Origin of the sequence: Nonomuraea glycinis, from assembly GCF_014646515.1 — a bacterium.
Classification (GTDB): domain Bacteria; phylum Actinomycetota; class Actinomycetes; order Streptosporangiales; family Streptosporangiaceae; genus Nonomuraea; species Nonomuraea glycinis.
The window spans coordinates 1-55,529 of sequence record NZ_BMNK01000028.1; the positions used below are offsets into that span (position 1 = coordinate 1).

At 71.2% G+C, this 55,529-nt stretch carries 54 protein-coding genes and 2 pseudogenes (1 of these 56 running past the window's edge); 22 read left to right on the forward strand and 34 right to left on the reverse strand.

Going from position 1 to position 55,529, the window contains the following annotated elements; all coding sequences use genetic code 11:
- Positions 1–118: 118 nt before the first annotated feature.
- From IEY87_RS43905 to IEY87_RS43935, 7 genes and pseudogenes are all read right to left on the reverse strand, one after another.
- Positions 119–475 (reverse strand): annotated as a pseudogene (locus tag IEY87_RS43905) (IS607 family transposase); the annotation flags it as partial.
- Positions 403–612 carry an XdhC family protein gene (locus IEY87_RS46915; RefSeq protein ID WP_263653331.1) on the reverse strand — a complete coding sequence of 70 codons (210 nt, stop codon included), beginning with the start codon at positions 610–612 and terminating at the stop codon, positions 403–405. The gene IEY87_RS46915 and the pseudogene IEY87_RS43905, both read right to left, overlap by 73 nt.
- Before the next feature lie 94 nt (positions 613–706).
- On the reverse strand, positions 707–1,852 hold the full coding sequence (locus tag IEY87_RS43915; protein WP_225278236.1) for a sensor histidine kinase: 1,146 nt from the start codon (positions 1,850–1,852) through the stop codon (positions 707–709).
- Positions 1,849–2,553 carry a response regulator transcription factor gene (locus tag IEY87_RS43920; RefSeq protein WP_189144842.1) on the reverse strand — a complete coding sequence of 235 codons (705 nt, stop codon included), beginning with the start codon at positions 2,551–2,553 and terminating at the stop codon, positions 1,849–1,851. The genes IEY87_RS43915 and IEY87_RS43920 overlap by 4 nt, the downstream gene beginning before the upstream one ends.
- Positions 2,525–3,742, reverse strand: coding sequence for a glycosyltransferase (locus IEY87_RS43925; protein ID WP_189144843.1), 1,218 nt, complete (start codon positions 3,740–3,742; stop codon positions 2,525–2,527). The genes IEY87_RS43920 and IEY87_RS43925 overlap by 29 nt, the downstream gene beginning before the upstream one ends.
- Positions 3,682–4,596, reverse strand: coding sequence for a DMT family transporter (locus IEY87_RS43930; RefSeq protein WP_189144844.1), 915 nt, complete (start codon positions 4,594–4,596; stop codon positions 3,682–3,684). The genes IEY87_RS43925 and IEY87_RS43930 overlap by 61 nt, the downstream gene beginning before the upstream one ends.
- Positions 4,593–5,249, reverse strand: a complete 657-nt coding sequence (locus tag IEY87_RS43935) for a DUF998 domain-containing protein (RefSeq protein ID WP_189144845.1) — start codon at positions 5,247–5,249, stop codon at positions 4,593–4,595. The genes IEY87_RS43930 and IEY87_RS43935 overlap by 4 nt, the downstream gene beginning before the upstream one ends.
- A 241-nt stretch (positions 5,250–5,490) precedes the next feature.
- On the opposite strand from IEY87_RS43935, the gene IEY87_RS43940 reads away from it, so the two are divergent.
- Positions 5,491–6,516 (forward strand): trypsin-like serine peptidase, encoded by a 1,026-nt coding sequence (locus tag IEY87_RS43940; RefSeq protein ID WP_225278237.1) that lies wholly within the window; start codon positions 5,491–5,493, stop codon positions 6,514–6,516.
- 777 nt (positions 6,517–7,293) lie between these two features.
- Here the strand turns inward: IEY87_RS43940 and IEY87_RS43945 are convergent.
- The gene (locus IEY87_RS43945) at positions 7,294–7,782 is read right to left on the reverse strand and encodes an ATP-binding protein (protein ID WP_225278238.1); all 489 of its coding nucleotides are present in this window, start codon (positions 7,780–7,782) and stop codon (positions 7,294–7,296) included.
- A 1-nt stretch (position 7,783) separates the two neighbouring features.
- On the opposite strand from IEY87_RS43945, the gene IEY87_RS43950 reads away from it, so the two are divergent.
- Complete coding sequence (locus IEY87_RS43950) at positions 7,784–8,002, forward strand: DUF397 domain-containing protein (protein ID WP_225278239.1); 219 nt, start codon at positions 7,784–7,786, stop codon at positions 8,000–8,002.
- A 94-nt stretch (positions 8,003–8,096) separates the two neighbouring features.
- Here the strand turns inward: IEY87_RS43950 and IEY87_RS43955 are convergent, their stop codons facing one another.
- Positions 8,097–8,960 carry a helix-turn-helix domain-containing protein gene (locus IEY87_RS43955; RefSeq protein WP_189144848.1) on the reverse strand — a complete coding sequence of 288 codons (864 nt, stop codon included), beginning with the start codon at positions 8,958–8,960 and terminating at the stop codon, positions 8,097–8,099.
- Between the two features lie 102 nt (positions 8,961–9,062).
- Here IEY87_RS43955 and IEY87_RS43960 point away from each other — a divergent pair, with 102 nt between their 5' ends.
- Positions 9,063–9,950, forward strand: a complete 888-nt coding sequence (locus IEY87_RS43960) for an aldo/keto reductase (protein ID WP_189144849.1) — start codon at positions 9,063–9,065, stop codon at positions 9,948–9,950.
- A 59-nt stretch (positions 9,951–10,009) separates the two neighbouring features.
- Here the strand turns inward: IEY87_RS43960 and IEY87_RS43965 are convergent, their stop codons facing one another.
- On the reverse strand, positions 10,010–10,858 hold the full coding sequence (locus tag IEY87_RS43965; RefSeq protein ID WP_189144850.1) for a LysR family transcriptional regulator: 849 nt from the start codon (positions 10,856–10,858) through the stop codon (positions 10,010–10,012).
- A 134-nt stretch (positions 10,859–10,992) separates the two neighbouring features.
- Here IEY87_RS43965 and IEY87_RS43970 point away from each other — a divergent pair.
- Positions 10,993–11,748: pseudogene (locus IEY87_RS43970) on the forward strand (NADPH-dependent F420 reductase); the annotation flags it as partial.
- 4 nt (positions 11,749–11,752) lie between these two features.
- Here the strand turns inward: IEY87_RS43970 and IEY87_RS43975 are convergent.
- From IEY87_RS43975 to zwf, 5 genes are all read right to left on the reverse strand, one after another.
- A complete protein-coding gene (locus tag IEY87_RS43975) occupies positions 11,753–12,535 on the reverse strand; it encodes an SDR family NAD(P)-dependent oxidoreductase (protein WP_189144852.1) in 783 nt (260 codons plus the stop codon).
- 84 nt (positions 12,536–12,619) lie between these two features.
- Complete coding sequence (eda, locus tag IEY87_RS43980) at positions 12,620–13,228, reverse strand: bifunctional 4-hydroxy-2-oxoglutarate aldolase/2-dehydro-3-deoxy-phosphogluconate aldolase (protein ID WP_189144853.1); 609 nt, start codon at positions 13,226–13,228, stop codon at positions 12,620–12,622.
- Between the two features lie 43 nt (positions 13,229–13,271).
- Complete coding sequence (gene glk, locus IEY87_RS43985) at positions 13,272–14,237, reverse strand: glucokinase (RefSeq protein WP_189144854.1); 966 nt, start codon at positions 14,235–14,237, stop codon at positions 13,272–13,274.
- 52 nt (positions 14,238–14,289) lie between these two features.
- Positions 14,290–16,233 carry a phosphogluconate dehydratase gene (gene edd / locus IEY87_RS43990; RefSeq protein WP_189144855.1) on the reverse strand — a complete coding sequence of 648 codons (1,944 nt, stop codon included), beginning with the start codon at positions 16,231–16,233 and terminating at the stop codon, positions 14,290–14,292.
- Positions 16,230–17,705: a glucose-6-phosphate dehydrogenase gene (gene zwf, locus IEY87_RS43995; RefSeq protein ID WP_189144856.1), complete on the reverse strand. Its 1,476-nt coding sequence runs from the start codon at positions 17,703–17,705 to the stop codon at positions 16,230–16,232. The genes edd and zwf overlap by 4 nt, the downstream gene beginning before the upstream one ends.
- Positions 17,706–17,846: 141 nt before the next feature.
- Between zwf and IEY87_RS44000 the strand changes: the two genes are divergently transcribed.
- Entirely contained in the window at positions 17,847–19,031 is a 1,185-nt protein-coding gene (locus tag IEY87_RS44000) for an ROK family transcriptional regulator (protein WP_189144857.1), read from the forward strand.
- 57 nt (positions 19,032–19,088) lie between these two features.
- Here IEY87_RS44000 and IEY87_RS44005 read toward each other — a convergent pair whose 3' ends face one another.
- Together IEY87_RS44005 and IEY87_RS44010 are read right to left on the reverse strand one after the other, a co-directional pair.
- Positions 19,089–19,451, reverse strand: a complete 363-nt coding sequence (locus tag IEY87_RS44005; RefSeq protein WP_189144858.1) for a hypothetical protein — start codon at positions 19,449–19,451, stop codon at positions 19,089–19,091.
- A 68-nt stretch (positions 19,452–19,519) separates the two neighbouring features.
- Complete coding sequence (locus tag IEY87_RS44010; protein ID WP_189144859.1) at positions 19,520–20,221, reverse strand: DUF2470 domain-containing protein; 702 nt, start codon at positions 20,219–20,221, stop codon at positions 19,520–19,522.
- 78 nt (positions 20,222–20,299) lie between these two features.
- Between IEY87_RS44010 and rpsD the strand changes: the two genes are divergently transcribed.
- Entirely contained in the window at positions 20,300–20,914 is a 615-nt protein-coding gene (rpsD, locus tag IEY87_RS44015; protein ID WP_189144860.1) for a 30S ribosomal protein S4, read from the forward strand.
- Between the two features lie 186 nt (positions 20,915–21,100).
- On the opposite strand, the gene IEY87_RS44020 is transcribed toward rpsD, so the two are convergent.
- Complete coding sequence (locus IEY87_RS44020; RefSeq protein WP_225278240.1) at positions 21,101–22,015, reverse strand: ion transporter; 915 nt, start codon at positions 22,013–22,015, stop codon at positions 21,101–21,103.
- A gap of 54 nt (positions 22,016–22,069) precedes the next feature.
- Complete coding sequence (locus IEY87_RS44025) at positions 22,070–22,543, reverse strand: nitroreductase family deazaflavin-dependent oxidoreductase (RefSeq protein WP_189144862.1); 474 nt, start codon at positions 22,541–22,543, stop codon at positions 22,070–22,072.
- Positions 22,544–22,630: 87 nt separating this feature from the next.
- Here IEY87_RS44025 and IEY87_RS44030 point away from each other — a divergent pair, with 87 nt between their 5' ends.
- Complete coding sequence (locus tag IEY87_RS44030) at positions 22,631–22,945, forward strand: DUF4190 domain-containing protein (RefSeq protein WP_189144863.1); 315 nt, start codon at positions 22,631–22,633, stop codon at positions 22,943–22,945.
- Here IEY87_RS44030 and IEY87_RS44035 read toward each other — a convergent pair whose 3' ends face one another.
- The gene (locus IEY87_RS44035; protein WP_189144864.1) at positions 22,946–23,566 is read right to left on the reverse strand and encodes a TetR/AcrR family transcriptional regulator; all 621 of its coding nucleotides are present in this window, start codon (positions 23,564–23,566) and stop codon (positions 22,946–22,948) included.
- 66 nt (positions 23,567–23,632) lie between these two features.
- On the opposite strand from IEY87_RS44035, the gene IEY87_RS44040 reads away from it, so the two are divergent.
- Positions 23,633–24,373, forward strand: coding sequence for an ABC transporter ATP-binding protein (locus IEY87_RS44040; protein WP_189144865.1), 741 nt, complete (start codon positions 23,633–23,635; stop codon positions 24,371–24,373).
- Positions 24,373–25,098 (forward strand): ABC transporter permease, encoded by a 726-nt coding sequence (locus IEY87_RS44045; RefSeq protein WP_189144866.1) that lies wholly within the window; start codon positions 24,373–24,375, stop codon positions 25,096–25,098. The genes IEY87_RS44040 and IEY87_RS44045 overlap by 1 nt, the downstream gene beginning before the upstream one ends.
- A gap of 178 nt (positions 25,099–25,276) precedes the next feature.
- Here IEY87_RS44045 and IEY87_RS44050 read toward each other — a convergent pair whose 3' ends face one another.
- Complete coding sequence (locus IEY87_RS44050; RefSeq protein WP_189144867.1) at positions 25,277–26,671, reverse strand: S8 family serine peptidase; 1,395 nt, start codon at positions 26,669–26,671, stop codon at positions 25,277–25,279.
- Between the two features lie 198 nt (positions 26,672–26,869).
- Between IEY87_RS44050 and IEY87_RS44055 the strand changes: the two genes are divergently transcribed.
- Positions 26,870–28,903 carry a spermine/spermidine synthase domain-containing protein gene (locus IEY87_RS44055; RefSeq protein ID WP_189144868.1) on the forward strand — a complete coding sequence of 678 codons (2,034 nt, stop codon included), beginning with the start codon at positions 26,870–26,872 and terminating at the stop codon, positions 28,901–28,903.
- Between the two features lie 271 nt (positions 28,904–29,174).
- Complete coding sequence (locus IEY87_RS44060; protein ID WP_189144869.1) at positions 29,175–29,861, forward strand: glycoside hydrolase family 25 protein; 687 nt, start codon at positions 29,175–29,177, stop codon at positions 29,859–29,861.
- Positions 29,862–29,964: 103 nt separating this feature from the next.
- Here the strand turns inward: IEY87_RS44060 and IEY87_RS44065 are convergent, their stop codons facing one another.
- On the reverse strand, positions 29,965–31,689 hold the full coding sequence (locus IEY87_RS44065; protein WP_225278241.1) for an LCP family protein: 1,725 nt from the start codon (positions 31,687–31,689) through the stop codon (positions 29,965–29,967).
- 135 nt (positions 31,690–31,824) lie between these two features.
- Complete coding sequence (locus tag IEY87_RS44070) at positions 31,825–32,850, reverse strand: neutral zinc metallopeptidase (protein ID WP_189144871.1); 1,026 nt, start codon at positions 32,848–32,850, stop codon at positions 31,825–31,827.
- A 655-nt stretch (positions 32,851–33,505) separates the two neighbouring features.
- Between IEY87_RS44070 and IEY87_RS44075 the strand changes: the two genes are divergently transcribed.
- On the forward strand, positions 33,506–34,378 hold the full coding sequence (locus tag IEY87_RS44075) for a LysR family transcriptional regulator (protein ID WP_189144872.1): 873 nt from the start codon (positions 33,506–33,508) through the stop codon (positions 34,376–34,378).
- A 28-nt stretch (positions 34,379–34,406) separates the two neighbouring features.
- On the opposite strand, the gene IEY87_RS44080 is transcribed toward IEY87_RS44075, so the two are convergent.
- A complete protein-coding gene (locus IEY87_RS44080; protein WP_189144873.1) occupies positions 34,407–35,759 on the reverse strand; it encodes a sensor histidine kinase in 1,353 nt (450 codons plus the stop codon).
- Positions 35,746–36,420 (reverse strand): response regulator transcription factor, encoded by a 675-nt coding sequence (locus tag IEY87_RS44085; RefSeq protein WP_189144874.1) that lies wholly within the window; start codon positions 36,418–36,420, stop codon positions 35,746–35,748. Before IEY87_RS44085 ends, IEY87_RS44080 begins: the two co-directional genes overlap by 14 nt.
- A 127-nt stretch (positions 36,421–36,547) precedes the next feature.
- On the opposite strand from IEY87_RS44085, the gene IEY87_RS44090 reads away from it, so the two are divergent.
- From IEY87_RS44090 to IEY87_RS44100, 3 genes are read left to right on the forward strand one after another with little or no spacing between them, the layout of a single operon-like run.
- Positions 36,548–37,717: a LolA family protein gene (locus IEY87_RS44090; protein WP_189144875.1), complete on the forward strand. Its 1,170-nt coding sequence runs from the start codon at positions 36,548–36,550 to the stop codon at positions 37,715–37,717.
- Entirely contained in the window at positions 37,714–38,679 is a 966-nt protein-coding gene (locus tag IEY87_RS44095) for an ABC transporter ATP-binding protein (protein ID WP_225278242.1), read from the forward strand. The genes IEY87_RS44090 and IEY87_RS44095 overlap by 4 nt, the downstream gene beginning before the upstream one ends.
- On the forward strand, positions 38,666–39,607 hold the full coding sequence (locus IEY87_RS44100) for an ABC transporter permease (protein WP_189144876.1): 942 nt from the start codon (positions 38,666–38,668) through the stop codon (positions 39,605–39,607). The genes IEY87_RS44095 and IEY87_RS44100 overlap by 14 nt, the downstream gene beginning before the upstream one ends.
- A gap of 94 nt (positions 39,608–39,701) precedes the next feature.
- Here IEY87_RS44100 and IEY87_RS44105 read toward each other — a convergent pair whose 3' ends face one another.
- Both IEY87_RS44105 and IEY87_RS44110 read right to left on the reverse strand, forming a co-directional pair.
- Entirely contained in the window at positions 39,702–40,418 is a 717-nt protein-coding gene (locus tag IEY87_RS44105) for a YcnI family copper-binding membrane protein (RefSeq protein WP_189144877.1), read from the reverse strand.
- Between the two features lie 48 nt (positions 40,419–40,466).
- Positions 40,467–41,006, reverse strand: coding sequence for an MFS transporter (locus IEY87_RS44110; protein ID WP_189144878.1), 540 nt, complete (start codon positions 41,004–41,006; stop codon positions 40,467–40,469).
- A gap of 157 nt (positions 41,007–41,163) precedes the next feature.
- Here IEY87_RS44110 and IEY87_RS44115 point away from each other — a divergent pair, with 157 nt between their 5' ends.
- Positions 41,164–41,604, forward strand: coding sequence for a hypothetical protein (locus IEY87_RS44115; RefSeq protein WP_225278243.1), 441 nt, complete (start codon positions 41,164–41,166; stop codon positions 41,602–41,604).
- 3 nt (positions 41,605–41,607) lie between these two features.
- Here the strand turns inward: IEY87_RS44115 and IEY87_RS44120 are convergent, their stop codons facing one another.
- The 3 genes from IEY87_RS44120 to IEY87_RS44130 are packed head-to-tail and all read right to left on the reverse strand — an operon-like array spanning position 41,608 to position 44,033.
- The gene (locus IEY87_RS44120) at positions 41,608–42,351 is read right to left on the reverse strand and encodes an ABC transporter ATP-binding protein (protein ID WP_189144880.1); all 744 of its coding nucleotides are present in this window, start codon (positions 42,349–42,351) and stop codon (positions 41,608–41,610) included.
- Between the two features lies 1 nt (position 42,352).
- Positions 42,353–43,141, reverse strand: coding sequence for an ABC transporter permease (locus tag IEY87_RS44125; protein WP_189144881.1), 789 nt, complete (start codon positions 43,139–43,141; stop codon positions 42,353–42,355).
- Positions 43,134–44,033, reverse strand: a complete 900-nt coding sequence (locus IEY87_RS44130; protein ID WP_225278244.1) for an ABC transporter permease — start codon at positions 44,031–44,033, stop codon at positions 43,134–43,136. Before IEY87_RS44130 ends, IEY87_RS44125 begins: the two co-directional genes overlap by 8 nt.
- A gap of 68 nt (positions 44,034–44,101) precedes the next feature.
- On the opposite strand from IEY87_RS44130, the gene IEY87_RS44135 reads away from it, so the two are divergent.
- Complete coding sequence (locus IEY87_RS44135) at positions 44,102–45,082, forward strand: alpha/beta hydrolase (protein ID WP_225278245.1); 981 nt, start codon at positions 44,102–44,104, stop codon at positions 45,080–45,082.
- Here IEY87_RS44135 and IEY87_RS44140 read toward each other — a convergent pair whose 3' ends face one another.
- Positions 45,083–46,312, reverse strand: a complete 1,230-nt coding sequence (locus IEY87_RS44140) for an acyltransferase family protein (RefSeq protein WP_225278246.1) — start codon at positions 46,310–46,312, stop codon at positions 45,083–45,085.
- 170 nt (positions 46,313–46,482) lie between these two features.
- Here IEY87_RS44140 and IEY87_RS44145 point away from each other — a divergent pair, with 170 nt between their 5' ends.
- The 3 genes from IEY87_RS44145 to IEY87_RS44155 all read left to right on the forward strand — a co-directional run bounded on the left by IEY87_RS44145 (position 46,483) and on the right by IEY87_RS44155 (position 49,248).
- A complete protein-coding gene (locus IEY87_RS44145) occupies positions 46,483–47,319 on the forward strand; it encodes a siderophore-interacting protein (RefSeq protein ID WP_189144883.1) in 837 nt (278 codons plus the stop codon).
- A 61-nt stretch (positions 47,320–47,380) separates the two neighbouring features.
- On the forward strand, positions 47,381–48,037 hold the full coding sequence (locus IEY87_RS44150) for a response regulator (RefSeq protein ID WP_189144884.1): 657 nt from the start codon (positions 47,381–47,383) through the stop codon (positions 48,035–48,037).
- Positions 48,007–49,248 (forward strand): sensor histidine kinase, encoded by a 1,242-nt coding sequence (locus IEY87_RS44155; RefSeq protein WP_189144885.1) that lies wholly within the window; start codon positions 48,007–48,009, stop codon positions 49,246–49,248. Before IEY87_RS44150 ends, IEY87_RS44155 begins: the two co-directional genes overlap by 31 nt.
- Here the strand turns inward: IEY87_RS44155 and IEY87_RS44160 are convergent.
- On the reverse strand, positions 49,215–49,910 hold the full coding sequence (locus IEY87_RS44160) for a hypothetical protein (RefSeq protein ID WP_189144886.1): 696 nt from the start codon (positions 49,908–49,910) through the stop codon (positions 49,215–49,217). The genes IEY87_RS44155 and IEY87_RS44160 overlap by 34 nt on opposite strands.
- A gap of 219 nt (positions 49,911–50,129) precedes the next feature.
- Positions 50,130–50,480, reverse strand: coding sequence for a winged helix-turn-helix transcriptional regulator (locus IEY87_RS44165; RefSeq protein WP_189144887.1), 351 nt, complete (start codon positions 50,478–50,480; stop codon positions 50,130–50,132).
- Positions 50,481–50,551: 71 nt separating this feature from the next.
- Between IEY87_RS44165 and IEY87_RS44170 the strand changes: the two genes are divergently transcribed.
- Complete coding sequence (locus tag IEY87_RS44170) at positions 50,552–51,439, forward strand: NAD(P)-dependent oxidoreductase (protein WP_189144888.1); 888 nt, start codon at positions 50,552–50,554, stop codon at positions 51,437–51,439.
- A 199-nt stretch (positions 51,440–51,638) separates the two neighbouring features.
- On the opposite strand, the gene aceA is transcribed toward IEY87_RS44170, so the two are convergent.
- The gene (aceA, locus tag IEY87_RS44175) at positions 51,639–52,925 is read right to left on the reverse strand and encodes an isocitrate lyase (protein WP_189144889.1); all 1,287 of its coding nucleotides are present in this window, start codon (positions 52,923–52,925) and stop codon (positions 51,639–51,641) included.
- Between the two features lie 460 nt (positions 52,926–53,385).
- On the opposite strand from aceA, the gene IEY87_RS44180 reads away from it, so the two are divergent.
- Positions 53,386–55,529 carry the 5' portion of an ATP-binding protein gene (locus tag IEY87_RS44180; RefSeq protein WP_189144890.1) on the forward strand. The gene runs 580 nt beyond the window's last position, so the window shows 2,144 of its 2,724 coding nt (coding positions 1–2,144); its start codon is at positions 53,386–53,388; its stop codon lies off the right edge, out of view.

The window sequence follows — 55,529 nt, forward strand, 5'->3', positions numbered from 1 at the left end:
CCGCAACACCTTGTCGTCCTCGATCGTGAGGTTCTTGAGGCGGTCGCGTATCGCCACACCGGATGGGCCGGGAGCGACGAACGGCGCATCGATGGCGCGCAGCTGCTTCTTCGGCCTCTCACCCATCGGCAGCCGCCGCTTCCAGGGCCTTCTTCGCCCGGTTCTTCGCCGAGCGGCGACCGTACAGGCGGGCGCAGAACGAGGTCAGCACCTCAACCATGTCCCGCACGAGGTCGTCTTCGACTTCACCGTCATCCAAGACGACAAGACGACGACCAGCGGCTTCGAGGGCGGCTTCGATGAGTTCGGTGTTCATCCGGCCCAGTCGGTCACGATGCTCGACCACCACGATCGTCACCTTCACATCGGCCAGCAGACGACGGGCCTTCGTACGTCCGCCGTTCATACCGGAGGCGACCTCGGACTCGACACGGACAACCGTGTGCCCCGCCTTCGCCGCCCATTCAGACAGCCGGGCGAATCAACAGCAGTTGTCAACCCCTCGATCGTCCCGTCCGGCAGCACCAGCGCCCGGTCGCCCGCCTTCGCGCTGGCGGGCCGCCGCGCCCGCACGACCGTGGCCAGCACGTACGGCTCCCGCCCGGACCGCAACGCGTCGGCCCTGGCCAGAAGGTCACCGGACCCCGGCGAGGCCGCCGCCGACGGCGCGGGCGGAGCGTCGCGTTCGGGGTCCGCTCCCTCACTGTCAACCGCCCGGCGGCAGGCGGACGGTGAAGGCCGCCCCTCGGCCCAGGCCCGGGGAGGCGGCCGTGATGTCGCCGCCGTGGGCGCGGGCGATGCCGCGGGCGATGGTCAGGCCGATGCCGCTGCCACCCGCGGGGGCCGGGCGGCCGAAGTGCTCGACGCGTTCGAACCGGGCGAAGATCCGGATGAGATCGTGGGCGGCGACGCCGATCCCGTCGTCCTGGACGATGATCTCGGCATGCGGGGCCGGGCCGTCGCCGGTGCGTATGGTGACCGACACCCGGCCGCCGGGATCGCAGGCGCGCAGGGCGTTGCCCAGGAGGTTGACCAGCACCTGATCGACGCGGTCCGCGTCGATCAGGGCCGTGACCGGCGGGCCCGGGACCATGGTGAGGGTGACCCGGGCGTCGTCGAACTGGGGGCGCAGCCTTTCCACGGTGGTCTCCGCCAGGGCGGTCATGTCGGTGAGCGAGCGCCGCAGGGTGAACGCGCCTTCCTCGACCCGGGAGAGGCTGGACAGGTCGTCCGTGAGGCGCCGCAGCCGGGTGAGATCGTCGGTGAGGGAGGCGAACATGGCGTCGTCCGGCGTGAAGATGCCGTCGGCCATGCCCTCGATCTGGCCGTTCAGGATCGTGATCGGGGTGCGCATCTCATGGGCGATCTCCGAGACCAGGCGGGCGCGCCGCCGCTCGATGTCGGCCAGCGCCGCCGCCAGCCGGTTGACGTCCTCGACCAGCGCGGCGAGTCCCGGCTCGCGGGGGACGTGGAGGACGGCGTCGTAGTGCCCGTCGGCGAGGCGGTGGGTGGCGGCGCTGACCTGGCGCAGCGGCCGCAGCAGGAACCGGGAGAACACCAGGGACATGACGAGCGCCGTGATCATGCCGATGATCAGGGCGGGCAGGATCATCCTGAAGTCGATGCTCCCTTCGCCCTTGCCGGTCAGCTCGATCATCAGCGCCTGCACTTCGGAGATCCCGGCGTCGGCCAGCCGCCGGCCGAACGCGTCGGCGGCGACGTTGATCGCCAGGAGCGCCACGATCAGGACCGTCATGTGGGACAGCACCAGGCGGATGGTCAGCGGCAGCGCCGGCAGCCGTCGTAGCGCGCCCGCCCGGGCGGTCCTCCGGCCGCGGGGCGGGCGGGTCATCCGGCGGGCCGGGCGAGGAAGCGGTAGCCGATGGCGCGCACCGTGCCCACGAACCGGGGCGCGCTCGCGTCGTCGCCGAGCGCGCGCCGCAGCGTGCGGATGTGCACGTCCACCACCCGTTCGTCACCGAAGAAGTCGCGCCCCCAGACGTGCTCGATCAGCCCGCGGCGGGTGAAGACCCGGCCCGGCGCGCGGGCCAGGGCCACCAGCAGGTCGAAGTCGAGCGCGGACAGCTCCACCGCATGGCCGGCGTCGCGGGTGACCATCCGCGTGTCGGGGTCGATGACCAGGCCGTCGAAGCGCAGCGCCCGCTCCTCCGGGGTCTGGGCCGGGACCTCCGCGCGGCGCAGGATGGCCCGCGCCCGCAGGGCGAGCTCGCGGGCGCTGAACGGCTTGGTGACGTAGTCGTCGCTGCCCGCGGTGAAGCCGATGACCCGGTCCACCTCCTCCGTCCGGGCGGTGAGCAGGATCACCGGCACCTGGCTGGTCGCCCGGATCCGGCGCAGCACCTCGAACCCGTCCAGGCCGGGCAGCATCACGTCCAGCACGATGAGGTCAGGCCGCTCGCGGACGGCCGAGGTGAGACCGGACGGGCCGTCCGGCGCCTCCAGGACCTCGAAGCCGTCCGCCTCCAGATAGCCGCGCAGCGTCATCCGGATCTTGGGTTCGTCGTCAACGACCAGAATGCGCTGGGTGTTCATGGCTCTCCCTGCCGAGGGCTGTCGTGATCTTGGCCGCCTCCCGGTAGACGGTCTCGAAGGTGTCCAGGGTGAACCCGAGGTCATGGCGGGCGACGATCTCACGGCCGGCCTCGCCCATGAGCGTCCGGCCTTCGGGGTCGTCCAGGATCGAGCCGAGGGCCGCGGCCAGGGCCGGGACGTCGCCGGGCGGGAAGAGCAGACCGTTGTGTCCCGAGTGCACCAGATGCGGCAGCGCCGTGGCGTCGGCGGCGACGACGGGCTTCCCGGCGGCCATGGCCTCCATGGTAGCCAGGCTCTGCAGCTCGGCGGTGCCGGGCATGCAGAACACGTCGCAGCGGGCGTAGGCGTCCAGGACCTCCTGGTCGCTGACCAGACCGTGGAAGGTGACGCGGTCGGCGACGCCGAGCGCGCGGGCCAGCTCCTCCAGCTCGCGGCGGCGGGAGCCGTCGCCCACGATCTCGGCCGTGACCGGGAGCCGCGGGGGCAGCAGCGGCAGGGCGCGCAGGAGCTCGCCCACGTTCTTCTCCGCGTCCAGCCGGCCCACGAACAGCACGCGCAGCTCCGCGCTCTCGTTGCTCACCGTGGGCTGCGCGAAGCGGTGCAGGTCCAGGCCGCAGGAGACGGGAAGGACCACGCCGCCGATGAGGCCGTTGCGGCGCATCAGCTCCACGGCGCGGGGGGTGGGGGCGGTGACGATCTGGGCGCGGCGGAAGACCCGGACGAAGTCGCGCCAGGCCAGCCGGCACGCGGCGTCGGCGAGCCGGTCGGGAAGGGGGGTGTAGCGGACGAGGTTCTCCGGCATGAAGTGGTTGGTCGCCACCACCGGGACGGCCGCACGCCGCGCGGCCCCGATCAGGGTCCGGCCCACGGCGAAGTGGGACTGCACATGGACGACGTCGGGTGCTATCCGCTCCAGCAGCCGGGCCGCCGAGCCGCGGATCTGCCAGGGCAGGCAGACCCGGAAGGTGGGATGGAACGGCGTGCCGTGTGAGGCCAGCCGGTGCACGGTCGGGCCGCCGGGCGCGACGCGCCCGGGATCGGCGCCCGTGGCGGGGCAGATCACGTGCACGTCGTGACCTCGGCCGGCGAGCCCGGTGGCCAGGCGGTGCGCGAAGTTCCCGGCGCCGTTCACATCGGGCGGGTAGGTGTCCGCGCCGATGACGATGCTCCGGAGGGGACTGCCGGACATGGGGTGCTCCTGTCGTGCGTGAGGGAAGAGGATGGCGGGGCGGGGATGTCGCGGGAGAGCAGGACGACCCCGCCGACCGCGACGGCGGCGAAGGCCAGCCCCAGGGCGGCGATCGGCAGGGTCAGGCCGGGGGCCTCGCCGAGCAGGCCGATGCCGATGGTGACGGCGACCAGCGGATCCACCACGGTGAGGGTCGCCACCGTGCTCTCGGCCGGACCGTCGGCGTAGGCGCGCTGCACGAGCCAGAAACCGGCCAGGACCGTCGCTCCCAGGCCGGCGAGCGTGCCGAACAGGGGCGCGCTGACGCCGTACGAGGTGAACTGCTCCGTCGCGGCCCGGATCAGCACGGAGGTGCAGCCGTAGGCGATGCCCCCGCCCATGCCCAGGACCAGGCACCGGGCCCGGCCCCTGAGCGGGTGGGCGAGGAGCAGGCAGACCGCCACCGCGGCGGCGACCAGCGCGCCGGCCTGGAACTGCGCCACCGTGGAGACCGGGCGGGTGACGGTGTTCAACGCGGCGAGCACCGCGAAGGCGCTCGTCCCGACGAGGATCGTCGCCAGCGCACGGCCGATGTTCCACCGCAGCGGGGCGCGTCGCACCCGCAGCGCCCACACCACGCTGATCACGATCCCGAGCACCCCGACCGGCTCGATCACGGTCACCGGAGCCAGCCGCAGCGCGTTGACCTGCATGACCGCCCCCAATGCCAGCAGCGCCAGCCCCGCCAGCCAGCGAGGCCGCCGCACCGCGGACGCCAACGACGCGCCCCCCGCCGACGCGCCGTGCTGCAGCCAGGTCCCGACCGTGAAGCAGCAGGCGTTCAGGATCGCCAGGATGATGGCGAGCCAGGTCATCCGCGCTCCCGGCTCGCCGCCACCACGCCGGCCAGCATGAACAGCAGGCTCACCTCCAGGGCGAGGGTGACCCGCTCGGCCAGCCCCAGCAGGCCGCCGATCCGCTGCGCCAGCGGGTTCGGGGCCGAGGTCGTGACGCACAGGTGCGCGCACATGAAGGCGAAGCAGCCCGCCACACTCGCCCAGGAGATACGGCGCAGCGAGCGCGCCGTCGTCTCCCAGCCGGGCCGTCGCCCCAGCCGCCGTGCCATCAGGAGGACGGCGGCCGGAAGGGCCGCCACGGCCCCGCCCGCCGCGTACCGGTGCACCAGCCCGCCCAGGGAGGGATCGCCCGGCGGATCGGTCTGGAAGACCACCGCGAGCGCCAGCCCGCCGCACCACGCGCTCAGCAGCGCGATCGCCGGCGCGCCGACCGGCAGCCCGGACCGTACGAGCCCCGCGACCAGCGCCGTCGATCCCACCGACAGGCAGGCCACGGTCCCGGCGAAGATCCCGTACGCGCCGTCGCTCAGCGCGTAGTCGCTGAAGACGTTCCGGACGGCGTCCACCTGCTCCGCCCAGCCGACGTGCAGAGCGGCGGTGCCGGCCAGCGCCCCGGCCAGCCCGGCGTGGGCCACGACCACGAGTCTTCGGATGTGCGGAACGCGGTTCATACCCCGACAGCGAACCGGGGTCTCATGTGGCGCGTACGACTCCGATCGTGAAGCTTCTGTGAAGCCCGGCGGGTGTCCAGAGCGTTCCGTCATCGAATCATGTATCGAACTTGTGATCGAAAAAGCCTGGGATTGCGATCTCCGCCATGGTTACGATCTTGATGTTCGCCGGCCGTGGAGATCGGCCGGCTCTTCACACCGACCGGACGGGAGATCGCCCTTGAGGCGTGCACTGGCCACATTGAGCATCGGATTGGTCGTACTGGGTTCCACCGGCTTCACCACACCGGCACAGGCCGTGCGGGTGGCGACGGTCGCGCTGGCGAGCACCGCGCCGGTGGCTCAGGAGGTGGCGAGCTTCTGGCTCGCCGACGAGGCCGCCAACCTGAGGAACGCCACCCCGTACACCGTGCGGACGGCGGTGGGCGCGGAACGCCTGTCCACGGACATCGTCCCGGACGGCCCCCCACGCACCGTCGTCGCGCCGCAGGAAGGGCCGCCCCCGTACGAGGGGAAGACGCCCACGACCTGGGGCAAGGTGTTCTTCATCGGCGGCGATGGCCTGCCGCACTGGTGCACCGGCACGTCCATGCAGACGAAGTACCGCAACCTCGTCGCGACGGCGGGTCACTGCCTGTTCGACATCGAGGCGCCGATGGGCGCGCTCGGCAAGTGGGTCTTCGTCCCCGGCTACGCCGAGGGGGAGACCCCGTTCGGGCTGTACGTCGGGAAGGTGGGCAGCTCCCACTACGACTTCGACGACATCCGGGATCTCGACCGCGACTACGCCTTCGTCAACGTGTACAGCGGCGTCGTCCTCTCCGCTCCGGACGTGCTGACCCACGCCGGACACCTGGGCGTCAACGTCGGCGGCCAAGGGCTCGCGGTCAACCAGCCGCTCGGGTCCACGATCGACGTCTTCGGCCATCCCGCCGGCGCCCACCCCGACGGCAGCCGGCCCTTCACGGGTGAGACCCTCGAACGGTCGACCGGGCCGACGTTCGCGACCAGGTTCACGGCCCTCCGCGCGGACCGGCCCCTCGGCGTGGACTCCCCGTTCACCGGCGAAGGCGCTCTCGGCTCCTCATGGGTGACCGACTACGCGAGCGACACCCGTACCGGCTATCTCAGCGGCATCACGATGAGCGTGTCCGACACGGACGGCGACAACCGCTACGACACCGGCATCTCACCGTACTTCGACAGTGAGCTGGCCGAGGTCTACCGTTACGCCTCCGGACAGTGGACCGGCGTCGTCGTCCGATAACCGCCGTCGCCACCGCGTCCGCCACAGCGCTGGCCGCGGTGGCTCAGCCGGTACGGAGCCGAACGCCGCCCGGCAGCCCGGCCGACCTCTCCCCACCTACGCTCAGCTCGCCAAACGTGGAGACTTTTCACGTTCGGTGCTCGCCGATGGCGGGCCGCACTGGGGGCTCGTAATGGGAGGGCTGGCGGCGGTCGTAGCAGTCGGAGCCGGGATGCTCCTCGGCAAGAAGCGCGGCGGTGGTCAGGACTGACCATGGACAGAGGGGGGCGCGGGCCGACCCTGCACTCACAGCTCTTCGCATACAAGTCAGCTGTTCTTATGGCTGTGATGGATCGCCCCGTTTCTGATCGACGCGGCGCGATGCCCAGGCAGTTGTACGGGCTCCCGCACTACTGTGCACGGCCCCGAAGAAGGTCCTTCCATAGCTGCTCGGCTTCAGCAGGCCGAAGATGAGGGCTCACGCTTACCCGGCGGCCGTCGAACGATCTGACCGTTCGGCGAAGGTGAACCAGACCCGCCCCTGAGCACAGTTCGTACACCGTGGCCATGCACTCGCATGTGGAGGTCCGGACTCTGATGACGCTACGGCAGGGTGCCGGGTCGGACCATTCGATCACGACATGCTTTCTGCGCAAGGGGGCTACGTGTCTGCTGTGAACTTCCTCTTCGGACATGTCCACCTCCAAGGCCGACCGGATGATCACGGGCCTGTCGATGACGTTCTGGGGGTTCTGCGGCAACGAACGATCCCTCGTCTCGCGGGTCGGGGTTCGGATGTCAGCGCAGTCGGCACCAGATGGTCTTGCCACCGCTGTACGGATGACGGCAGCCCCAGCTCTTCGCCAGGTGGTCGATCAGGAACAGCCCGCGCCCGCCTTCTTCGAGATGGTCAACGCCTTCGGGCATGACCGGCAAGGCCGGGCTCGGGTCCCACACCTCGATCACGGCCTGATCGCCGGCGACGATCAGGCAGATTTGAATTTTGCTCACGAGCGGGTGGCGGGATGTTGGCATGGCGGGTGGATGCACTGCTTTGACGGCGTTCGTGATCAACTCTGATGCGACGAGCTCGGCGTCCTCGATCAGGGACGCCTGCTCCCAGTGCAGGAGCGCCTGCCTGACGTACACCCGAGCCAGCGGAACGGCGCTCGGGATGGCCGCGAGCGGCAGACAGCTCGTGAAGAGCCCTTGCGGCTGTGGGATCACGCTGCAGGTCATTCCGTACGACGCGGGCGCGCATCCCGGCATGCCTGGTTCCTTCTGCATCTTGCAATACGAGCAGGGAAATCCCGATCTGTCCCGCGCAGCGTGGCGCAAGAGCAGCAAGAGCGGTGGAAACGGTCAATGCACCGAGGTGGCGTTCGTCGGCGACCAGGTGGCCGTCCGTGACTCCAAGGACCGGACCGGGCCGGTGCTGATCTTCACGGCTGATGAGTGGCGAGCGTTCGTCGGCGGCGCGAAGCTGGGCGAGTTCGACCTGCCCTAGGCGGTCACCTGGCTCCGCCCGTACAGCCCGCTCTGTTCGGGCTGCTGAAGTACGACGCCACACACGGCCCCGGCGTGGCGAGCGACGCGCACCCTCACGTCACCGAGTGGACGGCGCTGACCCGGAGGAAGTCCAGGCGCTCGGAGTCGCGGCTGTCGGCCGCCGCGGTGTAGAGGATGATCTTCAGGTCGGAGTTCGGGGTGGTGAGCACGTCGCAGTCCAGGACGAGTTCACCGGCCAGGGGGTGCTGGACGAGCTTGCGGGTGCTGGTGTGCCGGCCCGCCGCGCCGGAGTCCCACAGCTCACGGAAAGGCGGGCTCGCGGCACGGACCTCGGCGACGAGCGCGCGAAGGGTCTCGTCGTCCGGGTACGTCGTCACGGCGTGGCGCAGGTCGGCGACGAGCGCCCCCTGCTCCTTCTCGTCGGGGGAGCCGTCCGCCGAGTCGTCGATCCGCACGATGGGGGTCCAGGCGGCTGAGCCGTAGAACGTCGCCCGGATCAGGTTGCGGTCAGCGAGCGGCCGCTGGTGCGGGTCCCCGATCAGCGCGCTCCACATGGCGTTCCAGGCGATGAGGGTCCAGTCCGCCGCGAAGACCGCCACCGGGTAGTCCACCATGCGGGTGATGAGCCGCTGGACGCCGGGCGGCACGTGCACCGAGACCGTACGGCCGGACGGGACCGGCAGTCCGGCCGCCTGGTGGAGAACGGCCGCCTCCCGCTCGTCGAGCTGGAGGGCACGGGCCAGCGCGGCGACGACCTGCGGACCGGGGCGGCGCGAACGGCCCTGCTCAAGGCGTACGAGATAGTCGACGCTGACCCCGGCCAGAGCGGCCAGCTCCTCGCGGCGCAGTCCGCGAGCGCGGCGCCGGCCGTACGCCTGGAGCCCCACGTCGGCCGGCGCGCGCCGGTCACGCCAGGCGCGCAGCAGGTTGCCGAGGTCGTTCTCCGTCGAGGGCATGACCCCATGATGACCCCGGCGTAGCCGGCTTGCCTGGTACTGCCATTCCCTCCGTAGCGCAGGGCGCTGGTTACCCGGGCGCGGCCGGTCGAGTCTCGGCACATGGACAACTTCCTGAGATTGAACAACGGTGTACGGCTGCCCGCGCTCGGCTTCGGCGTCTTCCAGACCCCGCCCGAGCAGACCCGGGCCGCGGTCGGGGCCGCCCTGGCGGCGGGCTACCGGCACATCGACACGGCAGCCGCGTACTTCAACGAACGGCAGGTCGGCGAGGCCGTCGCCGCGTCCGGGCTCGACCGGTCCGAGATCTTCCTGGAGACCAAGATCTGGATCAACGACTACGGGTACGACGAGACCCTGCACGGCTTCGACAAGAGCGCGGGCAAGCTCGGCGTCGACCGGATCGACCTGCTCCTCCTGCATCAGCCGCTGCCGTCGGATTTCGACCGGACCGTGCGCTCCTACCAGGCCCTGGAGAAGCTCCTGGCCGACGGCAGGGTGCGCGCCATCGGCGTCAGCAACTTCACGGTCGAGCACTTGACCGCGCTGCTCGGCAGGACGACGGTGGTGCCCGCCGTGAACCAGATCGAGGTGCACCCGTACTTCACCCAGCCCGAGGTGCGGGCCTTCGGCGCCGAGCACGGCATCCTGACCCAGGCGTGGTCGCCCATCGGGGGGATCACCTTCTATCCGGGCTGGCGGGAGAATCGCGTCAGCACGCTCACCGACCCGGTGATCGGACAGATCGCGACGTCGCACGGCAGGACCCCGGCGCAGGTGATGCTGCGCTGGCACCTGCAGCAGGGGCGCTCCGCCATCCCGAAGTCGGTCGACGCCGGGCGCATCGCGGAGAACTTCGACGTCTTCGACTTCGAGCTCACCGGCGAGCAGCTCACCGCGATCAGCGGCCTGGACACCGGCGTACGCGGCGGCCCGGAGCCGGCCGACATCACCGTGGGCACATGGGGCGCGGATATCCCGGAAGCCTGAGGGCTGATCTTCACGGCTGATGAGTGGCGAGCGTTCTCCGGACCGGCCGCTCGTGGCGCTCAGTCGGCGAACGCGGCCACGTAGGACGCCACGCACGACTCCGGTGTGGCGAGCGAGGTCACGACGTGGCCGTCGACGGTCACCGGTGGGTCGAGCGGCACCTGCAGCACCCGTTCGGAGCGGGAGCCGGCGAGCTGCTCGGCCGGCATCAGCGTCCAGCCCTCGGGGTCCTGGCTCACCTCGAACAGCACGTTCAGCATGTCCCCGGCGGGCGGCCGCAGCGGCGCCACGGGCAGGGCGGCGACAATCGCGTCGTGCAGGGGTGGGTCGGCGTCGCGGTCAGGGAGCCGCAGGCCGTACGGGTCGAGGTCGTGCAGGCTGACCGCGGGCTTGCCGGCGGCGGGGTGTCCGCCGGACAGCACCGCGTGCAGCGGCTCGGACCAGGCGCGCACCACCGTCAGCGCCGTGGACGTGACCGCGCCGCGGACCAGCGCCAGATCCAGCTCGCCATCGCGGACGGCGTCGAGGCGCGCGGGCACCGGCAGGTCGACCAGTCGCGGGGCGGCGGGGCGTTCGCTGTCGCGCAGGCGAGCCAGCGCGCGGTCGAGCCGTTCGGTGACGCAGGTCGCCACCCCGACCCGCAGGGCGGCCGTCGGTTCCCCGGCGACCACTCGCACGCGGGCCGCCGCGGCCAGGGTCTCCCGGGCCGCGGCGAGCACGCGTTCGCCGGCCGGCGTGAGCCGCACCCTGCGTGAGGTGCGGTCGAGCAGGCGCACGCCGAGCTCGCGTTCGAGCCGGGTGATCTGCTGGCTCACCGCCGGCTGCACGATCCGCAGCCGTTGCGCCGCGCGGCCGAAGTGCAGCTCCTCGGCGACGGTCACGAAGTAGTGCAGCGCCCTCAGCTCCATGCCTTCTGATTTATCACATTTTGTGATCGCTGCCGATCGCCTTTGATCATTGTTCGCGCAGGTCACTCCGGCTGTGATGGAGACGAGCCACCGGAGCGGGCCCAGGCACTGGGTGCCGCGACGCGTGGAAACACCCGAAACGGAGAACTCAAGTGAGCACATCGACCCTCGGCATCATCGGCACCGGAATGGTCGGCGTAGGGGTCGCCCGTCGCGCCGTCGACGCCGGCCTCGACGTCGTCCTGAGCAACTCGCGCGACCCGCAGACGCTGGCCGATCTCGTCGCCGAGCTCGGCCCGCGGGCCCGCGCGGCCACCCCGGCCGAGGCGGCGCGCGCCGCCGATCTGGTCATCGCGTCCTTGCCGTTGGCCGCCTGCGAACGGCTGCCCCGCGCGGAGCTCGCCGGCAAGACCGTGATCGACCCGATGAACTACGCCCCGAACCCCGGGTGGAGGATCCCGGAACTCGACAGCGACGAGCTGACCTCCAGCGAGCTGGTGCAGCGCCACCTCACCGGCGCCCGGGTGGTGAAAGCACTGCACAACATCGGCCCCAAGCAGCTGCTGGACCTGTTCCGCCCGGCCGGCGCCCCCGACCGCACCGCGCTGCCGCTGTCCGGCGACGACCCCACCGCGAAGAAGGAGGTGGCCGGCCTTCTGGACGTCCTCGGCTTCGACACCGTGGACCTCGGCACGCTGGCGGAGAGCTGGCGCAGTGAGCCCAACACCCCGCTGTACGCCTTCCCGTACGTGGGACAGCCGCCGTCCGGCCTCACCGTGCCGGACCTGGTGGCCTGGATCCAGGGCGCGCCCGGCGTGCCCGTGTCCGCCGCCCGGGTCGAGGACCTGGCCGCCGCCGCGGTGCGCGGGCCCGCCGGATTCCAGATGTAGCGGTTCACGCCCCGGCGCCGCCGTCCACCGGCACGATCGCGCCGGTCACCATCGAGGCCCGGTCGCTGAGCAGCCAGGCGGCCACCTGGGCGGTCTCGTGGGGCTCGGCCATCCGGCCGAGCGGGATCGCCGCCGTCACCCGCTCGATGATGCCGGGGGTGTCCGCCTCCCACGCCTTCATCATCTCCGTGGCGGTGCCGCCGGGGGTGATGCCGTTCACCCGGATGCCGTCACGGCCCCAGCTCACCGCGGCGGTCTCGGTGATGCTGTTGAGCGCGCGCTTCATGGCGCCGTACGCGGGCAGGGCGGGGTTCGCGCGGCGGCTGCCGATGCTGGAGGTGTTCACGATCGCCCCGCCACCGTTGCGTCGCATGAGTGCGGCCTCGGCGGTCATGGCGGTCCAGTGCGAGCGGAAGTTCACGGCGAACTGCTGGTCGATGTCCTCATCGCTCGTGGTGTCGAGCGGGCCGGGCTGCTGGATCGCCGCGCCGTTGTTGAAGGCGCCGTCGAGCCGTCCGTGCAGCTCCTCGACACGGTCGACCGCCGCGCGGATGCTCGCCCGGTCGGCGAGGTCCAAGGTGACGGCGTCGGCGACGCCGCCTTCGGCGCGGATCTCGGTGACGATCTTCTGAAGTGCCTCCGTGCTGCGGGCGGCGAGCACGACGGCGGCGCCCTCGGCGGCGAAGAGCCGGGCCGCCGCCGCCCCGATGCCCCGGCTGGCGCCGGTGATGAACACGACCTTGCCGGAGAGCAGGCCGATGGGTGCGATGTCAACGGTGTTCGTCATGACCACAGTGTCCGCCCGGCCCCCAGGGTGGAGGCAGGCACGGGCGGTACCAGGATCCGCCGCGCCGCGGCGCGCCTGCCAGGGTTACAGTGCGGCCGCCTCCGAGGCCAGCTTCTCGATGCGGCCCCAGTCGCCCGAGGCCAGGGCGTCCGCCGGGGTGAGCCAGGTGCCGCCGACGCAGCCCACGTTCGGCAGGGCCAGGTAGTCGGGGGCGGTGGTGAGCCGGATGCCGCCCGTCGGGCAGAAACGCACGTCCGGCAGCGGGCCCTGCAGCGCCTTCAGGTAGGCCACGCCGCCCGCCGGCTCCGCCGGGAAGAACTTCAGCTCCTTGACACCGCGCTCGGCCAGGGCCATCGCCTCCGACGCGGTCGCCGCCCCCGGAAGGTACGGCAGGCCGCTCGCGTCCATGCCCTCCACCAGGCTCAGCGTCGTCCCCGGCGAGACCAGGAACTTCGCCCCGGCGGACAGCGCGGCGGCGATGTCGTCGTTGGTACGGATCGTGCCGGCGCCGACCTGGGCCTCCGGTACCTCGGCCGCGATCCTGGCGATGGCCTCCAGCGCGGGTGCCGTACGCAAGGTCACCTCGATGACCGGCAGGCCGCCGGAGACGAGCGCCCGCGCCATCGGCACGGCGGTCTCCACGTCGTCGATCACCACGACGGGGATGACAGGGGCGAGATCGAGCAAACTCATGCGAACTTCTCCTCGTGGACGGCCTGTTGTCGGTGGCGCGCGGTCATGAAATGAGCTCTTTGGCGGCACGCTGGGCGAGCCAGGCGGCCGCGCCGGTCAGTGCCGGCTGCGGCGCGACGATCAGCGCGGTGGCGATGCCCTCCAGATAGCTGGACATATCGGGATTGGCGGCGAACCTGGTGCGGAAATCGCTGGTACGCACACGTTCCACGATACGGGGCAGCACGCCGCCGCCCAGGTAGACACCACCTCTGGCGCCGAGTGTCAGCGCCACGTTCCCGGCGAAGCTCCCCAGCATGGCGCAGAACACCTCGACCGTCTCGGCGCAGAGCGAGTCGTCGAGCCGCGCCACGATGTCGGAGGCCGTCAGGTCGGGGGCGGTGACGCCGTTGACCCGGGCCAGCGCCCGGTGCAGCCGGACCAGACCGGGACCGGACAGCACGTCCTCGGCCACCACGTGCTCCCGGCCGCCGGCCCGCAGCGCGCGGACGATCTCCAGCTCCCTGTCGTCCCTGGCGGGCAGCGTGACGTGGCCGCCTTCGCCGGGAATCGGCGTCCAGCCGTCCCCGGTGGGGATCAGGCCGCCGACGCCGAGCCCGGTGCCGGGCCCGAGCACGGCCTTGACCCCGTGCGCCGGCTCCGGCCCGCCCAGGGACACCAGCTCGCCGCCGTCCAGGTGCGGCAGCGACAGGGCCAGCGCCTCGAAGTCGTTGAGCAGCGCCGCGAACGGCACGCCCAGGTCGCGCACCGATCCCGCCCACGGCGAGTTCGTCAGCCGGTAGCGATCACCGTCGATCGGGCCCGCCACGGCCAGGCACGCCGCCCCGGGCCGCAGCCCGCCCGCGTGCTCGGCGAGATACCCCGACACGGCGTCGGCGAGAGTCCGGTACCGCGCCCCCGCCAGCACCGCCACCTGCGACGGCCGCGCCCCAGGCGACGCGACCAGCCCGAACCGAGCATTGGTCCCGCCGACGTCAGCGACCAGCCAGGGCAGCTCGAAGGCCGTCACGGCTCCCCTCCGGCATCAGACGCCGTACGCCCGTCGTATGCCGTACGGCGGATCACCGGGACGCTCCGGCGTGGTGCGGGCCCACCGCCGCGCCCGTCTCCAGGTGGGAGGAGCCGGATTCGGCGGGGAAGCCCAGGCCGGGGCCGTGGTGCGGGGACTCGGCGCCGCTGACGCCGAAGATGCCCGCGCCCTGCTCGGCGTGCCCGGCCATCCGCCGGAAGGTGGTGAACAGCTCGCGGCCGGTGCCGACCCACTCCGCGTCGCTCAGCGGCCGGCCGCCGGGCGTGCGCTGCGCCAGCTCCTCGGCGGGGACCAGCAGGGACAGGCACCCCGCCGCCGAGTCGAGCCGGATCACGTCGCCGTCGCGGACCAGCGCGATCGGGCCGCCGTCGGCCGCCTCGGGCGACAGGTGGATGGCGGCGGGCACCTTGCCGGAGGCGCCCGACATCCGGCCGTCGGTGACGATCGCCACCCGCTGCCCCCGGTCCAGCAGCACCGACAGCGGCGAGGTGAGCTTGTGCAGCTCGGGCATGCCGTTGGCGCTGGGCCCCTGGTAGCGGATGACGGCGACGAAGTCCTGCCCGTCCAGCTCGCCCGCCTCGAAGGCGCGCAGCAGGTCGAGCTGGTCGTCGAAGACCTTGGCCGGAGCCTCGATCACCAGGTGCTCGGCCTTGACCGCCGACACCTTGCTCACGGCGGCGCCGAGGTTGCCGGAGAGCATGTGGATGCCGCCGTCAGGGGCGAACGGGGCCCGCACGGGACGCAGCACGTCCAGGTCGGCGCTCGTTCCGTCGACCTGCTCCCAGATCAGCTCGCCGTCGACGAGGCGCGGGGCCGTCCGGTAACGGTCCAGGCCGGGCCCGGCGACGGTACGCACGTCGGCGTGCAGCAGGCCCGCGTCGAGCAGGTCGCCGATGAGCACCTGCATGCCGCCGGCGTCACGGAAGTGGTTCACGTCCGCCTGGCCGTTGGGGTAGATCTTGGTGAGCGACGGCACGGCCTTCGACAGGCAGGCCAGGTCGTCCCAGGTCAGCACCAGGCCGGCGGCCGCGGCCATGGCGACCAGGTGCAGCGTGTGGTTGGTCGACCCGCCGGTGGCCAGCAGCGCCACGCAGGCGTTCACGATGGACTTCTCGTCGACGAGCTCGCCGACGGGGGTGTATTCGGCGCCGTGCGCGGTGATCTCCACGGCCCGGCGGCCCGCCGCCTCGGTCAGCGCGTGGCGCAGCTCGGTGTGCGGGTTGACGAACGTGGAGCCCGGCAGGTGCAGGCCCATGACCTCCATGATCGCCTGGTTGGAGTTGGCGGTGCCGTAGAAGGTGCAGGTGCCGGGGGAGTGGTAGGAGGCGGACTCGGCCTCCAGCAGCTCGCCCCTGCCGACCTTGCCCTCGGCGAAGAGCTGGCGGGTGCGGGCCTTGACCTTGTTCGGCAGGCCCGAGGTCATCGGCCCGGCGGGCACGAAGATCGCGGGCAGGTGCCCGAAGTGCAGGGCGCCGATGAACAGCCCGGGGACGATCTTGTCGCAGACGCCCAGCAGCAGCGAGGCGTCGAACATGTCATGCGACAGCGCGATCGCGGTCGACATGGCGATCACGTCGCGGCTGTAGAGGGACAGCTCCATGCCGGCGCGGCCCTGCGTGATGCCGTCGCACATGGCGGGCACCCCGCCGGCCACCTGCGCGACCCCGCCGGCCCGGCGCACGGCCGTCTTCAGCTCGGCCGGGTAGGTCTCGTACGGCTGGTGCGCGGAGAGCATGTCGTTGTAGCTGGTCACGATGGCCACGCCGGGCTTGGCCGTACCTATCAGCGCGGGCTTGTCCTCGGCGGGGGCGGCGGCGAAGCCGTGCGCCAGGTTCGCGCACCCCAGGTGCGCGCGGGCCGGGCCCTTGGCGCGGGCGGCCTCGCCGTCACGGCGGATCCGCTCCAGGTACGCGGCGCGGCTGGCGGCGCTGCGCTCGGCGATCCTGTCGGTGATGTCCTGGATGACGGGGTTCACGCTTCCTCCTCATGCCACGCGCGACCGCTGCGGCCGAGCAGTTCGTGGGCGCTCGCGGGGCCGGCCGTGCCGGCGGGGTAAGGCTCGGGCAGATCAGGGGACGCCTGCCAGGCGTCCAGGATGGGGTCGATCCAGCGCCAGGCGGCTTCCACCTCGTCCCGGCGCATGAACAGCGTCGGGTTGCCGGCCAGCACGTCGGTGAGCAGCCGCTCGTAGGCGTCCGGGACCCGGGTGGTGAACGTCTTGCCGAAGCTCAGGCTCATCGGCACCGGCTTGAGCATGATCTCGCCCGCTCCCGGCTCCTTGGCCATGATGTGCAGCTCGATGCCCTCCTCCGGCTGCAGGCGCAGCACCAGGCGGTTCGGCGCGCCGCCGGGGAAGATGGAGTGCGGCACGTCCTTGAACTGCACCACGATCTCCGAGCGCCGGTGCGGCATGCGCTTGCCGGTGCGCAGGTAGAACGGCACTCCGGCCCAGCGCCAGTTGCGGATCTCGGCGCGGATCGCGGTGAAGGTCTCCACCCGGCCGGAGTCCTCGGTGGGCGGGGTCGAGCCGGGCTCGGCCAGATAGCCGGGCAGGTCGCCGGCCTGCGCGTACTGGCCGCGCACGGTGAAGCGGCCGACCTCGGTGCCGACGATGGGGCGCAGCGACTGCAGCACCTTGACCTTCTCGTCGCGGATCGCCTCGCGGTCGTTGCGCGCGGGCGACTCCATCGCGGTCAGGGTGAGCAGCTGCAGCAGGTGGTTCTGCACCATGTCGCGCAGCGCGCCCGCGTGGTCGTAGTAGCCGCGCCTGCCGGGCGTGCCGACGGTCTCGGCGACGGTGATCTGCACATGGTCGATCCAGAGCGAGTTCCAGACCGGCTCCAGGAAGGCGTTGGCGAAGCGGAGCACGAGCAGGTTCTGCACGGTCTCCTTGCCCAGGTAGTGGTCGATGCGGAAGATCTGCTGCTCGTCGAAGATGGCGCCGACCTCGTCGTTGATCAGCTGCGCGCTGGGCAGGTCGCGGCCGAGCGGCTTCTCCAGCACCACCCGCGAGTCAGGCGTCACCAGCCCGGCCAGCTCCAGCTCCCGGCAGAACGGCCCGAACGTCATCGGCGGGCTGGCCAGGTAGAACACCCGGTCGCGCGACTCATGCCCGGCCAGCAGCCGCGACAAAGCCTGCCAGCCGGTACGGTCCTGCCCGCCCACGTCGACCGTGAGGTGGTGCAGGCGGCCGAGGAAACGCTGCCACAGGGCGAGGTCGTCCGCCGGCACCTGGTCGCGTACCTCGGCGTCCACCTTGCCGCGGAAGTCGGCGTCGGTCAGCCCGCCCCGGGACAGGGCGATGATGCGGGTCTCCGGAGCCAGCCGTCCGTCTCTGTCGCTGTGGAACAGCGCGGGCAGCAGCTTGCGCATGGACAGGTCGCCGGTGCCGCCGAAGACGACGAGGTCGGCGGTGTGAGCGACCGGGGGAGACGTAAGCGGGGGCACGGCAAGAACTCCGATGATCTACCAAGTAGGGACAGAACGGACACTAGCCAGAGTTTGGGTCGTACACAAGCGGAGTTTTGGTATTTGGGATGAAAAAGTCGAGACTTTTCATGACATAACCTCCTGTGGTTCACTTAGCCGATGACTCGACGTACCGCCGCCGCCCTCGCCACGAGTGGCGAGGTGCTGCGCCTCATCCGCACCGGTGAGGCCGTGACGCGGGCCGACCTCGGCCGGGTGACCGGCCTGTCACGTCCGGCGGTGCAGGCGCGCGTCGACGAGCTGCTGGAGCGCGGCCTGGTCGTCGAGCGGGCCGACGCGCCGTCCACCGGTGGCAGGCCCCCGGTCCGGCTGGAGTTCAACGCCGGCGGCGGCGTCGTGCTCGTGGCCGCGCTCGGCGCGAGCCGCACCCGGGTGGCCGTCTGCGACCTGTCCGGCCGCGAGCTGGCCGGTCAGGACTTCGCCATCGACGTCGAGCAGGGCCCCGACGTGGTGCTGCCGCTGGTCATGGACACCTGGGACGAGCTGCTCGCGGACCGGCCGGGCGCCGTGGTCAAGGGCGTCGGGATGGGCGTGCCCGCCACCGTCGAGTTCGCGCAGGGGCGCACCGAGAGCGCCCGGGTGATGGCCTCGTGGACCGGGGTGGTGATCCCGCCGCTGATCGCCGCCCGCTTCGCCGTCCCCGTGCTCGTCGACAACGACGTGAACGTGCTGGCCATCGGCGAGCACCGGGGCGCCTACCCGGAGCTCGGCGACCTGATGTTCGTCAAGGTCTCCACCCGGATCGGCGCGGGCGTCGTCGCGGGCGGCGAGATCCTGCGCGGCGCGCTCGGCGCGGCCGGCGAGATCGGGCACATCCCGGTGCGTGACGGCGGCGGGGTGCTGTGCCGCTGCGGCAACATGGACTGCGTCGACTCCGTGGCCAGTGGCACCGCGTTGCTGCGCGATCTACGCTTCGCGGGCAAGGACGTCAAGACCATCGCGGACGTGACGGCGCTGGTGCGGGCCGGCGACGCCGAGACGATGGCGACGGTACGCGAGGCCGGGCGCAGGATCGGCGAGGTGCTGGCGATCGCCGTCAACATCCTCAACCCGTCGGTCGTGGTGCTCGGCGGCGACATGGCGGAGGCGTTCGGGCCGCTGGTGTCGAGCATCCGCGAGGTCGTCTACCGCCGATCCACCGCCCTGGCCACCAGAAGGCTGCGCATCGAGCCGAGCCGGCTGGGCGCGGCGGCGGGCATCAGCGGCTGCGCGGTGATGGTCCTGGACCACGTGCTGTCCCCGGACGCGGTCGACGCGGCCATGACAGGCCGTGCCGCCCGCTGAGAGCTGCGCCGTCGCTGAAGGCCTCAGTGACGACCAGTCGCGCGTACGCACAGCGCTTCAGGGGCACTTGCCGCGCTTGTCGTCCTTCTTCTTCGTCCGCTTGACGTCGGCCTTGGCCGCCGACGGCGGTACGCAGGACGGGCGTGCGGCGGGTCGCTGGAGGCCGGGCGGGGGCGGCGCGGTGTCCACGTCGCCCCGGAGCAGCGGCCGTCGGGACGGCTCGGGCGCCGGGACGCGGACGGGTGCGGACTCGATCGCGCCCGGCTTGGCGGGCCGCTGGAAGCCGGACACGCTGGCGGGGGAGAGCGAGGCGCCCGGCGAGCCGCCGGTCGACAAAACCCCCGCGAGTGCGAGCATGAGGGTGCCGGTCAGTGCGGTGGCGATCAGCAGGATCCGCCCGCGCCGCTCGGTCTGTCTCACAGAGGCCGATGATAGTCACGCCGGGCCGTACACGTGACACTTAGTCGCGAATCGTGATCAACTAACCCTCAGCAGGTGCAGAGCAGGCCGTTCAAGGCCTTCTCCAGGCCGGGGAGGCTGTGCGCGGGCCTGGGCCAGGGGAAGCGGATCAGTGATCCGTCCGCGCGCACGGTGGCTCCGAAGCGGTCGAGCTCCCACAGCCACACCTCCGCCGCCGGCCGGTCGAGCTGCCTGGACACGCCGTTCGCGAGCTGGGCCCGGTGCGCGGCGTTGATGTGGGCGAGCACCCGTTCGGCGGTCTCCGTCAGCGGGTCCGGCTCCGCGTCGAGGTACTCGTCGGCGTCCAGTACCCCGGTCTCCTGCCCGGTCAGGTAGATCACCTGAGCCACGTCCAGGCGCAGCAGCCGGGGCGCGTCCGGCCGGCCGTAGCGCTCCAGCGCGTCGAACAGGGCCTCGTCGGCGTCCTGCGCCGCGACGGCCACCGCCGCCGCGCGAGCCTCCTCCTCCGGTACGGCCTGCGCCCAGCCCTGCACCTCCAGCAGCCCGCGCGGATGCTCCACCTGGCCGAGGCGGCGCATGGCGGTCAGATGCACCGCCACCACGGCGTCGTCGCGCAGCCCGTGCAGCGGCTCACCCTGCCGCACCAGCAGCACCGGCCGGCCGCGCTCGTCGACGCCGCCGCGCGCGGGCGACGGGGTGTCGTCCACGGAGAGCCTGACCACACCGGCGGTCGCGGCGAGAGTACGGATCCGCTCCTGGATCGGCAGCATGGGGGCCTCCTTGAGATCTCACTTGGCTTTAGGTTAGCCTAACCTAAGTAAGGGCTACCTAACCACATGGAGGTGAACGTGCGCTACACCGGTCCCAAGGTGCGGCTGTCACGCCGGGCGGGAGTGCCGCTGACGAAGAAGGCCGTGAGCTACTTCGAGCGGCGTCCCTATCCGCCGGGCGAGCACGGCCGCAAGACCAACCGGCGGGCCAGCGGCGACTACGCGCTGCGACTGCTGGAGAAGCAGAAACTCCGCTGGTACTACGACGTGTCGGAGCGCCAGCTCCGCCGCTACTGGGACCTGGCGGTGCGCAAGCCGGGCGCCTCGGGCGCCGAGCTCGTTACCCTGCTGGAGACCCGGCTGGCCTCGGTCGTGCTGCGCTCCGGGCTGGCGCCGTCGATCTACGCGGCCCGGCAGTACATCGCGCACGGCCACATCGCGGTCGACGGGCGCAAGGTGGACATCCCCAGCTACCTCGTCAAGCCCGGACAGGTCATCACCGTGCGCGAGCGGTCACGCCGGATGCAGCCGTTCGTGGCCGCGGCCGAGGGGGTGCACGCCGACGAGCGCGTCGCGCCCTACCTCTCGGTGGACCACGCGAACCTGACGGTCACCCTGGCCACCCGGCCGGAGCGCGGCCAGATCGTCGTCCCGGTGGACGAGCAACTCGTGGTCGAGTTCTACTCACGCTGACCCGGTGGGCGCCCTCTCCGGCCGAAACACGACCCATGGCACGGGACGGCGCCCTCACAGACCGAGGCGCGGCCTCTCGGTCTCAGACCGAGGCGCGGCCTCTCGGTCTCAGGCCGAGGCGCGGCCTCTCGGTCTCAGGCCGAGGCGCGGCCTCTCGGTCTCAGGCCGAGGCGCGGCCTCTCGGTCTCAGGCCGAGGCGCGGCCCTTGGTGCGGGACGAGCGCCCCCTGCCGGAGCGCCGGCCGGACGCCGTGCCGGACGCCGTGTCGGACGCCGTGTCGGACGCCGTGCCGGATGCCGTGCCGGACACGGTGTGCGCGCGCAGCTCGGCCACCTCCCGGCGCAGCCCGGCGAGCTCGTCCAGGATGCGCTGGGTGGAGGCGGCGGACACGTCCTCGATCTCCGCCTCCAGCTCGGCCCGCTCGGCGGCCGCCTCCTCGTCCATCGCGCTGACCACGACCGCCATGAACAGGTTCAGCACCACGAAGGTGCAGACCAGGATGAAGACGGTGAAGAAGATCCAGGCGGAGGGGTGCCGGGTCATCACCTCCCTGGCGATGTTGCCCCAGTCGTCGCCTGTCATCGTCTGGAAGAGGGTGAACAGCGAGGTGGGCAGGCTGCCGAACCGATCGGGCGCCGTCGCGCCGTACAGCTTGGTGGCCAGGACGGCGGCCACGTAGAGGACCAGGGAGAGCAGCAGCACGATCGAGCTCATCCCGGGCATCGCGCGCAGCAGGGCGGAGATCACCTTGCGCAGGCTCGGCACCGCCGACAGCAGCCGCAGCGCGCGCAGGATGCGCAGCGATCGCAGCACCGACAGCCCGCCCGTGGCGGGGGCGAGCGCGATGCCGACGATCACGGTGTCGAAGATGTTCCACGGGTCGCGGGGGAAGTTCTGCCTTTCGACGTACAGCTTGGCCGCGAGCTCGGCCACGAAGATGTAGAGCGCCAGATGATCGACGACGACGAGCAGATCACCGTAGCGTTCGACGACGTTCGGGAACGTCTCCAGGCCTAGCGTGCCGGCGTTGACCAGGATGACGGCGATGATGAATCGCTGAAAGTGCCGGTGCGCCAGGAGGGCACGGGTGCGTTCGCGCACGGGGGGAGGCTCCTTGGAACGGTGGATGATCCCGTCCATGATGGCGCAATATGATCAATGCGTAGGAATCAACCGGAAGACCCGTAATTGCCGCCCCGACTTGTCCGTATAGCGGGAGTAGAGCGGCCACTGCTCGATCAGGCCGGGCCAGGCGGCCGCGCGCTCGCCGCCGGTCAGCAGCACCGCGGTGACCCCGAACTCGCGGCCGCCGAAACCCACCCGGGCCTCGGGCGTCCGGATGAGATTGGCGCTCCACGCCGGGTGCCGGTCATGGCCGAAGTTGCTGCCCACGACCAGCAGCGCGCCGCCGGGCTCCGGCCGGCAGGCCAGCGGGGTGCTGCGCGGCAGCCCGGTCTTGGCGCCGGTGCTCGTCAGGACCAGCGTGGGCATCGGTCCGCCGCTGAGCAGCCTGCCCCGGGCGAGCGGGCGCAGGACGCGGTCGAACTTCGGCATGACCCGCGGTCCCACCCTCATGAACCAGTCAGTTGCCGCGAACCACTGGAAGAACGGCATGAATGACCGGATCATGGGCCGGGAGTGTAGCAACCCACGGCGCGACTCGACGCTGTGGTATAAAACCCACGCAATCGCCGTCAGACAAGGGGTCCAGCACCGATGTCCTATCCCAACTACGGGCCCTCCTACTACGGTCCACCGCCGCAGACCCACCCCAACGGCACCACGATCCTGGTGCTGGGCATCCTGAGCCTGGTCATCTGCCAGATTCTCGGACCGTTCGCCTGGAACATGGGGACCAAGGCGCTGCGCGAGATCGACAACAGCGGCTACGTCTACGAGAACCGCGGCATGGTGCAGGCCGGGCGCATCTGCGGCATCATCAGCACCTGCATCATGATCGGCATCATCGTCATCTACGGGCTGTTCTTCCTGATCCTCGGCGGCGCGGCACTGAGCGGCAACCTGGACTGATCACTCCCCGATGCCCGACTCCAGCAGGTCGAACGCCTTGTCGGCCTGCACCCTGAGGCGGGGCCGGATCGTCTCCCACGCCTCGCCCGCGAGCATCCCGCGGACGGCGTGCTCCGACAGCAGGCGGGTCGTGTTGAGCAGGTGCGCGGCCATCAGGAGCGGCGCGAGGTCGTCGTCGTCCGCACCGGCCTCCTCGGCGAGCGCGGCCGCCAGCAGCGTCTCCCGTCTGAGATGGAGCTCGCGCGTCCGGGCGCGCAGCGCCGGACTGTCGGCCACCATCCTGGCGAACACGTCGCTGCCCTCGTTCAGTCCGTAACGCCAGTCGCGCGTCTCCAGCGCGTCGAGGAAGTCGCGCCGGAACGCCCGCACCACGCTCTCACCCGGCGCACGCCCCCGCGCGACCTCGACCGGCATGCCCTCCACCTGGTCCTGCCGGTCCAGGAAGAGGTCCTCCTTGGCGGGGAAGTAGTTGAACACCGTGTTCACCGACACGTCCGCCGCGCGCGCCACCTCGGCCACGGTCACGTTGTCGAACCCGCGCGACATGAACAACCCCATCGCCATGTCCGAGATGCGCTCTCGGGTCTCGCGCTTCTTCCGCTCCCGCAGTCCTTCGTCCACCCCGCCATGCTACCAAGTTTGCAGTCGCTCCAAAATTAGGTTTACTCTAACTTTGGAGGCGATCAAATGATCAACGCGACAGGTCTGTCCAAGACCTTCAAAGGCGGCGACGTAGCCGTCAAGAACGTGACCATGTCCGTGCGGCCCGGTGAGATCGTGGGCTTCCTCGGCCCCAACGGCGCAGGCAAGACCACCACCATGCGGATGCTGACGACCCTGCTCAGGCCCACCTCGGGCACCGCCACGGTGGCGGGCCACGACCTGCTGGGCGACCCGGCGCGGGTGCGACGCCACATCGGCTACGTCTCGCAGAGCGGCGGGGTCAGCCCGTCGGTCCCGCTCGGCGAGGAGCTCCACCTCCAGGCCATGCTGTACGGCCTCAGCCGCGCCGAGGCGTCGGCCAGGACGGCCGAGGTGCTGGCCATGCTGGACCTGACGGGCATGGAGTCCCGGCCCGGTGGCACGCTCTCCGGCGGCCAGCGCCGCCGCGTCGACATCGCGTTCGCCCTGCCGCACCGGCCGGCCCTGCTGTTCCTGGACGAGCCGACGACCGGGCTCGACCCGCAGAGCAGGGCGAACCTGTGGGACCACATCCGCCGCCTGCGCGCCGAGGACGGCGTGACGGTCTTCCTCACCACCCACTACCTCGACGAGGCGGACGCGCTCTGCGACCGGCTGCTGATCATCGACCACGGCGAGATCGTCGCGACGGGCTCCCCGGCCGAGCTCAAGGCGGGCGGCCGCACGCTCGACCAGGCGTTCCTGGACCTCACCGGCAGGTCACTGCGCGAGGAGGCGGCCCTCTGATGGTCCGCGACACCTGGCTGCTGTTCCGCCACAACCTGCGCGCCACTCTGCGCCAGAAGGCCGGCCTGATCTTCGGCGCCATCCAGCCGCTGTTCTTCCTGGTGCTGTTCGGGCCCATCTTCGCCACGATCGGCAGCTGGGAGACCCTGGTGCCCGGCCTGATCATCCAGCTTGGCCTGATGAGCACCGGCATGGCCGGGTTCGGGGTGGTGTTCGAGAAGCGCTCCGGGGCGCTGGAGCGGCTGCGCGTCACCCCGGCGAGCCGCCTGGCCCTGCTGCTCGGCCGGGTGCTCACCAACGCCGTCCAGCTCATCCTCCAGGTCGTGCTGCTGGTCGCGGTCGGCTACGCCCTCGGCCTGCGCGCCCCCGTCGCGGGGCTGCTGGCCGGGCTGGCGCTGGTCGTGGTGCTCGGGGCGAGCCTCGCCGCGCTGTCGTACGCGATCGCGCTGACCATGAACGAGCAGTTGTTCGCGCCGGTGATGGGCACGGCGGTGATCCCGCTCGTGCTGCTGTCCGGCGCGTTCCTGCCGATGTCGATGGCGCCGGGCTGGCTCGACGCGCTCTCGTACGTCAGCCCGTTCCGGCACGTCCTGGAGGCGCTGCGCGAGCTGTTCGGCGGCCACTACTTCACCGGGACGGTCGTCGCCGGGGTGGCCGTGACCGTGGTGTTCGCGGTGATCAGCCTGACCGTCGGGACCCGCGTGTTCAACCGGGCGAGCGCCTAGCCGTCAGGCGCCCGACGGCCGGGCGCCTGACGGCAAGGCGTCTGACAGGCGGGCGTATGACGGCAAGGCGTCTGACAGGCGGGCGTATGACGGCCGGACGTCTGACAGGTGGGCGTCTCACGGCCGGGCGCCCTTGTACCGGGTGTGCGGCCTGGTCGTCTACCCGGTGACGGGTGGTTCAGCGGGCCGCGGGCTGCGGGCTCGAGGACTCCTGCTGGGCCGCGGCGGCCCGGCGCTGCAGGGCGGCGATGATCCCGGCGGGGTCCACCGTGCCGTAACCGTAGTCGTAGTCGAACCCGACCTCGCTGCGGTCCTCGGCGGTGCGGCGCAGCAGGGCGCGGAGCTGGGCGGGTGAGAGCCGGGAGGACGGCCAGCGGGTGCGGATCGCGGCGACGAGCCCGGCGGCGACGGGCGTCGCGGCCGAGGTGCCGGAGTCCGGGCTGTCCGGGCCGAGCGCCCTGGAACCGGCGAAGTGGGTGTAGGCGCACACGTCCGGCTTGCGGGCGCTCAACCGGCCAGGCCCCTGCGAGGAGTAGCCGACCCGGTGGCCGTTGACGTCGATCCCGCCGATCGACAGCGCGCGGGGGTGGGAGTTGGCGCCGGTGATGGGCCGGTCGGGGTAGGCGCATCGGCGGTCCATGCAGTCGCGCCCGCAGTTGCCCGCCGCGAACAGCACGTCGGCCCCCGCCTGGTCGAGGCTGGCGACCATGAGGTTGAACGGGTGCGCCGCGTTGTCGGAGTAGTTGCCCGGATGGCCCACGGGGAAGTCCCACTCGGGGGAGAACGACCCCCACGAGTTGGTGATCACGAGCGCCCTGGTCTCGGCGGGCTGACCGGCGAGGATCGTGCGCAGGTGGGCGAAGGCGGCGACCGCGTCGGACAGCAGCCCGTCGAGCGCCGAGCCGCCGGGCCGGGTGGAGCGCAGCAGCGGGATGTCGATGAGCGACGCCTGCGGGGCGCCGATGAGCACGTCGAAGGCGCACATCGTGCCGTGGTCGACCTCGGCGTGGCCGGGCCGGCCGGGCACCCCGGCCGGGCTCCAGCTCAGCGCGGCGTCGAGGGTGACGTCCCGGCCGAGCTGCCTGGCCACGTGGGCGGTGTTGATGCCGGTGTCGAGCACGGCGACCGGCACGCCGGCGCCGTGCAGCCCCTCGGCGTGCAGGCCGGGCACGTTGAGCAGCCGCTCCACGTCGTGCCAGGTGCCCACGGAGGCGTCGCCGCCGCAGGTGAGCGTGGTCTCCACGACGGGGTCGGCGAAGACGCCGACGACGTCGGGGCGCAGTGCGGGCAGCAGCGTCATCCGGGCGGTGATCTCGTCGTCGGAGATGGTGCCGCGGACCAGGACGGAGGCGTCCTCGGGGGACAGTGAGAAGTTGAGCGGCTGGTTGAGCGAGAGCGGGTCGCCACCGCCGCCGGCGGGCACCGGCCGGGGCAGGGCGACGGGGACGAAGGCGCTGTCGAGCTCGACTCCGGGCAGGCCGTCGGCGACATCGGCGGAGGTGGCGGTCATGCCGGGGTCGGCGACCGCCGCGACCAGATCGGGGGAGGGGCGAAGCTGGATGAGGACCCGCATGATTGACCACCGAGCGACTATGGGGGAAAGAACCTTCCCCACATTCCTCCATTCCAGCCCGCCGCGTCCAGCGCCACTTAAGGCATTTGACCTGCTAAAACGTCACAAATTCCGGCGATTTCCACAGTAATTATTTCTCGGCGTCCCCGGCTTTCTTGACCTTGCGGGCCGGGGCGTCGCTCAATACGGTGAGTCATCATGACGCTCCAGGAGCAGAAGGCGGTCGGCGGCGGCACGAGCTCGCACTGGCTGGCGGTGCGCCCCCGATTGATCCTCGCCAGTGCCTTCATGCTCTTCCTCGAGCTCGCGCTGATCAGGTGGACCGGATCCAACATCGTCCATCTGAGTTATTTCACCAATTTCGTGCTGCTCGGCTCATTCCTCGGCATCGGACTCGGATTCCTGCGCGTCGGCAGATCCACGCGGCAGCCCTATTACTCGCCGGTCGTGCTGTTCGGCCTCGTGCTCGTCGTGCTCACGTTCCCCGTGACGGTGGACCGCTCCTCCGAGGACGTCCTCTACTGGACCAGCCTCGGCACCACCGGCCCGCCCGCCTGGCTGATCCTGCCGGTGATCTTCTGCGCGGCGGCCGTGGTGCTCATGGGGCCCGCCGAGCTGGTCGGCCGGTGCTTCCCCGAGCTGCCCCGGCTGGAGGCCTACCGCTACGACCTGATCGGCAGCCTCACCGGCATCGCCGCCTTCACCGCGCTGTCCTTCCTCAGCGCGCCGCCCGTCTTCTGGGGGCTGATCGCCGCCCTCGCCTACGGGCTGCTGCTGGTGCCCCGGCCGCGCGTGCCGTACCTCGCGCTGGTGACCCTGCCCTCGCTCGCCGTCGTCGGCCTGCTGCTGGCCGAGACGCTCACCGCGGGCGCGATCTGGTCGCCCTACTACAAGGTCACCACCAGGGCGCTGGAGATCCTCGGCGTGCCGGTGACCGACATCTCGGTCAACGGCATCCCGCACCAGCAGGCCGCGCCCGCCGCCGCCCGCCTGCAGTGGGAGGGCCAGTACGGCCTGCCGTACGAACGGGCCGTGGCGGCCCCGCAGGACGTGCTGATCGTGGGCGCGGGCAGCGGCACCGACGTGGCCATCGCGCTGTCCAAGGGCGCCCGCCGGGTCGACGCCGTCGAGATCGATCCCAAACTGCGCGAGCTCGGCGGCTCGGAGCACCCCGACCGGCCGTACGACGACCCTCGCGTCACCACCCACGTCACCGACGGGCGCGCCTTCCTGGAGCGCACCGACCGCCGCTACGACCTCATCCTGTTCGCGCTGCCCGACTCGCTCACCCTGGTGTCCGGAGCCAGCTCGCTGCGGCTGGAGAGCTACCTGTTCACCCCGGAGGCCATGCGGGCCGCCCGCGAGCACCTCAAGCCCGGCGGCGCCTTCTCGATGTACAACTACTACCGCGAGAGCTGGCTCGTCGACCGGCTCGCCGGCACGGTGCAGAGCGCGTTCGGGCACAAGCCGTGCGTGGACGTGGTCAGCGTCAGCGGCCAGCAGGCCGTCATCACGGCGGGCGCGACCCCCGCGGCCCAGCGCTGCGCCGGCCCGTGGGCGGGCGCGGCCGCCGGGACCCCGCCGCCCGCCGGTGACGACCGCCCCTTCCTCTACCTGAAGGACCGCACGATCCCGGCGATCTACCTCATCACCCTGGGCCTGATCCTGCTGGTCAGCCTGCTGGCCGTGCGCATGGTCGCCGGCCCCTACCGCCGGATGCGGCCCTACGCCGACCTGTTCCTGCTCGGGGTGGCGTTCCTGCTGCTGGAGACCAAGAGCGTCACCGGCTTCGCGCTGTTGTTCGGCACCACCTGGGTGGTCAACGCGATCGTCTTCGCCGGGGTGCTCGTGGCGGTGCTCGCCGCCGTGGAGGTGACCCGCCGCTGGCGCACCCCGCCGCTGCCCGCGATGTACGGCGTGCTGTTCGCGGGCCTGGTGCTGGCCTGGCTGGTGCCCAACGCGTGGCTGCTGTCGCTCCCGCTGCCGCTGCGCGCGGTGGTGGCCGTCACGGTCGCGTTCCTGCCGATCTTCGCGGCCAACGTGGTGTTCGCCAAGCGGTTCGCCGACTCGGCGGACGCCACCACGTCCTTCGGCGCCAACCTGCTGGGCGCGATGGTGGGCGGCTGCCTGGAGTATCTCGCGCTCGTGATCGGCTATCAGGCGCTGCTCATCGTGGCGGCCCTGCTTTACCTCGGCGCGTTCGCCCTGTTGCCCAGACGAGCCCTCGCCTGAAGCCCGCGCTGGACGGGGTTTGCCGGGTCGCATCCTGCTTGACCTGGCCTTTTGGGAATGTTGGCGGTAGTGTCGCCGTTGTAAACATCTGAGCGCCTGAGTCCGGCCCGGCGGTTTTCCTCCCGGTTAACGAGTGACCATGGCGACTCCCGTCCAGCACCTCCTCCGCAGTGTGGCCCGTGTGCCCCGCCGAGGTGCTCCGCTGTAGCCCTTCGCGAGCGTACGGCCGCGTGCCGTACCCGCGATGCCTCATATCCCAGGAGGAATCCGCATGACCATCTCCAGCACCCTGCGCACATTCCGAGCGGGCGCGCTGCTGGCCATGGCCACCGCCGTGGCGGCCGTAGGCTTCTCCGGCCCCGCGCAGGCAGACGACTTCACCTACGGTCAGGACGTCTCCAACTACCAGCCCCAGCACGACTGGGCCACCAGCGGCGCCGACTTCGGCATCGTCAAGGCCACCGAGGGTCTGGACTTCAAGGACCCGACCTTCGCCCGCCACTGGAAAGAGCTGGACAAGAACAAGGTCGCGCGTGGCGCCTACCACTTCGGCCATCCGGCCAACGACCCCGTCGTCGAGGCCGACTACTTCCTGGCGGCCGTGAACGGCCAGCAGGGCAAGCCCGGCGACCTGCTCGCCCTCGACCTGGAGACCAGCGACGGCCAGTCCACCGCCCACGTCAACGCCTGGGCCAAGAAGTGGCTGGAGCGCGTCACCGCCAAGACCGGCGTCAAGCCGCTGTTCTACAGCAGCCAGGCCTTCGCCGACCAGTACGGCCACGGCCTCGGCCAGTATCCCCTCTGGCTCGCCAACTACGGCAAGGCCAAGGGCACGGTCACCCCGCCGGCCGACTGGAAGTCCTGGGCCATCCACCAGTACTCCGACAACCCCGTGGACCAGAACGTGTCCGCGCTGACCATCAAGGACCTGCGCGCCCTGGGCCGCCCGGCGGTGTGATCCGGCGGCCTCGGGCCCGCGGAGTGATCCGGCGGCCTCAGGCCCGCCATGACCGGCCCAGGGGCGGACGCCGGGTCCGCTCCTGGGCCTGCTGCTTCCTTCCTCAGAGGCCGCAGGCTTCGTTGAGTGAGGTGGCGCCGGCCTTCTGCGTCTTGCGGGTGGGCGTCGCCGTCGGCCTGGCGGCCGCCGTCCCCGGTGGCGTCGCGGTGGCCGTCGGGACGCCGGGGGAGGCGGCCACGTCGGCGGTCCGCGCCCGGCGGGCCGGCTTCAGGGAGTCCTGGATCGCCTTGGCCGACGCCTTGCGGATCTTGACCCAGTCGGGGTTGCCCGGCCAGTAGTCAGGGGGCACGAACTGCAGGCTGGTGATCTTCGCGTCCTTGACCTTGAGCGCCAGGGGGACCAGGGGCTCGAGGAGTTCCTGCGGGATGTTGGTCTGCGCCAGCCTCTTGGTCGCCCTGGCGAGGTTGCTGAAGTTCCGCAGAATCACATCCGGCGTGGCCTGCTGCGCGAACGCGGCGATGACGCAGCGCTGGCGGCTCATCCGGTTGAAGTCGTCGCTCTCCACGCGGGACCGGCCGTACCACAGGGTCTCCTCGCCGGACAGTCGCTGGGTGCCCGCCTTGATGGTGCCCGCGGTGCCGTAGTGGCCGCCCCACTTGATGTCCCGCTCGACGCGGATCTTCAGACCGCCGATCGCGTCCACCAGGTCGGCGAAGCCGTACATGTTCACCATGGCGTAATAGTCGATCTTGAGGCCGAGGGTGTGGCCGATGGCGTCCATGAGCGCTCGCGGGCCCTTGTTCTTGCCGCCGGCGAGGTCCGGGTGGTCGGTGGCGTACTGCCACACCTCGTTGAGCAGGCCGCCCTGCGGCAGTTCCGCCATGAAGCCGTTGGGGAACTGCTTGCGCAGCGGTGAGGACGGGGGGAAGTGCACATGCTGCAGGTTGCGCGGCAGGCTGTACAGCACGGTGGCGCCGGTCGCGAGGTCCACGCTGGCCACGTTCATGCTGTCGGTGCGCACGCCGGTGCGGTTGCCCGCCGCGTCACCGCCGATCAGCAGGAAGTTCACCCGATTCTTGCCGTTCCAGGGGTCATCTTCCTTGATCGGCGCGATGTCCGGGTCGTCCGCGGCGCTGCGGAAGATGTTCTGCATCGCGTCACTGCCCGCCTGCACGGTGGTGGCCGCCAAGGCGAACGGCGCCATCACCGCCACGCACACCACGCCCACCACGATGCCGGAGACGATCTGACCTTGCTGGTTCAGCCTGTTGGGGCCGAGCGCGATGTAGGAGGAGAGCACCAGCGCGAACCAGCAGAGCGCACCCAGCACCGCGAGGACCGTCACCGTGGTGTGCACGCTGCTGCGCACGTAGATGCCCACGTTGTCCAGGGTGGACAGCACGAACGCCAGCGCGCCGAGCAGCACCACCGCGTAGATGCCGATGAGGATCAGGCCGGTACGGCGATGCCCGGCCCGCAGATGGGCGGTGCCGGGCACGACTATCGACAGCAGGGTCCAGCCGAGTATCGCGCCGGCGTTGGCCGGTCCGGCGGATCTGGACGCGCTCTTTCCGTCGCCGACCTTCTTGCCCTTGCCGAGGCCGGCGGCGGGCCTCTGGCCGGAGCCGGAGGGCTGCTTGGCGGAGCCGGGGGCCTGCTTGGCTGGGCCGGGGGCCTGCTTGGCGGAGCCGGAGGGCTGCTTGGCGGAGCCGGAGGGCTGCGGGCCGTCCTCCGCGGAGGACGGCTGACGGCTGGTAGGGCGCGGACGGCGAGGGGGACGGCGTTTCCTACCGCCGGGCACGGTGTTATCCCCGTCGCGCTTGCTCACACTGGCTCCTTCGCACGCCCACCAGGCAGAACCCAAAGGTTTGCCCCCGTTTGACAGCAAGATTGCCAGGATTCTAGTCCCCATATATGGACATCAGAGACATGTACCCAAGCTGAGATGAACACCAGGTTGCCATTAGGACGTCGTGGAGGAGGCCGCCATCCAGGTGTTGCACTGATATGCCTGGCTCTTCAGCCAGCCCTGCCGGAACCACCTGTTGTTGTTCGTCCGCGAGCCATGGTCACGGGGAAAACCGGGGTAATCGCCCACCTGGCTGTAGAACCAGAACAAATTGCCGCGGTTGGCCGAGGTGACCGGATAAGTGCCGGCCACCGACCTCATCCACATGCCGCCGAAGCAGGTGGCCTGCAACTCCATGCGCCTGTTGAGCGCCAGCTTGCCGCTCCGGCTCGACGAGTCGATCGTCTGCGCCCACCACGAGTCCATCAGCCCGGTCACGTTCTGCACGTGGTGGCCGTACTCGTGGGCCATCATGCTGATGATGCCGCCGTGCCAGGAGATGATCTGGCCGTACCCACGGGCGTTGCCGTTGCCCTTGGCCATGGCCGTGGTGGAGGCGTAGATGGTGTTGTTGCGCGGGCAGTAGTAGGGCACCATGCTCCCCGCCGCCGGATAGTCGCCGCAGGCGCCCCTGCCGCGCCCGGCGACGATCGCGTAGTTCGGCGGGCTGAACGGGATGCCCTGCTTGCGCAGGATCTGCCCCCAGGCGTTGCCCATGCACCTGCCGGTCCTGAGGATGAGCGACTTGAGCTGGCTGTGGCTGTGGATGCTCACGTTGCCCGCCTGGCAGCGCAGCCTCGGCAGCGCGCCCGCCCGGTAGACGGTGTTGTTCTTCAGGCTCCTGTTGACCGTGACCTGAACCGGCGAGTCGTCCTGGCTCCGCGTCGGGCTGGGCTCGGGGGTGGACTCCGGGGTGGACTCGGGGCTGGGGTCAGAGCTGGAGTCGGTGGTCGGCCTCGCGCTCGGGTCCCGGTCCGGCCGCCGCGTCGGCTCGTCGTACGGCGACAGCGTCGGGATCGCGATCGGCGTCGTCGTCCGTGACTCCTGGGCACCGTCGATCATCGCCGCGCCGACGACGATCAGCACGAACAGCGCCGCCATCGAGCCGAACACGGTGCCGAGGATGGCCCCTGCCCCCATGCCCGGCTTCTTCCTCGGCGGCTGCGGCCACTGCCCGTACGGCCCCCGCCCCGGTGGCGGCGGAGGGGGCGGAGGCGGCGGCTGCTGCCACTGCGGCGGCGGGGGAGGGGGTGGGTAGGGCCGGCCTTGCGGAGGCGGGTAGGGGCTCCCCTGCGGGGGCTGCTGCGGGTACGGGTTCCCCGGCGGCGGCCCCTGCGGGTACGGATTCCCGTGCGGCGGCCCCTGCGGGTGCGGGTTCCCCGGCGGTGGCCCCTGCGGGTACGGATTCTCCTGCGGGTACGGATTTCCCTGCGGTGGGTAAGGATTGGCCGGCGCGTTGGGTGGGTACGGGTTGTTCGGCGGACGCCCGCCCGGTGCTTCGCCGTACCCCGGTGGGGGCCAAGGGCGCGAGGGTGGCCGCTGGGGCTGTCCTGGCCCCTGAGGCGCGGGAGGGTACTGCCCGTTGCCTGTCACCGTGTCGCCCCTTAATGCGGTTTGTCCCCTAATGGGTGGCCAAGTGAGTCACTCATCGAAACTTTGCCAAATTTGGGGCAGAAGCATACTCATTTATCACCCGTCACGGATGTAGCAGTGCTCGGTTACAGTCCGAAATCATTCGAGGTGATCTCCGCTATGTCCCCCACCGCGCGGCGGGCGTTGTCCTAGCTTCTTTGACATGAACCTCCAGCAGCTCCGCTATGTGGTCGCGACTGCGGAGCACCGCACCATGACCGACGCGGCCAGGTCGCTTTACATCGCACAACCTGCGCTTTCGCGTGCGATCCGGGATCTGGAGCGAGAGCTGGGCATGACGCTCTTCGCTCGCTCCGGGCGCGGTGTAGTGGTGACCGCACACGGCCGCCGGGTGGTGAAGCTGGCCAGGGAGGCGCTCGACGCGGTCCGCGAGATAGAGGGCCTGGCCCACCACGGCGGTCCCGCCGGGGAAGCCGAGCTTCGCATCGCCTCCACGCCCAGCCTCGAACCCGGCCTCGCAGGGCGGCTTCTGCCCGCCTACACCGCCGAGCACCCCGGCGTCCGCGTGCACATCGTGCGCTGCGACGGCCGTGATGCCGTGGTCAGTGCCATCAGGGACCAGCGGGCCGATCTCGGCCTGACGGACCTGCCGGTGCCCGGCGACCTCGTCACCCATCCCCTCGAACGCCAGGAGATCGTGCTGATCTCCCCTCCCGCCCTCGAACTGCCCAACCCCGTCCCGATGTGCCGTCTCGACGGCATGCGGCTGGCCCTGCCCGCGCGGGGCAGCGTCCGTCGCAGGGAACTGGAGGCGATGTTCGGCAAGTACGCGGTCAACCCCGTCGTGGTGCTCGAAACCGACGAGCGCAACGGCTGGCTGAACGCCGTACGCGCGGGCCAGGCCTCACTGCTCTGGTACCGCGGCATGGCCGAGCAGGCCGGCCGGGCCGGTCTGGTGGTCCGTTCGCTCGAACCCGCCGTGCGGCGCGTCATCGCCGTGGTGCACGCGCGCCGCCGCCTCCCGCTGATCGCCCAGGACTTCCTGGCGACGGCCGAGAAGGGCACCGCCGCCTAGCGCGGTCGATCGCCGGATCCCGCACCGGTCACCCGCGGGGCAGCCACACCACCACGCGCAGCCCGGGGGAGGCGTCCTCCAGGTGCACCGTGCCGCCGTGCGCGCGCACGGTCTCACGGACGATCGCCAGCCCGAGCCCCGCGCCGCCCTCGTCGCGGCCGCGGCCGGAGTCGAGCCTGGTGAAGCGGTTGAACACCCGCTCCCGATCCTCCTCGGGTACACCGGGGCCGTCGTCGGTCACCGTCAGCGTGCCGTCGCCGGTCAGCGCCACCTCGATCGTCGACGTGGCGTGCCGGACGGCATTGTCGATCAGGTTGGTCAGCACGCGGCTCAGGTCGAGCGCGTCGCCGCTGACCACCAGCGGCTCGCAGGCGGTCAGCCGCACGTCACCGTAACGGTCGGCGATCTGCCGGGTCACCTGGTCGAGGTCGACGGGCTCCGTCCGGGCGGGCACCCCGCCGCGCTCGTCCAGCCGGGCGAGCGCGAGCAGGTCCTCGGCGAGCTTGGACAGCCGCATGGTGTCCTCCAGGACGCCTTCGGCCGTCTCGCGCCAGTCCTGGCCCTCGGGGTGCCCGAGGGCCACCTCGAGCTGCAGGCGGATGCTGGCCAGCGGGCTGCGCAGCTCGTGCGAGGCGTCGGAGACCAGCGCGCGCTGGCGCTGCTCGGCCTCCTCCAGCCTGGCCAGCATGTCGTTGAGCGTGGTGGCCAGCGAGTGCACCTCGTCCTTCGACTCGGGCACCGGCAGCCTGCGGGACCTGGCGGTGTGCGTGATCTCGGCGGCGCCGCGGCGCAGCGCGGTGATCGGGCGCAGCGTCCTGCCGATGATCACCCAGCTCGCCGCGGCCAGCAGCACGATCAGCAGCGGCGTGCCGATCAGCAGCACCCGGCCGGCCGTGGCCAGGCTCATCTGGATCTCCGCGACCGGCCTGGCCGCGATCACGGTCTGGCCGCGGTCGGCCCGCACCACGACCACGCGCAGCGGCCCGGGGATCGCGTACGGCCGGCCGTCCAGGAAGGTGGCCTCGCCGCCCTCGCGCAGCACCCGCTCCCGGGCGGCCGCGGCCAGCAGCGGCACCAGCCGGTCGGCTCCGTAGGTGACATGCGTGATGCGCCCGCCGGCGTCCACGACCTGCACGATGGTGCCGTCGTTGGTGGTGATCGGGGTCGTCAGCGTGCCCGCGTCGGCGTGCACGCGCACGGTCTGGGCCTGTTGCCTGGTCGACTCGTCGACGGTGTCGATCAGCGCCCGGTCCAGCACGGTGACCAGCACCGACGCCGAGACGGCCAGCGCCAGGGCGAGCACCGCCGCGGCCACCACGGTCAGCCGGAAGCGCAGCCCCTGGCGCCGCCACCAGGCCAGCGGGCTGTCAGCCACCGTCACCGGCCAGCCGGTAGCCCGCGCCGCGGACGGTCTGCAGGGCGTTCCTGCCGAACGGGCCGTCGATCTTGCGGCGCAGATAGCCGACGTAGACCTCCACCACGTTCGGATCGGTGTCGAAGGTGTCCCACACGTGCTCCAGGATCTCCGCCTTGGACACCACCTCGTCGCGCCTGCGCATCAGGAACTCCAGCAGCGCGAACTCCCGGGGGGTCAGCTCGATCGCCGTCTCGCCGCGCAGCACCCGGCGCCGCGCGGGGTCCAGCGACAGGTCCCCGGCGCCCAGCACGGCGGGCCGCCGCCCCGAGTCGCGCCGCAGCAGCGCGCGCAGCCTGGCCACCAGCACCACGTAGGAGAACGGCTTGGTCAGGTAGTCGTCGGCGCCCAGATCCAGGCCGTCGGCCATGTCGTACTCGCCGTCCTTGGCCGACAGCATGAGGATCGGCACCCAGTTCTCCTCCGCGCGCAACTGCTTGCACACGTTGTAGCCCGAGAGCCTGGGCAGCATGATGTCCAGCACCACCACGTCGTACTCGCCGTGCCTGGCCTCGTGCAGCCCCTGTTCGCCGTCGTGGGCGAGGTCCACGGCGAAGCCCTCGGCCTGCAGCCCCCGCTGGAGCGCGGCGGCCATCCGCCGCTCGTCCTCGACGACAAGTACTCTCATGTGGCGATTCTCCCGTCCTCCTCCTGAGACCTCGCTGAGAAGGCTGAGAGCGGCCTCAGGCTGTCTCAGGTCTGCCTAAGGATGCATGACGCAGGCTGCACGTATCGACATACCGTTAAGGAGTGAGATGCGTAAAGGCACGTTCATGAGGTGGGGAGTGCCGATCGCGGCCGCCGCCGTGATCGGGGGCGCGCTGGGCGCCGGTCCGGTCATCGCCGCGGTCAGTGGCGATCCCGTGCTGCCGGAGCGTTCGGCCCAGCAGTTGCTGGCCGACGCCGCGGCGGCGACCGGCAAGTCGGAGGGTCCGCCGCCGATGTCCGGCACCGTCCAGCAGACGGCGTCGCTCGGCCTGCCCGCGCTGCCGCAGACGGGCGGCAGCTCGCCGCTCGCCCTGCTGTCGGGGTCGCACGAGGTGAAGGTCTGGTACGGCGGGCAGGACAAGGTACGGGTGGCGATGCCCACGCAGCTGGCCGAGACCAATCTGATCGTCAACGGCGACCAGGCTTGGTACTGGGACAGCAGCAGCAACACCGCCACCCGGGTCAAGCTCCCGCAGGGCGGCGAGCGGCCGGGCAGCCTGGCCACGCACCGCCCCGAGGACCTCACGCCGCAGGCGGCGGCGGAGAAGATGCTGGCCCAGGTCGGCGAGCACACGGTGATCAGCGTGTCCAACACCGCCGAGGTGGCGGGCCGCCCGGCCTACCAGCTCGTCCTCAAGCCGAAGGCCGAGGGCTCGCTGGTGCAGGAGGTGCGCCTGGCCCTCGACGGCGAGAACTACATGCCGCTGCGGGTCCAGGTGTTCGCCAAGGGCTCGGCGGAGCCGGCCTTCCAGATCGGTTACACCCAGGTGACCTTCACCCCGCCCGCCGCCGAGAACTTCACCTTCACCCCGCCCGCCGGGGCGAAGGTGGAGGAGCAGGACTTCGCCGCGCACAAGCGGGAGATGGGCGGCGAGCAGCAGGAGCGGGCGAAGGAGGCGGCGCGGGACGTCAAGGTCGTCGGTGAGGGCTGGACGAGCGTCGCGGTGCTGCCCGGGTCGCTGAGCGACCTGACCGGCAAGAAGGCCGACGGCGCGACCCCCGGCGGCGAGGAGTCCCGGTTCGGCGGCCGGGACGGGGCCGACCCCGCCGCGCTGCTCGACAGTGTGCTGAAGTCCGCCACCCCGGTGAGCGGCGAGTGGGGCTCGGGCAAGCTGATCACGACCAAGCTGGCCACCGCCCTGCTGACCGACGACGGCCGGCTCCTGGTCGGCGCGGTCACCCCGGAGGAGATCACCAAAGCGGCGGGCGTGAAGTGACGACCGTCACCATGGAAGCGGGGGCGCCCATCGGGGCGTCCCCGCCCTCCGCCGCCATCGTCACCAGCGGCCTGACGAAGCGGTTCCGCGGCGGTCAGGTGGCCGTGGACGCGCTCGACCTGACCGTCCCGCGCGGATCCGTCTTCGGTTTCCTGGGCCCGAACGGCTCCGGCAAGACCACCACGATCCGCATGCTGCTCGGCCTGGTCGCCCCCACCGAGGGCGAGTGCTCGCTGCTCGGCCTGTCCAGGGCCGAGGCGCTGCCGAGGGTCGGGGCGCTGGTCGAGGGGCCCGCCTTCTACCCGTACCTGTCCGGTGAGGCCAACCTGCGGCGCTTCGACGCCGCCGACCCCACCGCGCCCGCCGGCACCGCCAGGCAGCGGATCGGGCAGGCGCTGGACCGGGTGGGGCTCAGCGCGGCCGCCGGCAAGCGCTACCGCAACTACTCGCTCGGCATGCGCCAGCGGCTGGCCATCGCCGCCGCCCTGCTCGGCCCGCGCGAGCTGCTCATCCTGGACGAGCCGACCAACGGGCTCGACCCGCAGGGCACCCGCGAGGTGCGCGCGCTGGTCAAGGAGATCGCCGCCGCGGGCACCACGGTCTTCGTCTCCTCGCACCTGCTGGCCGAGGTCGAGCAGATGTGCACGCACGCCGCCATCATGCGCACCGGCCAGCTGGTCGCGCAGGGGACCATGGCCTCGCTCAGCGGCGGCCGGGCCACCCGGGTCAGGATCGACACCCCCGACGCCGCCGAGGCCGCGCGGGTGCTCACCGGGCTCGGCCTGGCGGACGTGCGGGTCGGCGACGACGTGAGCGCCACCCTGGAGGGGCACGCGCCGGAGAAGGTCAACGCCGCCCTCGTGGGCGAGGGGGTCGCCGTACGCGGGTTCGCGGTCGTACGGCCGAGCCTGGAGGACGTGTTCGTGGGATTGACGGGAGAGGGTTTCGATGTCGACGGCTGAGAGCACCGAGGCGCGGACCCGGCGGACGCCCGGACTGGTGCCCGTGGCGGAGACGCTGAGCAGCGCCGAGCGCCGCCCGGCCGAGCCGGTCCCGCCGTTGCCGCCCGCCCGCAGGCCGTGGGCGTTCTGGCGGCTGCTCGGCTCGGAGCTGGAGCTGACCTTCAAGCGCCCCCGCAACCTGGCGATGCTGGCCGTGGTGGCCTGTGTGCCGGTCATCGTCGGCATCACGCTGTGGATCGTCGCGGGGGACGAGGCGATGGGCGGGCTGGTCGCCGACGTGGCGGGCAACAGCCTGATGCTGACGTTCGCCTCGTTCTCGTTCCTGGTGCTGCTGCTGATGCCGATCACCGTCAGCGTGGTGGCGGGCGACTCGATCGCGGGGGAGGCCGGCGCCGGCACGCTGCGCTACCTGCTGGCCGCGCCCGCCGGGCGCACCCGGCTGCTGGCCGTCAAATACCTGAACGCGGTCGTGTACGGCTACGCCGTCACGGCGGTCGTCGCGCTGTCGGCGCTGGTCACGGGGCTGATCCTGTTCCCGGCCGGGCCGATGACGCTGCTGTCCGGCAGCACCGTCAGCATGGCGGAAGGCCTGACGCGGATCCTCATCAGCGTCGGCTACGTCGGCGCCGGCATGGCCGCGCTGGCCGCGGTCGCGATGGCCCTGTCGGTGTTCACCGAGGTGCCCATCGGCGCCATCGCGGGCACCATGGTGCTGGTCATCGTCTGCCAGGTGCTGCGGGCGATCCCCCAGCTCAGCGCCCTGGAGCCCTACCTGCTGCCGAGCCGGTTCACCAGCTTCGACGCGGTGCTGCGCAGTCCGATCGACACCGGCGCGCTGATGAGCGGCCTGGTGACCTTCGGCGCCTACATCACCTTGTCGCTCACCATCGCCTGGGCGCACTTCTCCGGCAAGGACATCACCGCGTAGACCCCAGCGAGCCAGGCCGCCGAGCGGGGGCTGAGCGCCCGTACGGGAACCGTCCCGCACGGGCGTTCAAGGCCAGGCCGGCGCGTCGGAGGTGTCAGGCGGGGCGGCGGCGCAGGGCGAGGACGGCGACCACGATGCCGATGACGCCGACGGCGAGTCCCGCGCCGCCCAGCAGGCGGGCGGTGCCGTCCGAGGCGGCCGCGCTCGCGGCCGGAGCCACGGAGGGGGCGGCAGCGGGGGCGGAGGCGGCGGTGGTGGCCGTGGCCACGGCCTTCTCACCGGCCGCCGGGGTGAGCTTGAGGACCGGCGCCGGATGCTCGGCCTCGGTGCCGTCGGTCTTGGGCGCGTCGGCCCAGTCGACCACCTCGCCGCCGGAGTAGGTCTGCTTGGTCGGGAAGACGAGCTTGTCGACGCCGGTGGGCAGCTTGCCCATGGAGACCTCGAACTCCTGGAACTGGCCCTTGCCGATCTCGCCGCCGGACCAGACGACCTTGGTGACGGCCTCGGTGAGCTCGCCGTACTCGGTGGTGACCGGCTTGGGCAGCTTGCCTTCGGTGACCTTGACGTCCCAGCCGGGCACCGGCTTGACCGAGACGAAGGCCAGCGGGTGGTCGGCGGGGAAGGACACCTCGACCTTGACCGTCTTGGCGTCGTCGCGCTCGTTCGGCACCCGGAAGGCGACCTTGCTGAAGCCGCCCTGCTCGGCGGTGCCCGGGTTGATCGTGACGTGGGCCAGCGCGGGGAGCGCGAGGCCGAGGGTGAGGGCGGTGCTGGCGGCGAGCACGGTGGCCGCGCGGCGCATCAGGGACATACGAAACTCCACTTGGGTGATCCGGGGGGAAGGAAAGGTGTCAGACGCTCAGGCGGGCAGCGGAGGACCGCGCCTGGCGACGGAGTGACGGAGGAGCGAGCCGACGGGCACGGCGCGTACGCGCACGATCGGCGCGGCCGGCCGGGTCGACGGGGGGCCGCCCGGGCGCGGCAGCAGGGTGAGCCGGCCGCCGAGGCGGCGCAGCATCGCCCACAGCGCGGCCTCGCCGCGCGCCAGCCAGCAGCCGGTGACGAGCGTGGCGGTCAGGTGGGCCAGCAGCATGCCGAGCGCGTCGCCCAGCCCCTGGCCGTGCAGGTGCGCGACGACGTAGCCGCTGCCGTCACCGCCGCCGAACAGCTCGTGCAGGCCGAGCTGGCCCACGACGAGGGCGGTGTTGATGACCGAGGTCGGCCGCTCCCTGCGGGACAGCGCCAGGGCGAGCGCGAGCACCAGGGCCAGGCCCAGCGCGGCCGTCCAGGGGCCGGGTCCGACGCCGCCGCCGAGCCAGTGCGCCAGGGCGGCGAGCGTCACGCAGACGGCGGCGAAGGCCGCCGTCCTGGCGAGTCTGAGTGGCAGGTACGCGTGCATGGGTGTGCCACATGGTCTCACGGGAAGGGCATCGGCGAAGCTCAGACCGCGCAATGCTGGGTGATATAGGGCGTTTGTCGCTAAGGTCAGTGCCGACCACGTTGACATAGAGGTGAGAACGTTGCGGCACTTAGCTGGTTTGCTCATCGGAGTTGTCGTGACCGCGGCCGTACTGGGAGGCGGGGGCTGGGCCGTACAGCAGTCCCTGACCGGCGCCCAGGGCAATCCGGCGGGCGGGCAGCAGCTGTGGATCGCGCTCGGCGCGATGGCCGCGGTGGGCCTGGTCGTGGGGTTGGTGGTGGCGGGCAGGGTGTCGCCGCTGGCCACGTTCGTTCCCTCGATGGTGCTGCTCGCCTGGACCATCGTCTACGCGCTGGACATGAACCGGGCGCTGACCCTCGTCCCGGACCAGCCGACGATGCACGAGATCGTCAGGCAGGCCGCCGCCGGCTCCAGGACCCTGCTCTCCAGCGGGGTCTACGCCCTGCTCGGTGTGGCCCTGTTCATCCCCGTGCTGATGCCCTCGCGCTGGTCGCGCGGTGACGACGACGAGGAGGACGAGTACGAGCAGGCCTCCGACGAGAGCGGCTACTACTGACCTTCACCGCTCGCTCGTGTACAGGTGCGTGACCACCTCCTCGATGGTCGCGTGACCGGGCGCCGAGGCCATCAGCTCCTCCAGCGTGCCGTCGAAGGCCAGCCGCCCGTGGTCGATCAGCATCACCCGCCGGCACAGGCGCTCGATGTCGCCCAGGTCGTGCGTGGTCAGCAGCACGGTGGTGCCCCGTTCGGCGTTGAGCCGGGCCAGGAACGCCCGGATGCTCGCTTTGCTGACGACGTCCAGCCCGATCGTGGGCTCGTCGAGCACCAGCACGTCCGGGTCGTGCAGCAGCGCGGCGGTCAGGTCGCCGCGCATCCGCTGCCCCAGGCTCAGCTGGCGCACCGGCGTGCGCAGGAACGCGCCCAGGTCCAGCGTCTCGGCCAGCTCCGCCAGCCGGGCGTCGAACACCTTGCGATCTACTTTGTAAAGGAGCCGGATCAGGTCGAAGCTGTCCCGGAGCGGCAGATCCCACCACAGCGTGGTGCGCTGCCCGAAGACCACGCCGATGCGCCGGGCCAGCGTCGTGCGCCTGCGCGAGGGGTCCAGCCCGGCCACCCGCACCGTGCCCGAGCTCGGGGTCAGGATGCCGCACAGCATCTTGATCGTGGTGGACTTGCCGGCCCCGTTGGGCCCGAGGTAGCCGACGAACTCTCCCGGCGCGATGCTGAACGACAGATCCTGTACGGCGTGCACGGTGGCGCGCTTCACCTTGAAGGTACGGCCCGCGCGGTCGAGCTCGATCATGTCAACTCCCCGTGGATCGATAGCGGCGAATGCCCTGCCGCCAGGCGAGCCCGGCCAGCAGGGCGAGGACCAGGGCCGCGGCGGGCCCGAGGAAACGCATGAAGCCCGGCGTCCCGAACGGGTCGTCCCGGCCCAGCACGTACAGGCCCGGCTGCCAGTTGATGAAGGCCAGCGGCAGCACGTACGTCGCGCCGCGCACCAGGTCGCGGCCGTAGACGTTCAGCGGATACTGGGTGAGCTGCTGGCTGCCGTAGGTGAAGGCGCTGGTCACCTCCGGCGCGTCGGTCAGCAGGAACTGCAGCGCGCCGGCCAGCGTCCAGAGCGCGGTGAAGATGACGATCCCGGTGCCGACCATGACGGGGATCATCCAGAGCCGCCGCCCGTCGAGGTCCAGCGCCCCGAGCGCGTAGCCGAGCACGGCCCCGGCCAGCACGACGCGGCCGAACCGGGCGGGGACGAACCGGTCGGTGGCGATCTGGATCCAGGGGCTCACCGGCCGGATCAGGAACGTGTCCATGGTGCCGGCCTTGATGTGCTGGCTGATCCGGTCGAGGTTGCTGACGAACAGGTCGCAGAGGGTGAAGGCGAGGTTGGCCGCGCCGTACAGGAAGAGCACCTCGTCGCGGGAGAAGCCGCCGAGCGTGGTGGTGTTGGCGAAGACCACCAGGATCACCGCGAGGTCCAGCGCGCCGGTGACGCAGCCGAACACGACCAGGAGCCAGAACGAGGCCGGATAGGCGGCGGCGGCGCGGGTCCACGTCCAGGCCAGCAGGAGATACGTCCTAACCACCCTGGATCACCACCTTGTAGCGGATCGCCCGGGTGGCCGCCGCGCCGAGGCCGATCAGCGTCGCGGCCCAGAACGCCTGGAGGGCCAGGGTGTCCAGGAGGGGCGCCTTGCCGAGGTAGAGGTCGGCGGGCGCCTGGACCATGGCCGCCCAGGGCAGCGCCCTGGCCAGCTCGCCCAGCCACCCGGGGAAGATCGTCAGGGGCAGCATCATGCCGCTGAAGAACGTGGTGAGCACCATGGACACCACGCTGACGCCGCGGTCGTCGACCAGCCAGCAGACCGACAGCGCCACCAGATAGCGCCAGCCGAAGCTGGTCAGCACGGCGAGCAGGAGACCGGCGAGGAACCCCGCCCACCGCGTCACGCCGGTGGGCGTCACGATGCCGAACAGGACCGCGCCGAGCAGCATCGGCGGCAGGCCGCGGGCGAGGAGGAGGAAGGCGGCCCTGCCCAGGTCCTCGGCCAGCGACCAGAGCTGCAGCGGGGCGGGCCGGACGAGGTCGAGGGCGATGTCGCCGCTGCGGATGCGCTCGGGGATGGTCAGGCCGCCGCCGAAGAGCTGCATGGGCGCGATGAGCGCCTGGGTGATGAAGCAGAAGGTGATGGCGTCGGCGACGTCGTAGCCGGCCAGGCCGGGCCTGGCCTGCCACAGCGCGATGAGGATGTAGGCGCGCAGGATGCCGAACACGCTGTTGGTGAAGGCCCCGGCGAGCGCTCCGGCGAGGTAGGTGGCATGTTTGCGGAAGCCGTACCGGACGAGCTGGGCGTAGAGCGAGATGGTGTGCGGCCTCCGTTCTGTACGGGCATGGTCACCGACCGTGTCCGGGCCCGTGCACGGGCGTGCTGGAAAAGGCAGCCTGGGATTATCCGGGGTCCGGCGGGTGGGGCGCAACGTATATGACGCACCTACCGACGGGTAGATCGGCGGTCTACTGGGCAGGACATCTAGGGAGGACCTATATGCACCTGGACAGGGACGTCACACCGGACTACCCGATGAGCTGGCAGGCCCGAGCGCTCACCGGTCTGATGCACGGCACCTTCAAGCCCGCCTCGCACCTGCTGCTGCGCCATTCCCTCGCGCTCGACGCCGCCGCCCGCCTCGGTGAGCTGGTCAAACTGGTGCCGGTGGGCACACCCGAGCACGTACGGGTGGCGCCCGCGGCCTTCTCCGCGTGCGACGGCGAGTGGCTGCGCGCCGGTCGGCGGCTCGACGAGGGCAAGGTGCTGCTCTACCTGCACGGCGGCGGCTACTTCTCCTGCTCGCCCAGGACACACCGGTCCATCACCTGGCGGCTGTCGGTGGTGGCCCGCCGTCCGGTGCTCGCCCTGGACTACCGCCAGGGCCCGGTGCACAACCTCGCCGACTCCCTCGCCGACGCGCTGGACGCCTACGACTGCCTGCTGGAGCGCGGGTACGACGCCTCCGACGTGATCATCGCGGGCGACTCGGCGGGCGGCCATCTGACCCTGGCGACCCTCCTGGCGTTGCGCGACCGGAGCCTTCCGCTGCCGGCGGCGGCCATCTGCCTGTCCCCGTGGGCCGACCTGACCGACCATCCCCGGCGTGACAACCGCTGGCAGGACCCCATGCTCGCGGCCGGGCGGGTGCGCTGGCTGGCCCGCCGCTGGACCTCCGGCCTGGACCCGTGCGACCCCCTGGTGTCGCCGGTGCTCGGCGACTTCACCGGACTGCCGCCGCTGATGATCGTCACCGGGTCGACCGAGGTGCTCAGGGACGAGGCGCACCGCGTCGCCGTCCGTGCCCGGGAGGGCGGGGTGCCGGTCACCTACGAGGAGTGGCCGCGCATGCCGCACGTCTTCCCGATCCTGGCCGACGTGCTGCCGGAGGCACGGCTGGCCTTCCGGCACATGGCCGGCTTCCTGGCCGTCGCGGCGGGGGTGGAGGGGCCGGTGACGGAGGGAGAGGTCGCGGCCTGATCAGCGCATGCCGAACAGGAAGCGGGTCACCCGGGTACGCCTTACCAGGACGTCGTAGGCGGCGAAGGTGAGGGCGAGTGAGGCGGCGACGATGAGCGCGAACTTCACCGCGACGGGCGCGCTCCAGCCGACCACGAGGTAGGCGACGCCGACGACGATCGGCTGGTGCAGGATGTAGACCGGCAGCACCGCGGCGGCCAGATAGCCGTACATCCGGCGCGGCCGCTTGTCCTGCTCGCTGCTTCCCGTTCCGGCTTCCTCGGTGGCTTTCTCGGCGGTGGGTGCGGGGCGGCGGCGGTCGAGCAGGCCGAGGATCGCGACCAGCCAGCACCAACCGGCCGAGCCGTACAAGGTGCGGGCGATGATCGCCAGCGCCGACAGGTCCATGAACGGGTCGGCGCCGGGCGTCTCGGCCGCGATCAGGAACAGCGGGGTTCCGGCCCCGACCAGGGCGACCCCGAGCACCGCCGCCACCACCGCGTCGCGGCGCATCGCCGCGCGCAGTCGCGGGTCGGCCGCGAGCGCGAACCCGAACAGGAAGAACAGCAGGTACGCCCACCGGCTCCAGCCGCCGTAGTCCTCCTCCACCCCCAGCAGGGCGGAGACGATGGCGAGCGGCGCGGCGGGCAGCAGCAGCACCGAGCCGCGCCGCCGGGTCGCCGAGACCACCCCGTCGCGGATCCGCCGGCCGAGACCGGGCGGCACCCGGCGGGCGAGCGCCGCCAGCAGCAGCGAGTAGACCAGCAACAGCACCACGAACCAGAGGTGGCCGGTCTCGTAGAAGGTGCCCTGCACGATGAACGGGAACTCCGACGGCTCCAGCCGTACCTCGAAGAAGTGCGGCCAGAACCGTAAGTAGGAATCGTGGTAGGCGGGGTCGGCCCGCAGCCGCAGCCACTGCGGGAACGGCAGCAGCACGAGCGTGGCGAACACCAGCGGGACGCCGAGCCGTCGTAACCGCTCCACCGCGAAGCCGCCCGCGCCCCTGCGGCGCAGCGAGTGCCACGCGCCGAGACCGGACACCAGGAACAGCAGCGGCATCGCCCAGACGACGCAGAGCGCGGCGAAGATCGTGGTGAGCTCGGTGGTCTCCGCGTTCGTCACGTAGAAGTCGCCGCCCGGCTCGAAGACCAGCGAGGAGTGGAAGAAGACCAGACCGACCACCACCAGGGCCCGCAGCGCGTCGAGCTCCGGCCGCCGCTCGCCGCGGGGAGAGGGCTGCGCCGTCACCGTCTGCCTCCGATCCCTCAGGCTGATCATTCTGCTGGCTGCCGGACGAGGGCGCCAGGTTCACCATGAATCAGCCACAAGGGCGTGGGAAGGGGGAGATTTCAGGTCGCGTCAGCGATCTGCTGCGCAGAGCATGTAAGTTAGGTATACCTAACTGAGGAGTCGCCCGTATGGCTGAGAAGCCAAGGGATCACCATAGAGGCGTGGTGCTGCGCACCGAGCGTATCTCGCCGCATATGATCCGGGTCATCGTCGGAGGTGACGGCCTGCGCGACTTCGCCACCACCTCCGACTTCACCGACCACTACGTGAAAGTCGTGTTCCCGCACGAGGGGGTCGACTACCCCCAGCCCTTCAGCGTCCAGCACGTGCGCGAGACCATGCCGCGCGAGTTGTGGCCACGCCTGCGCACCTACACCGTGCGGGCCTGGGACCCCGACATCCGGGAGTTGACGCTCGACTTCGTCTACCACGGCGACGAGGGCCTGGCCGGTCCCTGGGCCGCCCGCGCGATGCCGGGTGAGGAGATCCTCATGCTCGGCCCCGGCGGCGGTTACGCCCCGGACCCCGAGGCCGACTGGCACCTGCTCGTCGGCGACGAGAGCGCGCTGCCGGCCATCGCCGCTTCCTTGGAGGCGATGCCGGACGGGGCCAGGGCGCACGCGTTCGTCGAGGTGGAGGGGCCCGCGGAGGAGATCAAGGTCAGGACGTACGGCGACGTGCACCTCACCTGGCTCTACCGCCGTGGCCGCCGGGTCGGCGAGGCGCTGGTCGAAGCGGTGCGCGAGCTCGACCTGCCGGGCGGCGACGTGCAGGCGTTCGTGCACGGGGAGGCGGGCTTCGTCAAGGAGCTCCGGCGCCTGCTGCGGGTGGAGGCCGGGGTGCCGATGGCACGGCTGTCCATCTCCGGCTACTGGCGGCTCGGGGTGGACGACGAGGGCTGGCGGGCGGTCAAGAGGGACTGGAACCGGCAGGTCGAGACCGAAGAGGCCGTCGAACTCGGCTGAGTCCGGCCGTGGGCGGCCGGTGCTCACGGCTTCTGTAGGCTCTGGCCATGCCAGGTGACAGGTGACGATCAGGCTCGTCATCGCGGACGATCATGCCATGATCAGGGCGGGTTTACGGCTGGTCGTGGAGAACGCGCTCGGGGTGGACGTGGTCGGCGAGGCCGCGGACGGGGTCGAGGCCGTCGCCGTGGCCAGGCGGGAGCGGCCGGACGTGCTGCTGCTCGACATCGCGATGCCGCGCATGGACGGCTTGGACGCCGCCAGGATGCTGCTCGGGGACCCCGACCCGCCGAGGATCGTGATGCTGACGACGTTCGGCAGCGACGCGAACCTGCACCTCGCACTGCGTACCGGCGTCCATGGCTTCCTGCTGAAGAGCTCGCCGCCCGAGCACCTCATCGAGGCGATGCGGGTGGCGGCGGCGGGTGACGCGCTGATCGACCCCGCGGTCACCCTGCGGGTCATCGCCTCCTTCGCCGCGCAGCCCGTGCTCGCGCCGCCGCCGGAGCTGGCCGCCCTCACCGCGCGTGAGCTGGACGTGCTGCTCCTGCTCGCGCGCGGCCTGTCCAACCGGGAGATCGCGGCGGCGGCCGGGGTCGGCGAGGTGACGATCAGGAGCCATGTCACCCAGATCTTGCGCAAACTGGGCGTACGGGACCGCCTCCAGGCGGTGGTGCTCGCCTACGAGTGCGGCATCGTACGTCCCGGTGGGGTGTGATGCCGCACGGCGGCTGGCGGCCGAGCCGGCTGGACCTGCTGCTCGCGCTCGCCGTGATGGTCGCCGGGCAGGTCGAGTCGTTCGGGCGGCAGGGCATCGAGCCGGGCCAAATCCGCCATCCGGTGCCGCTCGCCGCCGGTGCGGTCGCCGCCGGGGTGCTGCTGCTGTTGCGGCGCAGGTTCCCGATGAGCATGCTGATCGGGTTGCTGGTGGTCGGCATCGGGGTGCGGGAGGTCACGGACGCGGGCTATTACGCCGCGTGGCACTTCTACTCCACGCTCATCCTGGTGCACACCGTGGCCAGTGCGGCGGAGCTGCGGAGCCGGCGGGGGCTGGCCGGGCTGGGCTGCGTGCTGCTTTCCTACGCCTATTTGCAGACATTTCAGCATAATGACGTAGCGGAAGTGCTGATCAGCGCCGTCTTCGTCGGCGTCGCGTACACCAGCGGCATTCTGCTGCGCCGCCAGATCGATCGCACCCTGCGCCTCGCCAGGCAGGCCGCCCGGCTGGAGGCCGGGCGCGAGGAACGCGCCCGGCAGGCGGTGGCCGGGGAACGGGCGAGGATCGCCCGGGAGTTGCACGACATCGTCTCGCACAACGTCAGCCTGATGACCTTGCACACGGGCGGTGTACGGATGATGCTCGGCGACGATCCCGGCCACGAGCGCGAACGTGCGCTGCTGACCGGAGTCGAGCGGGCCGGCCGTGAGGCGATCGAGGAGCTCAGGCTGATGCTGGGCATGTTGCGTGCCCCCGGCGGCACGGGTGCCGAGCCGTACCCGGCCGGGCTGGACCGGCTGGACGCCCTGGTCGCGCAGGTCGAGGAGGCCGGTCCGGCCGTGCGCACGCGGGTCGAGGGCGAGGCCCGGCCGTTGCCGCCGGGGCTCGACCTGTCGGCGTACCGGGTGATCCAGGAGGCGCTGACCAACGCGTTGAAGCACGCGCGGGCCACGCGGATCGACGTCACCGTCACCCATTCCCCTGCGGCCGTAACCGTGGAGATCACCAACGACGGCCCACCCAGCGGCCCACTCAGCGGCCCGCCCAGCGGCGCGAAGTCCGGCCCGGGCGGCGGTCTGGGGGACGGTGGCGAGGGCGGGCATGGACTGATCGGGATGCGTGAGCGGGTCGCGATGCACGGCGGCGAGCTGTCCGCCGGGCCCGTGCCGGGCGGCGGTTACCGGGTGCGCGCCAGGTTCCCGCTCGGCTGAGCCTGCGCCGGCGGCCCTTCGCCCGCCCAGGCGGCGTCGCTCATCCGTACGATGCGCAGGCCGATGACCCCGGCCCCGGCCAGGTACAGCAGTCCGCCGACGACCGTGCCGATCGGGAAGACCGGCGCCCCGAAGATGCCCGCGACCATCGCGAACGGGGACCACCACGGCGCCTGGCGGCCGTACGCCAGGACGAGTCCGAGCACGAACAGGCCGAGGATCCCGGCGAAGCCGGGGAGCTGGAACCCGAACACCGCCCCCGGGTCGGTGAACGCCTCGTCGGCGAGCGCGGCCCCCTGCACGGGCGGCAGCGAGCGCTCCAGACGGGAGTAGAAGAAGTCGCCGAGCATCAGCGCGGAGAAGTTCACCACGCCGAGCAGCGCGAGCCCGCCCGCGAGGTGGCCGAGGAGCACCCCGCGGCGGCGGACCAGGTGGATCATGCCGATGATGCCCGGGATCAGCAACACCCAGCTCCAGTGCAGGATCGCCGCGCTGACCGACACCTGCTCCAGGTAGCGCCCGTAGACGCCGGTCGTGTCACCGCCGCCCTGCCGCAGCGCGGGGTCTGTGACGACACCCGCGATGTACGCGATCGGCGCGGCGATGAGGCATGCCCCGGCGGCGAGCCTGCGAAAACGGATGGGATCTGACAACAGCGACATGGTGTCCCCTTGCTGGGCCGGTGATGTCGACGAAGCGTAGAAACGCCCGGTCTCCTCGGTCATCAGCCGCCCGGCCGACCCTCTCTCCTGCAAAGCGCTGGGTCCAGGGATCGCCCGCAGCCGTACCCACCTTTTTGTGGGTACTTGTCGGTAGGTCGGGGCGGCCCGAAGCTTGGTCGCGGAGGTCGTCGGAGCCAGAGGGAGGAGATCGGCGGTGCGTCAGGAGACCGGCTGGGACGCGGCCAGCTTCTCCAGGCGGCGATGGCCCCAGTCGGACAGCGGCGCCAGCGCCTCGGAGAGCTCACGGCCGAACCCGGTCAGGGAGTATTCCGTCCGCAGCGGAAGCACGTCGTACACCTCGCGGTGGACCAGCCCGTCGGCCTCCATCTCGCGCAGCGTCTGAGTCAGCACCTTCTCGGTGAGGCCGGGGAGTTGACGGCGCAGCTCACCGGGGCGGCGCGGACCGGACTCCAGCAGCCAGAGCAGGATCGACTTCCACTTGCCGTCGATCACGGCGATGGCGGCGGTCACTCCGCAGAGGTTCGGGTCCTGGGCGCGGCTGCGTGTCATCTGTCATCCGATTCATCGGTACGGGTTGCGCGTCATTTCATGTGATTTGTGGATATTAAGGAGTTTAAGCAATGACCTCGTACACAGAACGATCCGCCGTGACGGTGCTCGGCCTGGGGCCGATGGGCCGGGCCCTCGCCGGGGCCTTTCTGGACGCCGGGGTGCGGACCACGGTCTGGAACCGTACGCCGGGCAAGGACCGGGAGTTGGTCGAGAGAGGCGCGGTGGGCGCCCGATCAGCCGAGGAGGCGGTCGCCGCGAGCGGGCTGACCGTCATCTGCGTGGTGAACTACGACGCGGCGGACGCCGTACTGCGTCGTGCCGAGGTCACCGACGCGCTCAAGGGGCGCACGGTGGTGAACCTGACCGCCGACATCCCCGAGCGGGCCCGGGACAGCGCGGCCTGGGCGGCCGAGCACGGCATCGGCTACCTGGACGGTGCGATCATGACGCCGAACACGACCATCGGCACCCCGGACGCGGTGTTCCTGCACAGCGGCCCGGAGGAGCTCTACCAGGAGCACCGGCCGGTGCTGGACGCCCTGGGCGGCGCCCACACCCACCTGGGTGCGGACATCGGCCGGGCGGCGGCGTACGACATCGCCCTGCTGGACATCTTCTGGACCGCCATGGCGGGCTACGCGCACGCGCTGGCCGTGGCGGGAGCCGAGGGGATCAGCGCGCGGGAGCTGGCGCCGTTCGCGCAGGGCATCGGCGCGATCCTGCCGCCGATCTTCGCGGAGACCGCGGACGAGGTGGACAGCGGCCGGTTCTCCGGTGCGGACAACCCGATCACCTCGGCGGCCTCGTCCATGGCGCACATCGTGCACGCCTCGGAAGCCCATGGCATCGACGCGGGCGTGATGCGCGCGGCCGAAGGCCTGGCGCGCCGGGCCATCGGCCGGGGTCACGGCCAGGACGGTTTCATCCGGATCACTGACGTTCTGAAGCCCCGCTGAGAAGCAGGGTGGCCGCGCCAGGCCCGGGTGAGAGGAGGAGTGGCCGCAGGGGCCGGGGCTGAGCAGAAAGGTGGCCGCGCCAGGCCGGGGACTGCCTGGCGCGGCCGTCGCCGGGGGAACCTTCCCATGCCCTGGAGGTGGCCGGCGAGATCGGGGGCCCGCTCCGGCCGGAGCGGGCTCGGGTGGGCGTCAGGGCGGCTCAGTGGGCGAACTGCTCTTCCTCGGTGGAGCCCTTGAGCGCCGTCGTCGAGGAGTCGGGCGCCACGGCGGTGCTGACCAGGTCGAAGTAGCCGGTGCCGACCTCGCGCTGGTGACGGGTGGCGGTGTAGCCCTGCGCCTCGGCGGCGAACTCGGCCTCCTGCAGGTCCACGTACGCGCTCATGCCGTCGGTCGCGTAGCCCTGGGCGAGGTTGAACATGGAGTAGTTCAGTGAGTGGAAGCCGGCCAGCGTGATGAACTGGAACTTGTACCCCATGTGCCCGAGCTCCCGCTGGAACTTGGCGATGGTGGAGTCGTCCAGGTGCTGCTTCCAGTTGAAGGACGGCGAGCAGTTGTAGGCCAGGAGCTGGTCCGGGTACTCCGCCTTGATCGCCTCGGCGAAGTGGCGGGCGACGTCCAGGTCCGGGGTGCCGGTCTCCATCCAGAGCAGTTCGGAGTGCGGCGCGTAGGCCAGGCCGCGGGCGACGCAGGCCTCCAGGCCGTTGCGGACCCGGTAGAAGCCCTCGGCGGTGCGCTCACCGGTGGTGAACTCCTGGTCGCGGGGGTCCACGTCACTGGTCAGCAGCGTCGCGGCCTGGGCGTCGGTCCGCGCGATGATCAGGGACGGGACTCCGGCGACGTCCGCGGCGAGGCGGGCGGCGTTCAGGGTCTTGATGTGCTGGCCGGTGGGGACCAGCACCTTGCCGCCGAGGTGGCCGCACTTCTTCTCGGAGGCGAGCTGGTCCTCCCAGTGCACGCCGGCGGCACCGGCGGCGATCATGCCCTTCATGAGCTCGAAAGCGTTCAGCACGCCGCCGAAGCCGGCCTCGGCGTCGGCCACGATCGGCGCCAGCCAGTGCGGGCTGTCGGTCCTGCCCTCCGACCAGGTGATCTGGTCGGCGCGCAGCAGCGCGTTGTTGATGCGGCGCACGACGGCGGGCACCGAATTGGCCGGGTAGAGGCTCTGGTCCGGGTACGTCTGCCCGCCCAGGTTCGCGTCGGCGGCCACCTGCCAGCCGGACAGGTAGATGGCCCGCAAGCCCGCCTTCACCTGCTGCACGGCCTGGTTGCCGGTCAGCGCGCCCAGCGAGTGCACGTACTCCTCGGTGTGCAGCAGGTGCCACAGCCGCTCGGCGCCGAGCCGGGCCAGCGTGTGCTCCTCCTGGACGCTGCCGCGGAGCTTGATCACGTCCTCGGCGCTGTAGGTCCGCTCGATGCCCTCCCAGCGAGGGTCGTTGTCCCATTCGTCCTGCAGCTGCTCAGCAGCTCCCTTGAGGCGATCGTTCATCGGTCACTCCTTTTCGTCCCCTGGGGCTTGTTGCCGAGTCTCTGCCCTGCCGTACCCCACCACATAGCCCCCTAGAACCAGAAAAATCGCCATTTTTCCACTATTGCTAACCCAGCTCGCGTGTTCACCTGAGAAGAAATTAGAAATTTTCCCGATGGACTAGACCAATGTCAGCGGCGGAAAGCCGGATCCCCGCTTGGGCGGACGACGGCTGCGCCTGTGCCTCGCTCACCACTGGCATGGGCCGATCTGATCGCCACCGCGGTCACCCGCCTGCAGATGCTGCCGGCACCCGAAACCAAGCCGGTCGACCCCGCTGCGCAACCCCACCGACTTCACGAGAGATCGAGGCTGGTTGAGCTTCGGTACAGACACGACCATAGGGACAAGAAGAATTTCCGCACCTCTGGATCACCGTGGACAGGGCTCATTCAGTCCCATCGGCGGAAGGTGTCATGCCATGCCATACGGCCACGCCGTACCATTCGTAGGGCGAGAAGGCGAGCTCCTGCGGCTGCGGTCGCTGCTGCAGGAGGTGAAGTCCGGCTTTCCCCGCCATGTCCTGGTGGAAGGTCCTGGAGGCATCGGGAAAAGCAGTCTTGTCCGCCACTTCCTCCTTGAGCACCGCAATGAACTCCGACTCCTGCGCGCCAGCGGCGACGACAACGAGTCGGAACTGTCCTTCGGCATGCTGGCCCAGCTCATCGCCACCCCAACGTCCTTCTCCGCGTGGGAGGGGAGCCACGATCCGGTCAGTGCGGGGCTCCAACTCCTCGACCTGATCGGCAGCCTGCAGGACAACGGACCCGTCGTGATGGTCGTCGACGACGTCCAGTGGGCCGATGTGCCGTCCCTGCAGGCACTGACCTTCGCGCTGCGCCGCCTGCGCGCCGACCGCGTCCTCACCATCGTGATAGCTCGTGATCTATCCCACCCGCGCCTTCCCTCCGGTCTTCGCCGCCTGCTCACCGATGACCAGACCGCCCGAGTCACGGTCACCGGGCTGGGCGTCGCCGACATGCAGACCCTCGCGCAGGCTTTTGGAGCGGGAACGCTGCACCTGGGAGCGGCGGCCCGGCTGTGCCATCACACGCGCGGCAACCCCCTGCATGCCCGGGAGTTGCTGGAGCAGGTCTCGAAGGAGATCCTCGCCGATCTGAGCCACCCTCTGCCCGTACCTCGCACCTATACCAGACTGGTGCTGGGCCGCCTGGCCGCCTGCGCTCCCGCGACCCGCGACATGGTCGCCGCGGCGAGCGTTCTCGGGCTGTCCGCTCCGCTCCATCTGGTGGCCCAGCTCAGCGGAAGCCAGAAGCCGCTGGCGGCGCTCGATGAGGCGGTGGAGGCCGGGCTCCTGGTGGAGCATCCCAGGAGGGGTAGGCTCTCCGTCGCCTTTCCCCATCCGTTGACGCACGCCGCCATCTACCAGAACACCGGCATCGCCGTCCGCGCCGACCTGCATGAGCGAGCCGCGGAGCTGACCGACAACGAGCTGGACCGATTGAGGCACCGCTTACGAGCGGCCACCCGGTCAGACGGGCGGCTGTCGGCCGATCTCACCTTCTTCGCCCGGGAAGAGGCTAGGGCAGGGCGGTGGTCAAGCGCGGCGACCCAGTTCGTGAACGCTGCGAGCGTCGCCCCTTCCGATGAGGAGCGAGCACGGCGCACTGCGGAGGCGATCACCGCGCTGGTCTACGCCGGACGCGTCGGCGAGGCCACCGACCTGGCCAGGGGCCTTCCCCTCAGTTGCCCCCCGGACATCCGTTGTTTTGCACTCGGGGTGTTGGAACACGTCAGAGGGAATGCATCCGAGGCCGTTCGGCTCCTCACTGAGGCGTGGCAACGGTGCGATGTGGCCGCCCACCCGGTACGGGCGACCAGGATCAGCGAGCAACTCGCCATCCTGTGGAGTATGGCCGGGCGGGGCGCTGAAGGAGTCCGCTGGGCGGAACGCGCCATCGGCCGCGCGGCGGAGGTTCCCAGCCTCGACTTCATCCGTTTGATCCATCTCACTGCCCTCGGCTGCGACGGGCGCGCGGGAGAGGCATTGGCGATGGTTCGCGTCCTACCCACCGCAGGGTCGGCCTCTACGGACGAACTCGACCAGCTCTTGGGCCGGGCGATGCTCCGGATGTGGACGGACGATCTTGCGGGGGCGGTGGAGGACGCCGGAGCGGCGCTGTCGCGGTCTGAGGGGCGGTCGGTGCCCTATCGGGTATCGGCCAACTGTGTTCTCGGCGAGGCCGAGTTCCGCGCCGGGCGGTGGGACGACGCGGCGGCGCACACGGCGGTCGGCGCCTCACTGGCCGAGGACTCCGACCAGCTCTGGCTTGCTGGGATCGCGTGCGGGCTGGCCGCACTGGTCCCCGGTGCGCGGGGCCTGTTCCCGGAGGCTGACGCGTATGTGACCGCCTCCGCGGCTCTCGCCACGAACGCCACGTCCATCACCTACGTGGCCTACGCTCACGCATGGATCGCCACCGCACGAGGTGACGCCGCCATGGTCGTGAATGCCCTCGCTCCGGTGCTGGATCTGCCGTATCGCGACACCTGTGACGGCCCTGGGATCGCGCCCTGGCAGGATCTCTTCGCCGACGCCTGCTC

Bases quoted from the DNA above. Each gene is read 5' to 3' on its own strand.
- IEY87_RS43915 (WP_225278236.1), bottom strand. From the start codon at position 1,852: ATGACCCGCCCGCCCCGCGGCCGGAGGACCGCCCGGGCGGGCGCGCTA.
- IEY87_RS43920 (WP_189144842.1), bottom strand. From the start codon at position 2,553: ATGAACACCCAGCGCATTCTGGTCGTTGACGACGAACCCAAGATCCGG.
- IEY87_RS43925 (WP_189144843.1), bottom strand. From the start codon at position 3,742: ATGTCCGGCAGTCCCCTCCGGAGCATCGTCATCGGCGCGGACACCTAC.
- IEY87_RS43930 (WP_189144844.1), bottom strand. From the start codon at position 4,596: ATGACCTGGCTCGCCATCATCCTGGCGATCCTGAACGCCTGCTGCTTC.
- IEY87_RS43935 (WP_189144845.1), bottom strand. From the start codon at position 5,249: ATGAACCGCGTTCCGCACATCCGAAGACTCGTGGTCGTGGCCCACGCC.
- IEY87_RS43945 (WP_225278238.1), bottom strand. From the start codon at position 7,782: ATGCAGAAGGAACCAGGCATGCCGGGATGCGCGCCCGCGTCGTACGGA.
- IEY87_RS43955 (WP_189144848.1), bottom strand. From the start codon at position 8,960: ATGCCCTCGACGGAGAACGACCTCGGCAACCTGCTGCGCGCCTGGCGT.
- IEY87_RS43960 (WP_189144849.1), top strand. From the start codon at position 9,063: ATGGACAACTTCCTGAGATTGAACAACGGTGTACGGCTGCCCGCGCTC.
- IEY87_RS43965 (WP_189144850.1), bottom strand. From the start codon at position 10,858: ATGGAGCTGAGGGCGCTGCACTACTTCGTGACCGTCGCCGAGGAGCTG.
- IEY87_RS43975 (WP_189144852.1), bottom strand. From the start codon at position 12,535: ATGACGAACACCGTTGACATCGCACCCATCGGCCTGCTCTCCGGCAAG.
- eda (WP_189144853.1), bottom strand. From the start codon at position 13,228: ATGAGTTTGCTCGATCTCGCCCCTGTCATCCCCGTCGTGGTGATCGAC.
- IEY87_RS44000 (WP_189144857.1), top strand. From the start codon at position 17,847: ATGACTCGACGTACCGCCGCCGCCCTCGCCACGAGTGGCGAGGTGCTG.
- IEY87_RS44010 (WP_189144859.1), bottom strand. From the start codon at position 20,221: ATGCTGCCGATCCAGGAGCGGATCCGTACTCTCGCCGCGACCGCCGGT.
- IEY87_RS44025 (WP_189144862.1), bottom strand. From the start codon at position 22,543: ATGATCCGGTCATTCATGCCGTTCTTCCAGTGGTTCGCGGCAACTGAC.
- IEY87_RS44030 (WP_189144863.1), top strand. From the start codon at position 22,631: ATGTCCTATCCCAACTACGGGCCCTCCTACTACGGTCCACCGCCGCAG.
- IEY87_RS44040 (WP_189144865.1), top strand. From the start codon at position 23,633: ATGATCAACGCGACAGGTCTGTCCAAGACCTTCAAAGGCGGCGACGTA.
- IEY87_RS44045 (WP_189144866.1), top strand. From the start codon at position 24,373: ATGGTCCGCGACACCTGGCTGCTGTTCCGCCACAACCTGCGCGCCACT.
- IEY87_RS44050 (WP_189144867.1), bottom strand. From the start codon at position 26,671: ATGCGGGTCCTCATCCAGCTTCGCCCCTCCCCCGATCTGGTCGCGGCG.
- IEY87_RS44055 (WP_189144868.1), top strand. From the start codon at position 26,870: ATGACGCTCCAGGAGCAGAAGGCGGTCGGCGGCGGCACGAGCTCGCAC.
- IEY87_RS44060 (WP_189144869.1), top strand. From the start codon at position 29,175: ATGACCATCTCCAGCACCCTGCGCACATTCCGAGCGGGCGCGCTGCTG.
- IEY87_RS44070 (WP_189144871.1), bottom strand. From the start codon at position 32,850: ATGGGGGCAGGGGCCATCCTCGGCACCGTGTTCGGCTCGATGGCGGCG.
- IEY87_RS44075 (WP_189144872.1), top strand. From the start codon at position 33,506: ATGAACCTCCAGCAGCTCCGCTATGTGGTCGCGACTGCGGAGCACCGC.
- IEY87_RS44085 (WP_189144874.1), bottom strand. From the start codon at position 36,420: ATGAGAGTACTTGTCGTCGAGGACGAGCGGCGGATGGCCGCCGCGCTC.
- IEY87_RS44090 (WP_189144875.1), top strand. From the start codon at position 36,548: ATGCGTAAAGGCACGTTCATGAGGTGGGGAGTGCCGATCGCGGCCGCC.
- IEY87_RS44100 (WP_189144876.1), top strand. From the start codon at position 38,666: ATGTCGACGGCTGAGAGCACCGAGGCGCGGACCCGGCGGACGCCCGGA.
- IEY87_RS44105 (WP_189144877.1), bottom strand. From the start codon at position 40,418: ATGTCCCTGATGCGCCGCGCGGCCACCGTGCTCGCCGCCAGCACCGCC.
- IEY87_RS44110 (WP_189144878.1), bottom strand. From the start codon at position 41,006: ATGCACGCGTACCTGCCACTCAGACTCGCCAGGACGGCGGCCTTCGCC.
- IEY87_RS44120 (WP_189144880.1), bottom strand. From the start codon at position 42,351: ATGATCGAGCTCGACCGCGCGGGCCGTACCTTCAAGGTGAAGCGCGCC.
- IEY87_RS44135 (WP_225278245.1), top strand. From the start codon at position 44,102: ATGCACCTGGACAGGGACGTCACACCGGACTACCCGATGAGCTGGCAG.
- IEY87_RS44145 (WP_189144883.1), top strand. From the start codon at position 46,483: ATGGCTGAGAAGCCAAGGGATCACCATAGAGGCGTGGTGCTGCGCACC.
- IEY87_RS44160 (WP_189144886.1), bottom strand. From the start codon at position 49,910: ATGTCGCTGTTGTCAGATCCCATCCGTTTTCGCAGGCTCGCCGCCGGG.
- IEY87_RS44165 (WP_189144887.1), bottom strand. From the start codon at position 50,480: ATGACACGCAGCCGCGCCCAGGACCCGAACCTCTGCGGAGTGACCGCC.
- IEY87_RS44170 (WP_189144888.1), top strand. From the start codon at position 50,552: ATGACCTCGTACACAGAACGATCCGCCGTGACGGTGCTCGGCCTGGGG.
- aceA (WP_189144889.1), bottom strand. From the start codon at position 52,925: ATGAACGATCGCCTCAAGGGAGCTGCTGAGCAGCTGCAGGACGAATGG.